The 57,198-nt window shown below is 60.3% G+C and carries 49 protein-coding genes, 1 tRNA gene and 1 pseudogene (2 of these 51 running past the window's edge); 29 read left to right on the top strand and 22 right to left on the bottom strand.

Features of this window, described 5'->3' with window-relative positions:
- Positions 1-56: transfer RNA gene (locus BN1125_RS14325), tRNA-Leu, on the top strand (it extends 30 nt beyond the left edge of the window).
- Positions 57-393: 337 nt separating this feature from the next.
- Here BN1125_RS14325 and BN1125_RS18185 read toward each other — a convergent pair.
- From BN1125_RS18185 to BN1125_RS14305, 4 genes and pseudogenes are all read right to left on the bottom strand, one after another.
- Positions 394-678: pseudogene (locus BN1125_RS18185) on the bottom strand (TonB-dependent receptor domain-containing protein); the annotation flags it as partial.
- Between the two features lie 861 nt (positions 679-1,539).
- Entirely contained in the window at positions 1,540-2,451 is a 912-nt protein-coding gene (pbpG, locus tag BN1125_RS14315) for a D-alanyl-D-alanine endopeptidase (protein WP_042013085.1), read from the bottom strand.
- Positions 2,452-2,708: 257 nt separating this feature from the next.
- Positions 2,709-4,175, bottom strand: a complete 1,467-nt coding sequence (yjeM, locus tag BN1125_RS14310; RefSeq protein WP_042013083.1) for a glutamate/gamma-aminobutyrate family transporter YjeM — start codon at positions 4,173-4,175, stop codon at positions 2,709-2,711.
- Between the two features lie 672 nt (positions 4,176-4,847).
- Entirely contained in the window at positions 4,848-5,903 is a 1,056-nt protein-coding gene (locus BN1125_RS14305; protein WP_042013082.1) for a porin, read from the bottom strand.
- A 218-nt stretch (positions 5,904-6,121) separates the two neighbouring features.
- Here BN1125_RS14305 and glpX point away from each other — a divergent pair, with 218 nt between their 5' ends.
- Entirely contained in the window at positions 6,122-7,132 is a 1,011-nt protein-coding gene (gene glpX / locus BN1125_RS14300; RefSeq protein WP_042013081.1) for a class II fructose-bisphosphatase, read from the top strand.
- A gap of 148 nt (positions 7,133-7,280) precedes the next feature.
- On the top strand, positions 7,281-7,532 hold the full coding sequence (locus tag BN1125_RS14295) for a YkgJ family cysteine cluster protein (protein ID WP_042013080.1): 252 nt from the start codon (positions 7,281-7,283) through the stop codon (positions 7,530-7,532).
- 70 nt (positions 7,533-7,602) lie between these two features.
- On the opposite strand, the gene BN1125_RS14290 is transcribed toward BN1125_RS14295, so the two are convergent.
- The 4 genes from BN1125_RS14290 to hemC are packed head-to-tail and all read right to left on the bottom strand — an operon-like array spanning position 7,603 to position 11,483.
- Positions 7,603-8,766: a heme biosynthesis HemY N-terminal domain-containing protein gene (locus tag BN1125_RS14290; RefSeq protein ID WP_042013078.1), complete on the bottom strand. Its 1,164-nt coding sequence runs from the start codon at positions 8,764-8,766 to the stop codon at positions 7,603-7,605.
- A 10-nt stretch (positions 8,767-8,776) separates the two neighbouring features.
- Positions 8,777-9,826 (bottom strand): uroporphyrinogen-III C-methyltransferase, encoded by a 1,050-nt coding sequence (locus BN1125_RS14285; protein ID WP_042013077.1) that lies wholly within the window; start codon positions 9,824-9,826, stop codon positions 8,777-8,779.
- Positions 9,823-10,557, bottom strand: a complete 735-nt coding sequence (locus BN1125_RS14280; protein WP_042013076.1) for a uroporphyrinogen-III synthase — start codon at positions 10,555-10,557, stop codon at positions 9,823-9,825. Before BN1125_RS14280 ends, BN1125_RS14285 begins: the two co-directional genes overlap by 4 nt.
- On the bottom strand, positions 10,554-11,483 hold the full coding sequence (gene hemC / locus BN1125_RS14275) for a hydroxymethylbilane synthase (protein ID WP_156993388.1): 930 nt from the start codon (positions 11,481-11,483) through the stop codon (positions 10,554-10,556). The genes BN1125_RS14280 and hemC overlap by 4 nt, the downstream gene beginning before the upstream one ends.
- 335 nt (positions 11,484-11,818) lie before the next feature.
- Here hemC and BN1125_RS14270 point away from each other — a divergent pair, with 335 nt between their 5' ends.
- On the top strand, positions 11,819-14,338 hold the full coding sequence (locus tag BN1125_RS14270; RefSeq protein ID WP_042013074.1) for a class I adenylate cyclase: 2,520 nt from the start codon (positions 11,819-11,821) through the stop codon (positions 14,336-14,338).
- A 66-nt stretch (positions 14,339-14,404) separates the two neighbouring features.
- On the opposite strand, the gene BN1125_RS14265 is transcribed toward BN1125_RS14270, so the two are convergent.
- Complete coding sequence (locus tag BN1125_RS14265; RefSeq protein WP_042013073.1) at positions 14,405-15,058, bottom strand: alpha/beta hydrolase; 654 nt, start codon at positions 15,056-15,058, stop codon at positions 14,405-14,407.
- Positions 15,055-15,369 (bottom strand): iron donor protein CyaY, encoded by a 315-nt coding sequence (gene cyaY / locus BN1125_RS14260; RefSeq protein WP_042013071.1) that lies wholly within the window; start codon positions 15,367-15,369, stop codon positions 15,055-15,057. The genes BN1125_RS14265 and cyaY overlap by 4 nt, the downstream gene beginning before the upstream one ends.
- A gap of 73 nt (positions 15,370-15,442) precedes the next feature.
- On the opposite strand from cyaY, the gene lptM reads away from it, so the two are divergent.
- From lptM to BN1125_RS14235, 6 genes are all read left to right on the top strand, one after another.
- On the top strand, positions 15,443-15,619 hold the full coding sequence (gene lptM, locus BN1125_RS18675; protein ID WP_084202321.1) for an LPS translocon maturation chaperone LptM: 177 nt from the start codon (positions 15,443-15,445) through the stop codon (positions 15,617-15,619).
- Between the two features lie 20 nt (positions 15,620-15,639).
- The gene (gene lysA, locus BN1125_RS14255; RefSeq protein WP_042013070.1) at positions 15,640-16,890 is read left to right on the top strand and encodes a diaminopimelate decarboxylase; all 1,251 of its coding nucleotides are present in this window, start codon (positions 15,640-15,642) and stop codon (positions 16,888-16,890) included.
- Positions 16,891-17,075: 185 nt separating this feature from the next.
- Complete coding sequence (gene dapF, locus BN1125_RS14250; RefSeq protein ID WP_005336371.1) at positions 17,076-17,906, top strand: diaminopimelate epimerase; 831 nt, start codon at positions 17,076-17,078, stop codon at positions 17,904-17,906.
- A 91-nt stretch (positions 17,907-17,997) separates the two neighbouring features.
- A complete protein-coding gene (locus tag BN1125_RS14245; RefSeq protein WP_042013069.1) occupies positions 17,998-18,678 on the top strand; it encodes a DUF484 family protein in 681 nt (226 codons plus the stop codon).
- Complete coding sequence (gene xerC, locus BN1125_RS14240; protein WP_042013068.1) at positions 18,671-19,648, top strand: tyrosine recombinase XerC; 978 nt, start codon at positions 18,671-18,673, stop codon at positions 19,646-19,648. Before BN1125_RS14245 ends, xerC begins: the two co-directional genes overlap by 8 nt.
- A gap of 32 nt (positions 19,649-19,680) precedes the next feature.
- A complete protein-coding gene (locus BN1125_RS14235; RefSeq protein ID WP_042013067.1) occupies positions 19,681-20,391 on the top strand; it encodes an HAD-IA family hydrolase in 711 nt (236 codons plus the stop codon).
- Positions 20,392-20,470: 79 nt separating this feature from the next.
- Here the strand turns inward: BN1125_RS14235 and BN1125_RS14230 are convergent, their stop codons facing one another.
- Positions 20,471-22,000, bottom strand: coding sequence for a mechanosensitive ion channel domain-containing protein (locus tag BN1125_RS14230; RefSeq protein ID WP_042013066.1), 1,530 nt, complete (start codon positions 21,998-22,000; stop codon positions 20,471-20,473).
- Between the two features lie 145 nt (positions 22,001-22,145).
- On the opposite strand from BN1125_RS14230, the gene BN1125_RS14225 reads away from it, so the two are divergent.
- Entirely contained in the window at positions 22,146-22,529 is a 384-nt protein-coding gene (locus BN1125_RS14225; RefSeq protein ID WP_042013065.1) for a hypothetical protein, read from the top strand.
- 11 nt (positions 22,530-22,540) lie between these two features.
- Here BN1125_RS14225 and BN1125_RS14220 read toward each other — a convergent pair whose 3' ends face one another.
- Together BN1125_RS14220 and yjgA are read right to left on the bottom strand one after the other, a co-directional pair.
- Positions 22,541-23,323, bottom strand: coding sequence for a gamma-glutamyl-gamma-aminobutyrate hydrolase family protein (locus BN1125_RS14220; RefSeq protein ID WP_042013064.1), 783 nt, complete (start codon positions 23,321-23,323; stop codon positions 22,541-22,543).
- A 390-nt stretch (positions 23,324-23,713) separates the two neighbouring features.
- A complete protein-coding gene (gene yjgA / locus BN1125_RS14215) occupies positions 23,714-24,238 on the bottom strand; it encodes a ribosome biogenesis factor YjgA (RefSeq protein ID WP_052446176.1) in 525 nt (174 codons plus the stop codon).
- Positions 24,239-24,351: 113 nt separating this feature from the next.
- On the opposite strand from yjgA, the gene pmbA reads away from it, so the two are divergent.
- Positions 24,352-25,695, top strand: a complete 1,344-nt coding sequence (gene pmbA, locus BN1125_RS14210; RefSeq protein ID WP_042013062.1) for a metalloprotease PmbA — start codon at positions 24,352-24,354, stop codon at positions 25,693-25,695.
- Between the two features lie 83 nt (positions 25,696-25,778).
- Here the strand turns inward: pmbA and BN1125_RS14205 are convergent, their stop codons facing one another.
- The 6 genes from BN1125_RS14205 to BN1125_RS14180 form a co-directional block, all read right to left on the bottom strand.
- Entirely contained in the window at positions 25,779-28,334 is a 2,556-nt protein-coding gene (locus BN1125_RS14205) for a TRAP transporter permease (protein WP_042013061.1), read from the bottom strand.
- Between the two features lie 103 nt (positions 28,335-28,437).
- Entirely contained in the window at positions 28,438-29,409 is a 972-nt protein-coding gene (locus BN1125_RS14200) for a TAXI family TRAP transporter solute-binding subunit (protein ID WP_042013060.1), read from the bottom strand.
- 409 nt (positions 29,410-29,818) lie between these two features.
- Positions 29,819-31,972: a S9 family peptidase gene (locus BN1125_RS14195; RefSeq protein WP_042013058.1), complete on the bottom strand. Its 2,154-nt coding sequence runs from the start codon at positions 31,970-31,972 to the stop codon at positions 29,819-29,821.
- A gap of 233 nt (positions 31,973-32,205) precedes the next feature.
- Positions 32,206-32,637: a DUF411 domain-containing protein gene (locus BN1125_RS14190; RefSeq protein ID WP_042013056.1), complete on the bottom strand. Its 432-nt coding sequence runs from the start codon at positions 32,635-32,637 to the stop codon at positions 32,206-32,208.
- Between the two features lie 46 nt (positions 32,638-32,683).
- A complete protein-coding gene (locus BN1125_RS14185; protein WP_042013055.1) occupies positions 32,684-33,007 on the bottom strand; it encodes a hypothetical protein in 324 nt (107 codons plus the stop codon).
- 88 nt (positions 33,008-33,095) lie between these two features.
- Positions 33,096-33,818 (bottom strand): SDR family oxidoreductase, encoded by a 723-nt coding sequence (locus tag BN1125_RS14180; RefSeq protein WP_042013054.1) that lies wholly within the window; start codon positions 33,816-33,818, stop codon positions 33,096-33,098.
- A 142-nt stretch (positions 33,819-33,960) separates the two neighbouring features.
- Here BN1125_RS14180 and BN1125_RS14175 point away from each other — a divergent pair, with 142 nt between their 5' ends.
- The 5 genes from BN1125_RS14175 to BN1125_RS14155 all read left to right on the top strand — a co-directional run bounded on the left by BN1125_RS14175 (position 33,961) and on the right by BN1125_RS14155 (position 39,079).
- Positions 33,961-34,803: a LysR family transcriptional regulator gene (locus BN1125_RS14175; RefSeq protein WP_042013053.1), complete on the top strand. Its 843-nt coding sequence runs from the start codon at positions 33,961-33,963 to the stop codon at positions 34,801-34,803.
- Between the two features lie 101 nt (positions 34,804-34,904).
- The gene (gene kefF / locus BN1125_RS14170; RefSeq protein WP_042013052.1) at positions 34,905-35,501 is read left to right on the top strand and encodes a glutathione-regulated potassium-efflux system oxidoreductase KefF; all 597 of its coding nucleotides are present in this window, start codon (positions 34,905-34,907) and stop codon (positions 35,499-35,501) included.
- A gap of 67 nt (positions 35,502-35,568) precedes the next feature.
- On the top strand, positions 35,569-37,425 hold the full coding sequence (locus BN1125_RS14165; RefSeq protein WP_042013051.1) for a monovalent cation:proton antiporter-2 (CPA2) family protein: 1,857 nt from the start codon (positions 35,569-35,571) through the stop codon (positions 37,423-37,425).
- Positions 37,422-37,808 carry a SirB2 family protein gene (locus tag BN1125_RS14160; RefSeq protein WP_042013050.1) on the top strand — a complete coding sequence of 129 codons (387 nt, stop codon included), beginning with the start codon at positions 37,422-37,424 and terminating at the stop codon, positions 37,806-37,808. The genes BN1125_RS14165 and BN1125_RS14160 overlap by 4 nt, the downstream gene beginning before the upstream one ends.
- Before the next feature lie 284 nt (positions 37,809-38,092).
- On the top strand, positions 38,093-39,079 hold the full coding sequence (locus tag BN1125_RS14155; RefSeq protein ID WP_042013048.1) for a helix-turn-helix transcriptional regulator: 987 nt from the start codon (positions 38,093-38,095) through the stop codon (positions 39,077-39,079).
- 853 nt (positions 39,080-39,932) lie between these two features.
- On the opposite strand, the gene BN1125_RS14150 is transcribed toward BN1125_RS14155, so the two are convergent.
- Both BN1125_RS14150 and rsmD read right to left on the bottom strand, forming a co-directional pair.
- Complete coding sequence (locus BN1125_RS14150) at positions 39,933-40,244, bottom strand: DUF1145 domain-containing protein (protein WP_042013046.1); 312 nt, start codon at positions 40,242-40,244, stop codon at positions 39,933-39,935.
- A gap of 121 nt (positions 40,245-40,365) precedes the next feature.
- On the bottom strand, positions 40,366-40,995 hold the full coding sequence (gene rsmD / locus BN1125_RS14145; protein ID WP_042013043.1) for a 16S rRNA (guanine(966)-N(2))-methyltransferase RsmD: 630 nt from the start codon (positions 40,993-40,995) through the stop codon (positions 40,366-40,368).
- A gap of 110 nt (positions 40,996-41,105) precedes the next feature.
- Here rsmD and ftsY point away from each other — a divergent pair, with 110 nt between their 5' ends.
- The 11 genes from ftsY to BN1125_RS14090 all read left to right on the top strand — a co-directional run bounded on the left by ftsY (position 41,106) and on the right by BN1125_RS14090 (position 55,891).
- The gene (gene ftsY, locus BN1125_RS14140; protein WP_084202320.1) at positions 41,106-43,076 is read left to right on the top strand and encodes a signal recognition particle-docking protein FtsY; all 1,971 of its coding nucleotides are present in this window, start codon (positions 41,106-41,108) and stop codon (positions 43,074-43,076) included.
- A gap of 217 nt (positions 43,077-43,293) precedes the next feature.
- Positions 43,294-43,962, top strand: coding sequence for a cell division ATP-binding protein FtsE (gene ftsE / locus BN1125_RS14135; protein ID WP_005339995.1), 669 nt, complete (start codon positions 43,294-43,296; stop codon positions 43,960-43,962).
- Positions 43,962-44,915: a permease-like cell division protein FtsX gene (gene ftsX / locus BN1125_RS14130; protein ID WP_042013040.1), complete on the top strand. Its 954-nt coding sequence runs from the start codon at positions 43,962-43,964 to the stop codon at positions 44,913-44,915. Before ftsE ends, ftsX begins: the two co-directional genes overlap by 1 nt.
- Before the next feature lie 453 nt (positions 44,916-45,368).
- Complete coding sequence (gene rpoH / locus BN1125_RS14125) at positions 45,369-46,223, top strand: RNA polymerase sigma factor RpoH (RefSeq protein WP_042013039.1); 855 nt, start codon at positions 45,369-45,371, stop codon at positions 46,221-46,223.
- A 126-nt stretch (positions 46,224-46,349) separates the two neighbouring features.
- A complete protein-coding gene (can, locus tag BN1125_RS14120; protein ID WP_042013037.1) occupies positions 46,350-47,009 on the top strand; it encodes a carbonate dehydratase in 660 nt (219 codons plus the stop codon).
- 10 nt (positions 47,010-47,019) lie between these two features.
- Positions 47,020-47,724: a histidine utilization repressor gene (gene hutC, locus BN1125_RS14115; RefSeq protein WP_042013034.1), complete on the top strand. Its 705-nt coding sequence runs from the start codon at positions 47,020-47,022 to the stop codon at positions 47,722-47,724.
- A gap of 157 nt (positions 47,725-47,881) precedes the next feature.
- Complete coding sequence (hutI, locus tag BN1125_RS14110; protein WP_042013031.1) at positions 47,882-49,105, top strand: imidazolonepropionase; 1,224 nt, start codon at positions 47,882-47,884, stop codon at positions 49,103-49,105.
- On the top strand, positions 49,102-50,031 hold the full coding sequence (hutG, locus tag BN1125_RS14105) for a formimidoylglutamase (RefSeq protein ID WP_042013029.1): 930 nt from the start codon (positions 49,102-49,104) through the stop codon (positions 50,029-50,031). Before hutI ends, hutG begins: the two co-directional genes overlap by 4 nt.
- Before the next feature lie 28 nt (positions 50,032-50,059).
- Positions 50,060-51,781 carry a urocanate hydratase gene (gene hutU, locus BN1125_RS14100; RefSeq protein WP_042013027.1) on the top strand — a complete coding sequence of 574 codons (1,722 nt, stop codon included), beginning with the start codon at positions 50,060-50,062 and terminating at the stop codon, positions 51,779-51,781.
- 4 nt (positions 51,782-51,785) lie between these two features.
- The gene (hutH, locus tag BN1125_RS14095) at positions 51,786-53,318 is read left to right on the top strand and encodes a histidine ammonia-lyase (RefSeq protein ID WP_042013025.1); all 1,533 of its coding nucleotides are present in this window, start codon (positions 51,786-51,788) and stop codon (positions 53,316-53,318) included.
- Positions 53,319-53,962: 644 nt separating this feature from the next.
- Positions 53,963-55,891 (top strand): EAL domain-containing protein, encoded by a 1,929-nt coding sequence (locus tag BN1125_RS14090; protein ID WP_042013024.1) that lies wholly within the window; start codon positions 53,963-53,965, stop codon positions 55,889-55,891.
- Positions 55,892-55,950: 59 nt separating this feature from the next.
- Here the strand turns inward: BN1125_RS14090 and BN1125_RS14085 are convergent, their stop codons facing one another.
- Positions 55,951-56,874, bottom strand: a complete 924-nt coding sequence (locus BN1125_RS14085) for a 1-aminocyclopropane-1-carboxylate deaminase/D-cysteine desulfhydrase (RefSeq protein ID WP_042013023.1) — start codon at positions 56,872-56,874, stop codon at positions 55,951-55,953.
- A gap of 87 nt (positions 56,875-56,961) precedes the next feature.
- Here BN1125_RS14085 and BN1125_RS14080 point away from each other — a divergent pair, with 87 nt between their 5' ends.
- Positions 56,962-57,198, top strand: the beginning of a protein-coding gene (locus BN1125_RS14080) for a hypothetical protein (protein ID WP_042013022.1). The gene runs 627 nt beyond the window's last position; only the first 237 of its 864 coding nucleotides appear in the window; it begins with the start codon at positions 56,962-56,964; its stop codon lies beyond the right edge, outside the window.

The raw sequence follows: 57,198 nt of genomic DNA, 5'->3' as shown, positions 1-57,198 counted from the left end.
GATTCAAAATCCGCCGGTGAATAACCGTGTCGGTTCGAGTCCGACCCCGGGCACCATCAAATTCATGACAAAAGGCCATCAGCAATGATGGCCTTTTGTTTTTGGGTTCCTGCGCGTTGATGCGTTATTGCTGAGCAGTCAGTACTTCCCGTTACTGTTTGGCATCCCTTCTCTATTTTCCGCTCTACATTATTTCTTTGTTTTGATGTGGCCGCTGACGGAATGACCGCTAGCAGCCTGTTTCTATCGATGTATTCTTTCATTTCCTTGCTACGCAGTAGCATGGTTGCGCGCTACCCCAGCAGGGCAAACAGCAGGGTGCCGAGGGTGCCAGTGAGCGTCAGTGCGATGATGGCTCCGAGTGTGCCGTGCAGCTTGGTCCACATAAACAGGCTGCTGCCAGTGATAACCGGCGCGGGCATCGAAGCGGGCGTAACCGGGCAGTGTGGTGGAGTTGGCGTTGTCGGCAAAGCGATCGCCTACCGCCGTCACGCCAGTTTCACCGAACCAGCCCTGCTCGCCGCTTTTGTAGCCGAGATAGAACTGGCCATTCTGGCGGGAGACGTTCATCGGGCGCTTGCCCTGCAGATCCGCATCCGCCTTGACCTGCTGGGCATCCTGAATGGCGATACCGCCGCGCAGGTAGATCTCGTCAGTCAGTTGGGCGCGGGCACTCAGCCCGCGAATGCCGCTCAGGGCTTCACTCAGCGTCGGTTGGCCGAAGGCGGTCAGCTCGCTGACCTTGACGCTGTCGATGGTCTGGGGAACCAGCTTGGCTGGCGTATTGGTACGGGTAGTGGTGGCGACTTCCTGATGTTGGGAGCGTTTGCCAACCACAGTCATGGTTTCATCGGCGGCCTGGGCAGTGAAGCCGGTGCCCAGCGGAGCCAGTGAGACCAGCGTTCTGCGAAAGTGAGGGGGCTGCATATTCAATATTGACTCTTTGGATGTTGACCTGATGGCTCTAAGATATTGATTTAATTGCAGTTGGTCTGTCTCGCTGAAGCGGGATGCCAGTGATGTTGATTTTCATTTATCTGAAAGGTGAAAGTGGAGGGGGGGCGTGAGGGCGGGTTATGCGGTTGGAGGCGCGCGGCTGAAACGGGTAGTCCCCCAGCAGCGAACAGGCAGAGGCCAAAACCCAGCCAGAGGGTGAGCACTGGCCTCTCAAGCCGGTAGCAGCGCGCCAGCAGGCTCACGGCCATGATCAGGGTTGCATGCCCAGCCTCCAGCCAGCTGTTGAGGGGGTGCCGAGCAGGCATTACCGTTGCCCGTGCAGGAAGGCTATCACCCGCCCGCGATACTTGAAATATGCACAGTGGCTTGTCGTTACAGGGGCTGTGGTTGCACGCTAAAGTTCTCACTTATAATTTTCAAAATATTGATTTTATTTGCATTATTGGTGTTGTTGAACGGTCGCGTTTTGTGCCGGGATGGCGGGAGGTGCTATCTGTCGCGGGATCTGACTCCCGTTTATTGGGCGCAGCCACACAGATAAAAAAGCGAGGCGGGCACCTCGCTTGGTTGGGGATGTCGAGCTTACTGGTGGGTCAACATGCGGCTCTGGTTGGCTGCCAGGGTGGTTTTACCCGAGCTCTCCAGCCAGGTTTTGATCCGTTTGGCATCGGCGACCCGATCGTTGGTGGTCTCGGCATTGAGCAGCACCATGATCACCGGTTCGCGGTTGACCTTGGTACCCAGCACCAGACAGCGGCCCGCTTCGCGGATATAGCCGGTCTTGGAGAGGGTGAATTCCCACTGCCCTTCGCGGATCAGGCGGTTGGAGTTGAGGTAGTGCAGCTGGCGCTTGTTGGTGCGCACATAGCTCTGCTCGTCGGTGGAGTACTGGCGGATCAGCGGATAGGAGGCCGCAGCGGCCGCGAGCTTGGCCAGATCTTGTGCGGTGGAGACATTGCGCGGGTTGAGCCCCGTGCTGTCGGCGTAGCGGGTATTCCACATGCCCAGCATGCGGGCTTTGGCATTCATCGCCTCGATGAAGGCGCGCTGGCCGCCGGGATAGTGGCGGGCCAGCGCCGAGGCGGCGCGGTTCTCGGATGACATCAGCGCGATATGGAGCATCTCGGCGCGGCTGAGGCGCGAGCCAATGGCCAGTCGCGAGCCGGTCCCCTTGAGGCGGTCGATATCGGCATTGGTCACGGTGAGTATTTCGTTGAGGCGCAGGTTGGCATCCAGTACCACCAGCGCCGTCATTAGCTTGGTGAGGGAGGCGATGGGCATTACCCGGTTGCCGTTGCGCTCGGAGATCACCTCGCCGGTTCTGTGGTTGGCCACCACGAAAGCGGCCGAGCTAAGGTTGGGGGCATCCCGTCGCTCGAGAAAGCCGCTGCTGCTCTTGCTGCTGGCGGAAAAGGGATTGGCATGGGCACTGTCTACCGTTGCCGGCAGCATTACGGCGCCAAGCAACAGGGGAAGGAGGGAACGCATCATCATGATCAGCTCTACCGGACGAAATTCAGGGATATCTCGTTAGTTATATGTCGTGGACTGGCGCTTCACAATCATTCTCACCTTGATATTGATAATTTACGGCGTTGAGCGCGCTTTGACGGCGAGGAGAGTGCAAAGAGATCTCTATCGAGTCTTTTTCTGCATTGAAACTATGGGCTGCTCATCATGGCAAGCGGGAGCCGGCGCTATAAAAATCGGGACCAGATTGGTCCCGATTGGCATGGTGCATGGTTCACCGTTTAGTGGGCATCTTCCTGCTTGATCTTGAAGCGCATGGCGATCACCACGAACAGCAGCGGGCCAATGATGGTCCAGATGCCGGTGGAGATATCGCCGGAGATAAAGGGGGCGACTATGGTAAAGACGTTGCCGAAGGCGACCAGGATCAGGCTGACGATGGTGGCCAGCAGAACCGAGTCTGCACTCTTGAAGAAGATCAGATCCTTGTCCAGCGCCGGGTTGTTACGATAGCGATACCAGGCGTAGATGAGGAACATGTAGGGCAGGGTCATGCCAACGTTGGTCATGGTGATGATCAGCTCGTAGAGGGCGGCAGCGCCTTCCGGGTTGATCAGGGTAAAGATGGATTTGGCGGCAATGAACAGACAGACCACCCAGGCTTGCACCTTGAGGGCTTCAATGCGCACACCATTCTCGTTCTCGTGCTGGAAGCGCTCCGGCCAGAAGTAGCTCGGGGTGCCGGTGATGAACTGGCGCAGCGGTGCGTAGGAGAGGGCGATAAAGGCGCCCAGATAGCTAAGGAACATGCCCAGCCCGGCAAAGCGCATGAGCACCTGCCCCAACCACTCGCCACCCAGATGGCGTCCAAGCTCCAGCATGATGATAAAGAGGGCGGAAAGAGAGGTAACGCCCTCGGCCGGGAAGTCGCTCCAGCGCATGATGGAACCGACTGCCAGAAAGCCGATTATGTAGCAGAGCACGATGAAGGCGCCGGAGAGGAAGATGCCGCGCTTGAGGTCGCGCTCGGGATCTTCCAGCTCGTCAGCCACCCCGGCCATCGCCTCGACTCCGCCGTAGGCGAAGATGGCGAACACCATGAAGCCGAGGAAGGGGATGATGTCGTTGAATGCCGCGTTGGGGGAGGCCGTGATGGCCGCCTGGGTGAAGGGCTCCTGCAGGGTCATGCCACTCACCGCGAAGGTGAAGACGCCACCGACTAGCAGCAGCACGTTGAGCGCCACCACAGAGAGGCCGCCGATGGCTGCTACCTTGGCGAAGCGGGCGCTACCAAAGGTGATGAGCTTGGTGACGATGGCAACCAGCGCGATGGCGACCACTCCCAGAATAAAGGGGCCGAAGTCGATGCCGGTGCCCAGGGTGACCGGGATAACGGTGATGTCGCGGCCAAACAGCATGAATGAGAGGGGCACCCACATGGAGAGTGCCTTGCCAAACATCCAGATGACGTAGGAGGCGAACCACATGGTCAGACCGATAAAGGCGAACCGGGTCGAGACCGAGTGGCGCATCCAGGTAAAGATACCGCCCGCCTCTTTGCGAAAGCCGGTACCAAACTCGATCATCATGAGGATGAACGGAATGAAGAAGAACAGACCGCCGATCACGAACATTGGTATGGCGGCATATCCCATACGGTAGAAACCGATCCCGATATTAGTGACGCCAAATACCGATGTTAATATCATCAATATAAAGGCCCCCAACTTCAGCTTTTTTGCTGACATATGTGTAACTCCCTGATGGTGCTGAATTTAAAATAATCAAAAATTAAACAAATGAAGCCGGAAAAATGAATCACTCTGTAGCTCCCTGCCGTGCGGGCACGATCGGGTCAGCGCTGACCGGGCTGGCTTACCCGTCATGCGGTCAATGATTGTTTGGCTGGAACTCCATGGCCTTTGCCATGGATGAGATTGGCCTTTTGCTGCCGAAAATTAACTGTGAACGATTTTATCATTAATGCGGTTCAGCGGGTAAGTTTTCCGAATGAGGCTGAATTGAAAGAAATAGCGTTGCCAGTTAATTGGTACGTTGCGGATGTAAATATTTACGGCCTTGCCGACCCTTATTTCCATTACCTCGTATTCGGCCTTGGTGATCCCCTCATTTGAGCGAGGTATGGCGTGGGTGATGGGGTATGCGCGTCGGAATTAACCAGAAATAAGCCCGGATTTCGGCGCAATGAATATTTCAAATGTGGGCGGTGAACCACAACGACGGTGTGCAACCCGCTTGTTCGCGCCTTTCCAGGCTGCAACAGCAGGCTGAAATGCAGCCTGGCCATGGTCAGCTTGCCGGCGCTAGTGTCGAGCCAGGCCAGTGGGTGGTTTTCTGAATGGCGGCGATGAAAACGCGCGATGGCTTGCCATCGCGCCTCACTATTCGCCACAGGTCGATTAGAAGTCGTAGCGGGCGGCCAGCTGGAAGTCATCCTTGACGTTGAGCTTGCCGCTCTCCTTGCTGTCCAGGTTGTTGATGCGGTACTCGCCGATCACCCGCAGGTTCTTGTTGAACTTGTACTGGGCGCCCAGAGTGTAATAGTCCACGTTGTCTTTCTTGGTGCCAGCCTTATCCTGCTCCTGCTTGTTCCACAGCGCGAGCAGGCCGAAGCCGTTTGCGAAGTTGTAACCGAGCGCCGCCTCCCAACCGGTGTGGTCGGTGCCGGTTGCCAGGAAGTCGCTGCCATCGGCATAGCTCAGGGCTGCGTAGGCGGCCTTGTTGTCGAACTTGGCGGAGAGCAGCCACAGTTTGGCATCCTCTTCGCCGCTCTTGTCGCGTAGGCCGACGTTATAGGCGGTACCCAGTGACAGGTTGAACGGGAAGGTGTAGGCCACCGCAGCACCGTAGGCGGCGTCGCTATCCTTGCTGGTGGTCTCTTCGGTATCACCACCATCGAACTTGTAGCTGGTGTCGAGCTGGAAGCCATTGAACAGGCCGGAGTATTTCAGCACCGAACCGGCACGGTTGGTGGCGAAGGTATCTGTCTTGGCGCCCAGCGCATCGTTGCCGTAGCCGTCGGAGAGAGAGATATCGGTCCAGTCGGCCAAGAAACCCGGGGCCCCTTTCTGGCGACCGAAGGTCACGGTACCCCAGTCAGCGCCGACGCCAGCAAAGGCCAGACGGGTGCGCAGGTTGTCGGAGTTTTCGCTGATGGTCTTCTCGCTGTCATTGATATACATCTGTACTTCGTACTGGGCCAGCGCCTTCAGACCGCTCTGGATCTGGGTCTCGGTCTTGGCGCCGAAACGGACAAACTGGTTGGCACCCTGCTTGTCGCTGTATTCGCTTTTCGGTTTGCCGCTGGCATCCAGTTCCTTCTTGTCACCAAAGAAGTGGCCAGCGTAGATACGGCCATAGAGATCCAGCATGGAGGTGTCATTTTTGTACACTTCAACGGCTTGAGCCTGGAAGGCGGTGGTCAGAGCCAGTGCCACTACAGTCAGCTTTTTCATCTTAATTCCTTGTATTGCAAGCTTTTGTTTTGAAGACGGGGCCATGCTAGGCAGTAGGGATGACAATGGGGTGACAGTTGGGTGAAGAGTCGGTGGCAATTGGGTTGCAATTGGATGAATTGGCTACATTTGTGCGCCTGACAGCTACTTTTGTGCGCAAAGGTTTGCCCTTGTGGTAGAATGCCGCCCGTTTTCGAGCTCCATAGGTTGGATATGCGATGAGACGTGAACTGGCAATCGAGTTTTCCCGGGTGACGGAAGCGGCTGCACTGGCTGGCTACAAGTGGCTCGGACGTGGTGACAAGAATATCGCCGATGGGGCGGCCGTAGCGGCCATGCGCCACATTCTCAACCAGATCGAGATCGATGGTGAGATTGTGATCGGCGAAGGTGAAATTGATGAAGCGCCGATGCTCTATATCGGCGAGAAGGTTGGTACCGGACACGGCGACGCGGTGGATATCGCGGTCGATCCCATCGAGGGTACCCGCATGACGGCCATGGGTCAGGCCAACGCGCTGGCCGTGCTGGCGGTGGGCGACAAGGGTTCTTTCCTGAAGGCGCCCGACATGTACATGGAAAAGCTGATCGTCGGGCCCAAGGCCAAAGGCGCCATCGACCTGGATCAGGCTCTCGAGCTGAACCTCAAGGCCGTAGCCAAGGCGCTGGGCAAGCCGCTCTCCCGTCTGACCGTGATTACCCTGGCCAAGCCGCGTCATGACAAGGCGATCAAGGAGATGCAGGGACTGGGTGTTCGGGTCTTTGCTATTCCTGATGGTGACGTTGCCGCCTCCATCCTCACCTGTCTGCCGGACAGCGAAGTCGACATGCTCTATGGCATCGGTGGCGCACCGGAAGGGGTGATCTCCGCTGCGGTGATCCGCGCGCTGGATGGCGACATGCAAGCCCGTCTGGTGCCGCGCCACCGGGTCAAGGGTGACAGCCCGGAAGTGCGTGAGCTGGGCGAGCAGGAGATTGCCCGCTGTGAAGCACTCGGCATCGATGTCAACAGGGTGCTCAAGCTGGAAGACATGGCGAAAAATGACAACGTCATCTTCTCCGCCACCGGTATCACCAAGGGTGATCTGCTGGACGGCATCACCAGCGATGGCGTGATGGCGACCACCGAGACCCTGTTGATCCGTGGCAAGTCGCGCACCATCCGCCGTATCAAGTCGATCCATTACCTGGAGCGCAAAGACAGCGTGGTACGCGACATCATCCTGTGATGATGGTTCTGCCCGCCATGCGGCAGTGAATCAAGCCCGATCGCCTTGCGGTCGGGCTTTTTGCTGCTTGCCCTCTACGTTTCTCACCTGGGCTAGGGTGGCTGAGAGTTCGACAGTGCGGGTTAACCCTGAGACAGGAGTGGGTTGTATGGAATGTCGTTCCGGTTGCGCTGCCTGTTGCATCGCTCCCAGTATCAGCAGTGTCATTCCCGGTATGCCAGATGGCAAACCGGCTGGCGTCCCCTGTATCCAGCTCGACAGCGCCCTTGGCTGCAAGATTTTTGGTCAACCGGAGCGGCCGGCGGTGTGCGGCGGTTTTCGCCCCATGACGGATGTGTGTGGCAGCCACCGTGCCGAGGCCATCTGGCTGATCGGCGAGCTGGAGCGGCTCACCACCTGACGAGGGCAGGGCGAAGAGATAAAAAAAGAGGCCGCATCATGCGGCCTCTCACGTTTCTGTTCGCCGGGGATCAGACCCCCGCCAGCGCCAGTGCCTGACGATAGTACTCGTTGGCCTTGTTGGTGAGGCGGCGCTTGTCCATCAGCTGGCCAAGGGCGTGGTAGGCGGCGGCGCTCGGCGCCCGCGCCACTTCCTGCTCCAGCAGCTTCTGGGCATCGTCCAGCTGACCGGCCAGCAGATAGAGCTGGGCGAGTGCAGTGTCCACCTCCGGTTGCCCCTGCTGTTTTTGCAGCAGCGCCAGCAGCGGCTGGTAGCTGTCGAGTTTCAGCTTGGGCAGGCGACCCAGCAGTTGCGGCATCGGCTGCTTGCGCAGCGCCTCCTGCCACAGGGTGGCGGCTTCGCCATCGGCGCCCAGCTGGCGCAGCAGATCGCCGTAGCAGGCCAGCAGTTCTGGCTCGAGGCGCAGCTTGCGCGGCAGATCCTGCCACACCGCCTTGAGGGTCTCGACGCTGCCGGCAGCCTGTTGCAGGCGACCACACCAGGCCTGTTGCAGCAGATCTTCTTCCTGTTTCGGGGTCAGCTTGCCCACCTTGTGCAGTGCCGGGATCAGGTCGCACAGGGCGATCCAGTCCTGACGGGCAAGATGCACCTGACGCAGTTGATCCAGCACCATGGGGTGGCGCGGGTTGAGGGCGTAGACCGACTCCAGCATCGCCAGCGCGGTATCGTATTGGCCCTGCTCGATCTGCAGCCGGGTCTGGGTCAGGGTGAGCGCCAGCTCGGCCTTGGGGTTCTCCTCCTGCGCTTTTTGCAGGTATTGATCCCGGCGAGCGTCGTCACCACGGGCTTGCGCCGCCTTGGCGGCGCTCAGGTAGTTGAGCAACGGAGTGTCGCTGTTGCTGGCTCCCTTGATCATCAGTTTTTCAGCCTGACTGTAGTGCCCTTCTGCCATCGCCAGGGTGGCGGCGACTGTCTGTTGATTGGCCTTGCGGCGGCGGCGCGAGCCGTACCAGCCTTGTGTCTTGCGGCGCAGGCCGAATACCCGACCCAGCAGCCACTCGACGATCAGCAGGGCGCCGTAGAACAGCACGGCCAAGATCACCGCGCTGGTGACGGAGGATTCGATGGTGTAGTTGCCAAAGGCAATCAGCACATAGCCCTTGTTGCCGGAGGCTTGCGGGCCAAAGATCAGCCCTGCGACCATCACGGCAACCAGAATGATTATACGGATCATGGTGCCCTCCTCAGCTGCTGGCCAGAATGCGTTGCAGGCGTTCGGTCAGCACCTGCTCCAGCATGGCCTGGGTCTTGAACTGGGCCGGATAGTCGATCTGGATCTGCTCACCCTTGAGCTTGTCGATCTCGCTCTGCATGTAGCGGGTGGCGCTGTTATCGGTATCGAAATACTGGGTCAGCCAGCGCCGGGCCTTGTCCAGGCTGTCTTCGTAGAGCGCCTGCTGCTCGCGATAGACGGAGAGTTGGGCCTGCAACAGCTTGGTCTTGAGGTTTTCCCGCAGGAAGATCTCCTGCTGCGGCGAGAGCAGTGCCTCGACCGCGCCATCGCGACGACGGATGGTGACGAAGTTCTCGGTGAACTTGACCCAGTTCTTCTTCAGGTTGCTCTCCCACTCGTCGGGATTGGTGCTGACCGCCTGATCCGGCTCGGCCTTGGCTTCCGGCATGCTGACGGTGGAGAGGGGCAGCAGCTCGATCTGGTCGGACAGCGCGGCCAGCTTGAGGGTCAACCCTTCGCGGTCGATGCGCGGCATCCCCTTGAGCTTGGCAATATCTTCGGCCAGCGCCTTGCGGATCGGCATCAGGCTGGGGTCGTTGAGGGCGGCGATCCGCTCGTCGGCGTTGCCCAGCAAGGTGATGGCGGAGACGAGGTCATGCTCCAACCAGAGCTTGCGGCCCGCCATCCGTACCAGATACTCGGATTCGGCCAGCATCCAGTCGTTGGGGCGCTTGTCGTTGAGATCCAGTACCCGGTTCTGCAGGCCCTGCATCTCCCCTTGCAGCCGCTGCTGGGTTTGATCCAGTGCGGCCAGCTGCTCGGCATCCTTGCTGCTGGTCTGGTCGAGCTTGCTCAGGGCGCTCGCCAGCTGCTGCTTGAGCTGGGCCAGTTCGGCCTGCTGGGCCACGGCATTCTTGTGACCGTGCAGATAGAGGCCGCCGGTCAGGCCAAGGGCCAGCAGGATGGCGACCCCTCCCAGTACGGCACCGGAGCGGCTCTTGCTGCCATTGACCACAGCGGTCGGCTGGGGTTTGACCTGGGATTCTTGTTGTTCTGTCATTCCATCTTCCTCAGTTCCAGTGCGGCCATCAGGGCCTGGTTGGATGCACCTTGGGCAATCGTAATATGGATAAAGCCTGCTGCGCTGGCCATCTCGGCCACGCGCGGACTGGGAACCACCAGCAGGCGGTCAAAAAGCCAAGTCCGCTGGTGGGCGGGAACCAGCTCCAGCAGCCGTTGCAACAGTTCACCACTGGTCATGAGCAGGCTGTCGAGGCCGGCCGCCTGCCAGCGGCGGGTCAATGCGTCCCCGTCAAGATCGGGGTAGTGGCGCTCGTAGGTGGCACAATAGTGCACCAGTGCGCCGCGTGAGGCCAGCGTGCTAGCGATGAGATCTCGCCCGCCATTGCCGCGCAGGATCAGCACCCGCTTGCCGCTCACTTGTTGCAGTTCGGGCTGGGCCAGCAGCCCCTCACTGCGCGGGTCATCCGGGCAGATTGCCGCGATGCCGATGGCGGCAAAGGCATCTGCACTGGCCTGGCCCACTGTAAAGTACTCAATATGTGGCCAGGTCTGACCAGTTTGCAACAGAAAATCGTTTGCAAAATGAACGGCATGGATGCTGACCGCGATAACCATGTCGGCACTGCGCAGCAGGTCAGGCAGGAGAGGGAGTTCACTGCCCGCCACGGTTTCCAGCAGCGGGCAGCAGAGTGGTGCATGGCCGTGCTGGCGCAGCAACTGCACCAGCTCGGCGGCCTGAGCGGCCGGACGCACCACCAGCGGGGTCATGCGCGGTAGACCTCGGCCAGGATCTCGTCGGCACCGGCGGCCAGCAGACGTTGGGCCAGTTGCTCGCCGAGGGTCTCTCCATCGGCCAGCGGGCCGCGGATCTCGTCGCGGATCACCTGGGTGCCATCGGGACTGCCCACCAGGCCACGCAGCCAGATCTGTTCACCTTCGACCAGTGCATAGGCACCGATAGGAACCTGACATCCCCCTTGCAGGGCGCGATTCATGGCGCGCTCGGTCAGCACCCTGGCGCGGGTCTCGGCGTGTTCCAGCGGTGCCAGCAGGGCGTGCAGCTCAACATCGTCGAGGCGGCATTCGATGCCGACGGCGCCCTGACCGTTGGCGGGCAGGCTCTGCTCCGGCTCGATAAAGGCGGTGATGCGGTGCACCATCTCCAGCCGTTTCAGACCGGCGGCGGCGAGGATGATGGCGTCGTATTCGCCGGCATCCAGCTTGGCGAGGCGAGTGTTGACGTTGCCACGCAGGTCGCGGATCACCAGATCCGGGCGGGCGGCGCGCAACTGGCACTGGCGACGCAGGCTGGAGGTGCCGACCACGGCCCCTTGCGGCAGCTCGGCAATGGCCTTGAAACGGTTGGAAACGAAGGCATCGCGGGGATCTTCCCGCTCGCAGATAGTGTGCAGGCCGAGCCCCTCGGGGAACTCCACCGGCACATCTTTCATGGAGTGAACGGCGATATCGGCTCGCCCTTCCAGCATGGCGGTCTCCAGCTCCTTGACGAACAACCCCTTGCCACCGACCTTGGCCAGCGGGGTATCGAGGATCTTGTCACCCTGAGTGCTCATGGGCACCAGTTCGACCTGCAACTGGGGGTGCAGGGCTTCGAGTCGGTCTTTGACAAAGTTGGCCTGCCACAGGGCCAGCGGGCTCTTGCGAGTGGCAATTTTCAGGGTTCGGGCTGCCATATCAATCAGTTGTTTCATTTTTAGAAGGACATCGATATTACCACCCTTTGCCCGGGCTTTCATGGCGGAGCCGGTAAAAGCGGGGCCAAGCTCAAAAATGCATGCTGAAAATGATTTTCATTAAGTATGGCTTGCTGTTTAATGCATTGAATAAATTGGAATTTAATAATTTTTCCTGATACTTGATGTGGTCATACCAGAAATAATCTGACGTTTAGCAGGACGTTTAGCTGAAGGCTTGTTTACCACTGCTGTTTGCATTGTTAACATGATCACACTTTTTTGACGTATCCCCCTTTTGGTGCGTCATTTTCACCTAGGTGATAGGCAGGGCATTGCAGGAACACATCGATGCGCTGGTTGCGAGTTATGACGACATTACCCGTCTCAAGACGCAACGGGCGTTAGGCCTCATGAGTCGCTACGGGCAGCAGGTATTCCAACTGCTGCCCGTCATGCTGCACTTCAATCACCCCCTGCTGCCCGGTTATGTCTCCGGTGATGTCCCCCATGGCATCTGGAGCTTCAGCGCCACCGCCGAGCAGCAAGCTTTTATCGATGACCTCTGTCGCAACGCCAACTGTCAGAGCGGTCTGGCAACCCATGATCGGGCCATTCAGGGGCTCTACTCCATGGGCAGCACCTCCTCCATCGGTCAGTGCTGCCACTCCGATCTCGATATCTGGGTCTGCCACGTGGCTGGTTTGTCGCAGGAGCGGCTCGATCTGCTGGAGCAGAAGTGCCGGTTGCTCTCCAAGTGGGCCGAACAGCGCGGTGTCGATCTCAACTTCTTCCTGATCCCGGAAGACAAATTCCGCCAGACCAACGATGCCCAGATGCAGGGGGAGAGCTGTGGCAGTGCCCAGCACCTGCTGCTGCTCGACGAATTCTACCGCAGCGCCATGCGTATCGCCGGCAAGCGGCTCATCTGGTATCTGGTCCCCGTTGAGTGTGATGATCACTACGACGACTATGTATACGGGCTGTTCGAGAGCGGCAAGCTCAAGCAGGATGACTGGCTCGATCTCGGCAGTTTTGACCGCATTCCGGCGGAAGAGTATTTCGGCTCCGCCCTGTGGCAGCTCTACAAGGGGATAGACTCCCCCTACAAGGCAGTGCTCAAGTCGGTGCTGATGGAGGCCTACTCCCACGAGTACCCCAACACTCGCTTACTGTCGATGATCAGCCGTGACTGGTTCCAGCACAACGAGGGGATGCACTACCGGCTCGACAACTACAGCCTGATGCTGGACAAGGTGACCAACTACCTCAAGTCCATCGGCGACATGGCGCGGCTCGATCTGGTGCGCCGCTGCTTCTACCTCAAGGTGTGCGATGGCCTCAGCCATCCCAAGGATGATCACTCCCCGGAGTGGCGCCGCGAACAGATAGGTCAGCTGGTCTCTTACTGGGGCTGGAGCCAGGAGAAGCTCTATCAACTCGATCATCGCCACGAGTGGAAGATCGAAGAGGTGAAGATCGCCCACGCAGAGCTGCTGGAAGCCCTGATGCAGAGTTACCGCAACCTGATCCAGTTCGCCCGCCGCAACAACATCAGCGAGTCGATCAACCCGGAAGATATCGGCATTCTGTCGCGCAAACTCTACGCCGCGTTCGAGAGCCTACCGGGCAAGGTGCAGCGGGTGAACCTCAAGATAGCGCCGGATCTCAGCGAGCCGGATCTCAGCTTCGTGCAGGTGCCCCACGGCCGCCTCAACCGAGCCGGCTGGTACCTCTACAAACATTCGTTGGAGCCGGTGGACATCATTGGCCGGGCACCGCTCGAGTTCAACGGCTACATCAGCAAGCTGGTCTCCTGGGCCTATTTCAATGATCTGCTGACCCCCCAGTCGCGGGTGCACCTCTTCAATCAGGGGTCGGATCTGCACATCGACAATTTGCACCAGTTCTGTCGTGATCTCTCCGGCTGCTTCCCCGAGAAGTACCCGCTGGCCACCAACCTGGCCCTCAGCCGCCCGTGCGAGATCCGTCAGCTCTCCATCTTCCTCAATCTGGAGATGGATCCGACCAGTCACTGGGTCGGTCAGGTGATCGAATTTGACGCCAATACTGTGGATGTCTTCTCGTTCGGCCGTAATCAGGAGTGTCTGGTGGGCTCGGTGGATCTGGTCTATCGCAACTCCTGGAGCGAGATCCGCACCCTGCACTTCCAGGGGGATGAAGCCGTGGTCGACGCCCTCACCACCATCCTTGGCAAGATGCATCAGGATGCGGCCGCCCCCGAGATGATCGAGGTGTTCTGCTACAGCCAGCACTTCCGAGCGCTGGTGAGCTCCCGCTTCCAGACCCTGGTGGCCGAGTGTATCGACCTGCGCCTTGCCCGCGACAAGCAGCAACTGGTCAAGACCATGGCCCTTGGCCGCGAGAAGTACGGCATCTTCTTCGAACGGCGCGGGGTGTCGGTGAAGAAGCTGGAAAATGCCATCGACTTCTACCGCCACATCTCCCACAACAAGTTGGATCACCTGCCGCTGCGGCTCGACAAGACCCACAGCCAGCATCTGCCGAGCATCGTCGATGCCTACGCCAGCGAAGGCCTGGTGCAGTTCTTCTTCGATACCCGGGATGCGGGCACCAACATCTATATCCTCGATGAGGCGAACCGGGTGGAGATCTACCAGCACTTCGCCGGCAACAAGGATGAGTTGGTGGCGGGAGTCAACCGTTTCTACACCTCCAATCACGAGCGGTTCAGCGATGATGGCCAGTTCATCAACTTCAACCTGCCCCAGTACTACGAGATAGTGCAGCAGGGTAACGAGCTGGCGGTGATCCCTTATCGCAGTCAGGGGGCCCTGCGCGAACAGGTGCCGCCCACCAAGGAAGTGGGCTGATCCGCCCGTTGGAATCACCATACAAAACGGCCTGCTGATGCAGGCCGTTTGCTTTCTCGGGGTGGCTCAGGTGCCGAGGCGGGCCAGCAACCAGCTGCGCATGTCGCCGAGCTGCGGGCGGCAGATTTCGTGGCGCATGGGGTACTCGTGCCACTCGGGGGCGAGCCCGGCACTTTCCAGCCGGTTCTTGGCATCCCACCCCAGCGACAGGCTCACCACATCGTCATAGATGCCGTGCATGTAGCAGATGGGCAGTGTGCGAGCGGCCTCGCTCATCTCGCTGAGCAATTTATCGGGGGCAGCCAGATAGGTGGACATGCAGAGCAGGCCAGCCAGCTTGGCCTGATAGCGCAGAGCTGTGAAGGAGGCGATCACCCCGCCCTGGGAGAAGCCGGCCAGCACAATGTGCTCGGGGGCAAACCCGTCGGCCACCAGTCGATCGAGCAGGGCGGCAATCTGGTCGGCTGACTCCCGGACATGGGACTCCACGGCCCGCTCGGCGGGATCCTCGAAGCTTTTGATGTCGTACCAGCCGCGCATCTTGTAGCCCATGTTAATGGTGATGGCTCGCTCGGGGGCATCCGGCAGCAGGTGACGTACCGGCAGATCGGCTGGCAAGTCCAGCGCATCCACCAGCGGGGCGAGACCGGCGCCGGAATCCCCCAGCCCGTGCAGCCAGATCACCGCGTGACGGGCGCCCTGTGGGTGCAGGTCGATCATGGAAACACCACCTCTTCGCCCGCCTGGGTGGTGCAGGATTTGCTCAACAGCGCCTTGAGTTCGTGGCCGAAGCGGTTGTCGATCCAGGTTTCACCCTGCACTTCGAAGTGGAAGCCGTTCTCGCGGGTAGCTACCCAAATCTGGTGCAGCGGCTCCTGCTTGTTGATGATGATCTTGGTCTTGTTCTCGAACGACAGGGTCAAGACACCCCCGTTGCGTTCGCAGTCGATATCCGGATACCCCTGGTCCAGGGTGTCTTCCACATATTGGAAAAAGGCGTCGGTCAGGGCGTGATACTCGTGATCCTTCATCGGTTTATCCTGTTGCTTTTAACAATGTGAGTGCGATTATAGAGGGCCAAAAATTTTTTCGCAGCGAACCATTATGATCACCCAGTTCACCAAGTGTCTGCTTGCCACTCTTCTCTCCCTCGGGTTGGCCGCCTGCGGTCTGAAGGGGCCGCTCTATATGCCGCCCCCCGAGCAACCCCAGAGCCAGAGTACACCGCAAACGGCACCGCCTGCGACCTCTGAGGCTGCCACCGAGGCCGCATCGCACTAAATTCAGGAAGGAACCGCCCCTTGGATCACTTTAACTACGACGCCGACGGCCAGCTTCAGGCCGAGCAAACCTCGCTGCAACAGCTTGCCGAGCAGTACGGTACCCCGCTCTACGTCTACTCCCGTGCGACCCTCGAGCGCCACTGGCATGCCTTCGACAAGGCGGCTGGCGATATTTCCCATCTCATCTGCTATGCGGTGAAAGCCAACTCCAACCTGGCGCTGCTCAACCTGCTGGCCCGCCTGGGCTCGGGGTTCGACATCGTCTCCGGTGGCGAGTTGTCGCGGGTGCTGGCGGCGGGGGGGGATCCGCGTAAAGTGGTCTTCTCCGGTGTGGCCAAGAGCGAGGCGGAGATGCGCCTCGCGTTGGAAAAAGAGATCCTCTGTTTTAATCTGGAGTCGGAAGCCGAGCTGGAGCGCCTCAACCGGGTGGCGGGCAGCATGGGCAAAAGGGCGCCAGTGTCGGTGCGGGTCAATCCGGATATCGATGCCGGCACTCACCCCTATATCTCCACCGGCCTCAAGCAGAACAAGTTCGGTATACCCATCGAGTTGGCTCCGGACATCTACCGCAAGGCGGCGGCGATGGCCAACATCGAGATCGTCGGGGTGGATTGCCATATCGGCTCGCAACTCACTGAATTGAATCCCTTTATGGAAGCGGCTGACAAGTTGCTGCGGCTGATCGATGGTCTGGCTGCAGAGGAGATTCATATCCATCATCTGGATGTGGGGGGCGGCCTCGGGGTCAACTATGGTTCCGAACAGCCACCACACCCCACCGAATATGCCGAGGCGCTCAAACAGAAGCTGGCGGGCCGGGATCTGACCCTGCTGTTCGAGCCGGGCCGGGCCATCGTTGCCAATGCCGGCGTACTGCTGACCCGGGTCGAGTACCTGAAACCGGGCGAGACCCGCAACTTCGCGCTGATCGATGCCGGCATGAACGACATGCTGCGCCCCTCGCTCTACGGTGCCTGGATGAACATCATCGAGGTGGATAGCCGTGCCGGTCATGCTCCTGCACTCTATGACGTGGTGGGCCCGGTGTGCGAGACCGGCGACTTCCTCGGCAAGGAGCGCACTCTGGCCATCGCCGAAGGTTCTTTGCTGGCAGTGCGCTCGGCCGGCGCCTACGGCTTTACCATGTCATCCAACTACAACACCCGTCCCCGTGCCGCCGAAGTGCTGGTGGATGGTGCCGAGTCGCACCTGATCCGCGAGCGGGAGCAGTTGGCCGATCTCTGGCGCGGTGAGCACCTGCTGCCCTGATGGCGCAGGCTGGGACAATGATTTCATAACGGTTGACGGTGAGTTTTTACAGCCCTAACAGCACAGGAATGCACGATGTTGATAGATTTTTCCAAGATGCATGGGGCTTTGGACAACGACTTCATGGCGCTTGGCGACCCTTGGTTCGGTGAATTTTTACAGCCCTAACAGCACAGGAATGCACGATGTTGATAGATTTTTCCAAGATGCATGGCTTGGGCAACGACTTCATGGTGGTGGATGGCGTCACCCAGAAGGTATTTTTCAGCAATGACGTCATCAAGAAGCTGGCAGATCGCCACTTCGGGATCGGCTTTGACCAACTGCTGCTGGTGGAGCCCCCCTATGACCCTGAACTCGACTTTCACTATCGCATTTTCAATGCCGATGGCAGCGAGGTGGAGCAGTGCGGCAACGGCGCCCGCTGTTTTGCCCGTTTCGTGCGACTCAAGGGGCTGATTAACCGGGATCGCATCGCGGTCAGTACCGCCCGGGGCCGCATCGTGTTGCAGCTGGAGGGGGAGAATCAGGTCACGGTCAACATGGGTGTTCCCCAGTTTGAGCCGGGCAAGATCCCGTTCCGGGCCCAGAAGGCGGAAAAAACCTATCTGCTGCGGGCGCAGGAGCATACCGTGATGTGTGGCGTGGTCTCCATGGGCAATCCCCACTGTGTCATCGAGGTGCCTTCGGTCGCCGATGCGCCGGTCGAGACGCTCGGTGCCATCATGGAGCGCCACGAGCGTTTTCCCGAGCGGGTCAACGTCGGTTTCATGGAGATGGTCAACGCCACCGAGATCAAGCTGCGTGTATTCGAGCGGGGCTGTGGCGAGACCCTGGCCTGCGGTACCGGTGCCTGTGCGGCGGCGGTGATTGGCATCAGTCAGGGCAAGCTCAAGGAGCGGGTCACCGTCAGTCTGCCGGGCGGCAAGCTGACCATCGCCTGGAAGGGGCCGGGCCAGCCGGTCTATATGACAGGCCCCGCCGAGCATGTGTTTGACGGCCAGATAGAGGTTTAGCCAATAAAGGTTCAGGTACGGGGGGCGCAGGCCCCCTTTGCCCATGATGTCGGGGCAGCGAGTCCCATTTCTCTGATGGATCAACCAATTTATGAGCGAACTCAAACGGCAGGAGCAATCGGTGGATGAAGCCACTGTGCTGGAGTACCTGGCCCGTTATCCCGAGTTTTTCCAACGCCATGCCGCCGTGCTGGACAGGATCCGCATTCCCCATGAACGCAAAGGGTCGGTCTCGCTGGTCGAGCGCCAGCTGGAACGTCAGCGCGAGCGGATCGAACAGCTGGAGCAGGAGATCACCGAATTGATGGGGATCGCCAGCGAGAACGAGCGGATCTTCCGGGTCTATGCCGATCTCTACGGTGAGCTCTATGGCTGCCAGACCCTGTTCGAGGTGAGTGCCGTGATGGGCAAGGCCTTCGTCCAGCGGCTGCGCCTGACCGGGTTGCGGCTCTGGCTCAATCCCAAGAAGTTTACCCTGAGCGGGCCAGAGCAGCGTTTTCTGGCGCAGGGCAAGCAGCTCGAATCCCTGCTGGGTCAGCGTCTGCCGGGGCAGGATTACTACTTTGGCCGACTGAGCCAGAGCGAGAAGCAGGCGCTGTTTGGCCACGATGTGCTGGTCAACTCGGTGGCCCTGATGCGGCTCGGCGATCTCGGTGTGCTGGCCTTCGCCAGCTCGGATCCCGGCCACTTTACTCCCCACAACGACACCCTGCTGCTGGGCCAACTGGGGCGCCTGCTGCAACTGCGTCTGCCCGAGTTGGCTCATGGCTAGAACACCGGCCAGGGCGCCCGCCAAAGCTCCCGTCGTCGCACCGCCACTGCCTGCGGAACTGGCGGACGAGCTGGCGGCCTTTATCGAATACCTGAGGGTCGAGCGTCAGCTCAGCCCTCATACCCGCAATAACTATCAAGCCCATCTGGAGGCGATGACCGCCGAGCTGGTGGCCCTGGGGCTCACTGACTGGGGTCGGCTCGAGGCGAGTCAGGTGCGCACTCTGGTGACCCGGATGCACAAGGCGGGCCTTGCTCCTCGTTCCCTTTCCACCAAGGTCTCGGCCCTGCGCAGCTTTTGCGACTGGCAGGTGCGGCAGGGGCGGCTGACCGCCAATCCGGCCCGTGGCATCGTCACCCCCAAACAGGGGCGACCGCTGCCGAAAAACCTCGATGTGGACGAGATGCACCAGCTGCTCAACATCACCGACGAGCAGGATCCGCTGGCGGTGCGGGATCGCGCCATCATGGAGCTGATGTACTCTTCAGGGCTGCGTCTCGCCGAGCTGGTGGGGATCAATCTGGTGGATCTGAAGCTCGACGACCGTCAGCTCAAGGTGACCGGCAAGGGCTCGCGGGAGCGGGTGCTGCCCATCGGCCGGATGGCGGTCGAGTGGCTGCAGAAGTGGCTCAAGGTGCGCCCGCTGCTGGCCGGGGACGAGAGCGAGGCGCTGTTTGTCTCCAGCCGCAAGCAGCGGCTGTCGGCCCGCTCGGTGCAGGCCCGCCTCGATGGCTGGGGCAACAAGCAGGCGCTCAACGCCCACGTCCACCCCCACAAACTGCGCCACAGCTTCGCCACCCATATGCTGGAGTCCTCCGGCGATCTGCGGGCGGTGCAGGAGCTGCTGGGACATGCCGACCTGTCAACTACCCAGATCTATACCCACCTCGACTTCCAGCATCTGGCCAAGGTTTACGACAGCGCTCACCCAAGGGCCAAGCGTGACCCGGATGCGCAGGACGATGAATAACGGGCCCTGAGCCCCGTTGCAGAGGAGAGTCCATGCACTTCTATCGCCGCTGGCAGCCGGTTGCTGCCATCTCGTTTGACCTCGATGACACCCTTTATGACAACGGCCCCGCCATCGTGCGTGCCGAGCAGTGGATGTTGAGCCATCTGCGCAGCGAATATCTGGCCACCGCCATGCTCGACAAGCCGCGCTGGCTGGAGCTAAAACGCGCCGTGTTGCTGGCCAACCCCGAGCTGCGCCACGATGTCAGCCTGGCGCGCCAGCAGACCATCCGTACCGCCATGGTGGAGGGGGGGATGGCTGACCAGCAGGCCAGCCGTGAGGCGGAGCAGGTCTTTGCTGCGTTTCTGGCAGAGCGCTCGAAGATCGAGGTGAGCGAGTCCACTCATCAGCTGCTGGCCAGACTGGCCGAACGCTACCCGCTGGTGGTCATCACCAACGGTAATCTGGATCTGGCGCAGGCAGGGCTGGATCGCTACTTCACGCTGGTCTGCAAGGCGGGGGCGGGCGCCAGAATGAAACCGGCACCGGATATGTTTGAGCAGACCAGGTGCGCCCTCAAGCTGCCAGCGGAGCGGATCCTCCATGTGGGGGATCATCCCGAGACCGATGTGCTGGGTGCTCGTCTGCACGGCTTTCGCGCCGCCTGGCTCAACGAGCGGCAGCAGCCGTGGCAGCAACTGCAACTGCTGCCGGACGTAGAGTTGAATGCGTTGGGGGAGCTGGCTGATTTGTTGCTGTGACGGTTGTCATGCCTCGCGGCCGATGAGGCGCAGACGGCGGGCCGAGCCAAGGTTTGTGACCGTCTAGCCCGAGATCACCTTATCCTCTTGCGCCAAATAGCTTCATCAATTTATCAAAGAGATCAAGCTGTTGTGGTGGCCGCCTCATCGACTCAGCCTCTCGTGCCAGCAAGGCCTGCTGCTCTTGCTGGCGATCGCTCAGTACCCGATAGAGGGGCTCGACGAGCGACTCGCGCTGGGCGACCAGCTCCTGAAACATGGTCTGATTGATGCGATAGGTTTCGACTGCCCCCAGGGCGCGCACGGTAAAAGAGCTGGGCTCGCCGGTGAGCATGCTCAGCTCGCCGAAGAAGTCCCCCCCCTGCAGGGTGCCGAGCCACAGCTCCCGTTCTTCCAGATTGATCAGCATCTCGGCATCGCCTCGCACCAGCACGAACAGCCAACCCGAGATCTCTCCCTGCTCCAGCATGATATCGCCGCTGACAAAGGGGGCAAACTTCACCTGGTCCGCCAGCTGGGTCAGTTCCTGCGCCTCCAGCATGGCAAACAGCGGCAGCTTGCGCAGGGTGGCGGTGCGTTCGACCGTGTGGCGCTTGTGGCGCGCATCCTGATGTTGTTTCTCCTTGCTCATGAAGACGTTGAAGATCGGCGGGGTGAGGCGGCGATCGTTGCGACGCAGGGCAGCATCGATCAGGCTGCGCACCATGGAGTCGGTCGGATCGTCGCGAGCCAGATCGGTCAGCCAGTAGCGCACTGCATAGCGGGCAATCCCCCCCTCGACATTCATCAGCAGGCAATCCGGTTGGGGATGCTTGGCGACGCAGGGGAGCTTGGTCTCTCGCAGGGATTTCTCGATCAGGGCGATGATCTGGGTCGGCAGGGTATCCAGGGTCAGATCGAACCAGACCCAGCGTCGCCACTGCAGCGGCTCGCCACGGCGACGCCCGAGCACGGTGAAGCGCTGTTTGAGCAGATGGCTGTTGGGTATGACCACTGTTTCCCAGTTGCGGGTCTCGATGGTGGTAGCACGCCAGTTGATCTCCACCACCCGGCCCTGGGTGGTGTCTACTTGCAGCCAGTCCCCGATGGCGATGGAGTTGTCGAGCTGAATGGAGACCCCGGCCAGCAGGTTGCCCAAAGTATCCTGCATGGCGAAGGCGATGACCGCGGTGATCACCGCCGAGGTGGTGACTATCTCCCCGAGCGCCATGCCGGAGGCGTAGAGGCGAAACAGACCCCAGCCGATATAGCCGATGGTGATGACGATGTCGGCGATGATCCGCGGGATGCGGATCTGGCAGAGGGGCAGCAGAAATTCGAACAGCAGTATCCCCCACACTTTGACCAATATCAGGCCCGCCAGCAGGGTGGAGATCTCGATCAGTAATTGATGAGGCAACGGCTGTTTGAACCAGCCCCCTCCCAACTGGATCAGCAGGATCACGACAGTGCTTATCATCACGAAGGTGAGCTCCGAAAGCAGCTCACGCCGTTGCCCGGGGCGGCGCCAGAAGTGGATCAGCATCAGAGAGAGGGTGAGCAGGGTCCAGAACGGGTGTTCGCGGATCCATATCTGTGTGGGTAGCGCAGTGAGGTTGTCGCTGAACATGACGGCCCCTTGTGATGGTTTTATTTCCAGCATAGCCGTTCCGGCACGGGGAAATGGTGCGTTGTGGCAGCAATTTATTTATCCTGTGCAGAACCGGGCAAAGGAGTGCGATTAAGTGAGATTTTCAAAGAAAATCATCTGTTTGATGGTTATGTTGCCATTGACTGGCTGCGATCTGCTGGTCGACAAGTACCGGGTCGAATTCCGGGATGGGTCCTGGCGCGAGATCGTCATTACCCCCTTCTCCAGTGAGGCGCACTGGCGCGAGGGGTGTGCCACCGGTGAGGTGCTGAGCGATATGAAGGTGCCCATCAAACGGGGTGACACGGTCAATGGCCGCGAGCAGTTGCTGATCGGCGGCGAGAAGTTCGAGCTGGAGGAAAACAACCTCTACCGCAGCAATGGCATGGTGTTTGGTCACTCGCCTGATCATATCCAGCGCGGGCTCAAGGGGATGGATATCTGCCGTACCCTGCGCCCCGAGCGGGGTGGGTTGCCCAAACTCAAGGCGCGAGGTTTCGGTGACTGAGCTGTCTGGGCTTAGCCTTTAGCCGTCAATGTGCAGCGCTGGCGGCAGGCATCGCCAAAGGCCTGGAAAATCTTGATGGAGTGAGGGTTTTCGTTGGCTTTCCACTCCGGATGCCACTGTACCGCCAGCAGGAAGGGTGAGAGTGTGGGGGCATGCAGTGCCTCGATCAGCCCATCTTCGGCGTGCGCCAGCGGTTCCAGACCCGCGCCAAGACGGTCGATCCCCTGGCCATGCAGGGAGTTGACCGTTATCTGTTCTGCCCCCATCAGTTCGGCAAACCAGCTGCCCGGCAGCAGTTCAATCTGATGGCTCGGCCCATACTGATCGTCGACCGGGTCGTCGGCATCCTCTCTGTGGTCGTCATAGCCCGGCTCGTTGTAGACCTTCTGATGGATATCCCCCCCCAGAGCCACGTTGATCTCCTGCATGCCGCGACAGATCCCGAGGATCGGCAAGCCACGGGCGAGGGCTCCCTTGATGAGGGGCAGGTCAAACCGGTCGCGATCCTTGTCTTGCTGCTTCTCCGGGGTGAGGTTCTCCTGGCCGTAGAGGGCAGGGTCTATGTTGGAACCAGCCCCGCTCAGATAGACCCCGTCGGCCAGATCCAGATATTGCTCCAGATCAGCGGTGCTGCAGCAGGTGGGCACCAGCAGCGGAACGCAGCTGCTGATCTCGACCAGCGGCATGATGTATTTGTGGGTCATCACCTGATAGGCGTGGCCGTTGCGGGGCTGGGCGCCCATGGTCATCAATACGACGGGTTTACGGTTGGTAAAGGGTGTGGGATTGGGCATAGGGCACCTTGGCTATCCTTGGTGGTGAAGTTTCGTCCTGTGCCTTGGGCAAGCCCTTGCAACGCCATGTTTGGCAAAGGCATGCCGAAGGCATGATCTCGCAATCCCGTGTTGCATGGGGTCAGCATCATCGATCGGAGCGGACAGCAACAGCCGGGATCTTCTTTCCAGTCTGCCAATGCTGTTCAATATGTCAAACGAAATGATGCGATACTGTTAACGGGTGTAATGCAGATATTGCTTGATTACGCATCTTATGGGTGTTTTGCGCGTATGGGTCGCCATCAGGATGAACCATGTGGTGGATATATTAAACGCACAGCGGGCGGGGGGATCAAGGGGGAGGGGGAGTGACAAACACGCCTCCGCAGGGGTGGCGTGTTTCGGGGATCACAGCAGATCTTCAATCTCGCCGCGCAGATACTTGTACATCTCACGATAGGCGACCGGCGGTGTGTTCAGCTCCCGCTCTTTGTTGGCGGTGCGGATCAGCTGGCGCAGCTTCTGGCGATCCAGATCGTGGAACTGGGCCATCAGTTCGTTGAGGGCGCTGTCACCTTCGGTGATCAGACGTTCGCGCCACTGTTCCAGACGATGCAGGCGGGCATTCACTGTGGAGTGACGATTCTTGAAGATCGACAGGGCTTCGACGATTGGCTCCACGTCGCGGCTACGCATCAGACGGCCGATGAACTGCAGGTGGCGGCGGTAGGATTCGTCTTTCTTCGGTTTGAGTTTGCGACCCAGTTCGACAGCCTCGGCAAGCTCTTCATCCATAGGCACTTTTTCCAGTTCGCTATGGCTAAGGTTGACCAGATCATCGCCCATCTTCTGCAGGGCTTCGGCGTCGCGCTTGAGCTGGCTTTTACTGGGGCCCCAGTCTTCGAACTCGTTGTCGTCTTGATATTGACTCATCGGTCTCTTGATTCCTGTCATTCACGTTTGGTGGATATGTTACCAGCTTCTCCCGCTGGGCGCAGGGGTCTGATATGCTTAGCCCCTTTCCTTCTTTGATACAGATGTGAGTTATGGATCAGCAAGACCAAATCCGCCAGGATCAAGCCCATCTCGAGGCCGTGGTTGCCGAAGCCCTGGAGATAGCCAAAGGACTGGGCGCCTCGCTGGCCGAAGTCTCCATCAGCAAGCAGACCGGGTTATCGGTGAACACCCGGGGTTGTGAACTGGAAAGTATTGAATTCAATAAGGATGGTGCCCTCGGCATCGCCGTCTATCGCGATGGCTGCAAGGGTTCATCCTCGACCACAGATCTGAGCAAGCCTGCCATTCGCGCCGCCGTGGAAGCAGCCATCGAGATTGCCCGTCACACCTCGGCCGACGATTGCGCCGGTCTGGCAGATGCCGACCTGCTGGCCTGGGATGCCCCCGATCTGCAACTGTGCCACCAGGTCGAACTGGATCCCCAGCGCGGCATCGAGTTGGCCATCGAGTGTGAGCGACTGGCGCTCGGTCGTGATGCCCGCATCAAACACTCCGACGGCGCCGGTTTTTCCAGCCACCTCGGCATCAAGGTCTATGGCAACAGCCACGGTTTCGTCAAAGGCTACGCGGCGTCGCGCAACTCCCTGAGCTGCGTGCTGATCGGCGAGCAGGATGGCGACATGCAGCGGGATTATGGCTACTCCTCCAGCCGCACCCTGGACGGGCTCTGGAGCCCGCAGCGCATCGCGGACGAGGCGGTGGAGCGTACCGTCTCCCGCCTCGGCGCCCGCAAGATTTCCACCCGCCATGCACCTGTGCTGTTCCATCCTGATACCGCTTCCGGCCTGTGGGGCCATCTGGTGATGGCCATCAGCGGCGGCAACCTCTATCGCAAGTCGAGCTTCCTGCTGGACAAATTGGGCAAGCAGATCCTGCCCGAGTGGCTCAGCATTCAGGAGTTTCCCCACCTGCTGGGCGGGCTGGCCAGTACCCCGTTCGATGGCGAAGGGGTGCGTACCCGCGACATGGATATCATCCGTAACGGCGAGCTGATGAGCTGGCTGCTTACCTCCTACTCCGCCCGCAAGCTGGGGCTGACCACCACGGGCCATGCCGGTGGCATCCACAATTGGCAGGTCTCCACGACCGGTCAGGATTTTAAGGGCATGCTGAAAGAGATGGGCACCGGTCTGCTGGTGACCGAGCTGATGGGGCAGGGGGTCAATATCGTCAATGGTGACTACTCCCGCGGTGCCGCCGGTTTCTGGGTCGAGAATGGCGAGATAGCCTATCCGGTCGAGGAGATCACCATCGCCGGCAATCTGGCCGAGATGTTCAGCCACATCGTGGCGGTGGGCTGTGACGAGGATGAGCGTTCCAGCCTCAAGACCGGCTCGGTGCTGGTGGAAAATATGAAGCTGGCGGGTCACTGATCCCCGCGTCAGCAGAGTCGATATCAATAAATGAATAAAAAGAGGGCCGCAATAGCGGCCCTCTGTCTCATTTGCCCGGCGAATTAACTCGCCTTGACGCTGCGGCGGCGCTGCAGCCAGACGATCGCCCCGAACAGCAGGAAGCCGGGGATCCACATCCACTCCTTGCGCCAGCGATCGGTGGGCGCCTTGACGGCGAGGATCTCCTGATCGAACTCCAGCCCCATGGTGGTGGCCGGGCTGCCAAAGGCGACGTTGTCGATCAGCGTCTTGCCATCCTGCTCATAGAGACTCAGCCCCAGATTGGCCAGCCGCTCCTCGCCATCCGCCCCATCCGGTACGGCGACCAGCAGGGTGAAGTTGCGCGGTTTGCCCACCGCATCTTCACCAAGGATCCGTAGCCGCAGGGTGCTCTCTGCCTCGACTTCACCCATGGTTTGGGCCAGCTGGGCAGGCGGGGTTTCGCGGTAGGGATCATGCACCATGTCCATCCAGAAACCGGGGCGGAACAGGGTAAAGGCGACCAGCAGCAGCAGCACGCTCTCGTACCAGCGGCTCTTCACCAGGAAGTAGCCCTGAGTCGCGGCGGCGAAGATCAGCATGGCGATGGTCGCCACGATGAAGATCAGCACCCCGTGGGCGAAGTCTACGTTTATCAGCAGCAGATCAGTGTTGAAGATGAACAGGAACGGCAGTGCCGCGGTTCGCAGGCTGTAGTAGAAGGCAGTGACCCCGGTCTTGATGGGATCGCCCTTGGAGACGGCGGCGGCCGCGAAGGAGGCCAGACCCACCGGTGGCGTCACATCCGCCATGATGCCGAAGTAGAAGACGAACAGGTGCACTGCGATAAGCGGCACGATCAGCCCGTTTTGCTGCCCCAGTGTCACCACCACCGGCGCCAGCAGGCTGGAAACGACGATGTAGTTGGCGGTGGTGGGCAGCCCCATGCCGAGGATCAGGCTCAGCAGGGCGGTGAGCAGCAACATCAGCAGCAGGTTGCCCATGGAGAGGAGCTCCACCAGATCCGCCAGTACCAGGCCCACCCCGGTCTGGGAAACGGCCCCCACGATAATCCCGGCGGTCGCGGTGGCAATCCCGATACCGATCATATTACGGGCACCGGCGACCAGTCCCTCCCGCAGATCCACCACGCCATCGGCAACGGTGCCGTAGTCATGTTTGCCGTCGGTGCGCAGCCAGTTGAGCAGGGGGCGCTGGGTCAACAGGATGATCACCAGCATCACGGTGCCCCAGAAGGCTGACAGGCCCGGAGAGAGGCGCTCGATCATCAGGCACCATACCAGTACCACCACCGGCAGCAGGAAGTGCAGGCCGGAGAGCAGCACGGCGCGAGTGTTGGGCAACTCGGTGAGCGGCTTGTCGGGATCTTCGGCGGGCAGCGGTTCATTGCTGGCGGCGATCTTCAACAGAGCCACATAGGTGGCAGCCAGCAGTACCGAGATCCCCGGCAGGGCGTAGTCACCCAGCGCCGGCTTGAGCCAGCCGAGGCCATAGTAGACCGCCATCGACAGGCCGCTGATGAGGGCCGCGCCAAAGGCGAAACCGGTCAGGCGACGCAGCCAGGGTTTCGGTTGATGGTTGCCGATGGGCTGCATGCCCAGTTTCAGCGCCTCCAGATGGACGATGTAGAGCAGCGCGATATAGGAGATGGCTGCCGGCAGGAAGGCGTGTTTGATGATATCGACGTAGGGGATGCCGACGTACTCCACCATCAGGAAGGCGGCGGCCCCCATCACGGGCGGCATGATCTGGCCGTTGACCGAGGAGGCCACTTCGACAGCCCCGGCTTTCTCGGAGCTGAAACCCACCTTCTTCATCATCGGGATGGTGAAGGTGCCGGTGGTCACCACGTTGGCAATCGACGAGCCGGAAATCAGACCGGTCAGGCCGGACGCCACCACCGCCGCCTTGGCCGGGCCGCCACGCAGGTGGCCGAGCAGGCTGAAGGCGAGCTGGATGAAGTAGTGACCGGCACCGGCCCGCTCCAGCAGGGCGCCGAACAGCACAAACAGGAAGACGAAGCTGGTGGAAACCCCGAGAGCGATGCCAAACACCCCTTCGGTGGTGATCCACTGGTGGTTGGCCAGCGCGGTGAAGCTCACCCCGCGGTGGGCCAGCAGTCCCGGCATCCAGGGGCCCGCCAGACTGTAGATCAGAAAGACGATGGCAATGACGACCAGGGCTGGTCCCAGGGCGCGGCGCGCCGCTTCCAGCAATAGCGGTATGCCGATACAGGCGGTCACCAGATCGGCTGTGGTGAGGGTGCCGGGACGCAGGGCCAGCGCTTCATACATCACGAATAGGTAAGACGCGGCGCCAGCGGCAATCAGGCCGAGGGCAATATCGCCGAGGGGCACCCGATCCCGCGGCGAAGAGCGAAATGCCGGGAATACCAGAAAAGCCAGCAACAGGGCGAAGGTGAGGTGAATGGCGCGGGTTTCGGTGTCATTGAGTACGCCAAACCCCACCATGAAGGGGAGTGGCGAGGCGATCCAGAGCTGGAACAGGGACCAGGCCAGCGCCAGCGCTGTGATGAGCCAGCCCATGATGCCCAGCGGCAGGCGAGCGCCCACGTCCTGGGCGATCAGTTCCTCGGTAGAGAGTTGTTTGTCTTGCATAGGGTCAACTTGTGCCATCGAGTACAACAAAAACGACACCCGCCGCCGCAAACTGCGCAGCCAACGGGTGTCGAAGCAGTGACAAAGGCCCCGGGGCCTTCAATCAGAGCCAGCCGCGCTCTTTGTAGTAGCGGGCAGCCCCTTCATGCAGCGGAGCGGAGAGCCCCACCTTGATCATGTCGGCCTCTTTCAGGTCGGCAAAGGCCGGGTGCAGGCGCTTGAAGCGATCCAGGTTGTCAAACACCGATTTGACCAGCTGGTAGACCACTTCCGGATCGGTTTTGGCACTGGTGGAGAGCACCGCCTTGCCACCGATGGAGGGGGTCGGCTTGTCGCTGCCCTTGTAGAGGCCGCCCGGGATCTCGGCTTTGGTGTAGTAGCTCTTCTCGGCCAGCAGCTTGTCGATGTCAGCGCCGGTCACCGGTACCAGTACCGCATCGGTCGTGGTGGAGGCTTCCTGAATGGCACCATTCGGGTGACCGACGAAATAGCTCATGGCGTCGATGTTGTTGTCCCCGAGGGCGGAGGCCTGTTCGGCCGGTTTCAGCTCGGAGACCAGACCGAAGTCGCCCTTCTTCCAGCCCTTGACCGCCATGATCTCTTCCATGGTGTCACGCTGGCCGGAGCCCGGGTTGCCGATGTTGACGCGCTTGCCCTTCAGATCGTCGAAGCCGGCGATGTTGGCGTCCTTGCGGGCCAGGATGGTGAACACTTCGCTCTGCAGAGAGAAGACGGCACGGATGTCATCCATGGCCCCTTCGGCCTGGAACGGGGGTAGCCCCTTTATCGCCTTGAATTGATGGTCGGATTGCATGATGCCGAAGTTGAATTCGCCACTGCGAATGCCGTTGACGTTGGCGACACCGCCGCCGCTGGCCGGGGCGTTGCACTTGATCTCATGCTCGGTGGAACCACGATTGAGGAAGCGGCAGATAGACTGGCCCGCCACGTAGTAGACGCCGGTCTGGCCGCCGGTACCTATGGTCACGAAGCGCTCCTGCGCCTGTACCGGACCACCGAATGAGATACCGACCAGAGCAGTCGACAGGGCACACGCCAAGGTTAATCCTTTCATTTTTTCTCCCTTTTCTTTGATTTTGTTTATCCGATCCCCGGATAAATTGATGGCAACCCCGTTCTGCGCCGGGCTTGCCCGCTCTTCTCGTTGCACGAAAGGGGGGAATGATCACCCCTGTCGGCGGTCACCCTCATCCCTGTGGTGAGGCTACCGACCTCCTGTCGGTCTAAGATAAATTGGCCCCTTAGGGGCCAAATAAAAAGTTGTAAGCACTCCGATTAAGCACATTACCCCAACATAAATCAAACGAAATGGCAAAATCATGGAGTTAAATCTTGAGAAACATGACCTCGATCATTCATTCTCTAGCCGAAGATTAATTTGTTGTGAAGGGAAATGGAAGAGGGAAAAACTAGGTGGGATTCTTATGCGGCCCTTGCGTGGCAAGGGCCGGCGTCATGCTGGTTCAGTTGGCCGGGGTGGCCAGATCCAGGATAAAGGCGTATTCCAGTGCGATATCCTCGTAGGCTTTGAAGCGGCCCGACTTGCCGCCGTGGCCGGCATCCATGTCGGTGTTCAGTAACAACTTGTTATCATCCGTCTTCAGCTCGCGCAGCTTGGCGACCCACTTGGCGGGCTCCCAATACTGCACTTGCGAGTCGTGCAGCCCGGTGGTGACCAGCAGGTTGGGGTAGGCTTGTGCCTTGACCTGATCGTAGGGGCTGTAGGACTTCATGTAGTCGTAGTAGCGCTGCTGGTTCGGGTTGCCCCACTCGTCATACTCCCCGGTGGTGAGGGGAATCGATTCGTCCAGCATGGTGGTGACCACATCGACGAAAGGCACCTGCGCCACCACGCCGCGATAGAGTTCGGGTGCCTGATTGATGACGGCCCCCATCAGCAGGCCACCGGCGCTGCCGCCCATGGCGTAGACCTGATCTCTGGCACCATAACCCTGTGCGACCAGCGCCTTGGTGACATCGATAAAGTCATTGAAAGTATTCTGCTTTTTCAGCAGTTTGCCATCTTCGTACCAGTGACGGCCCAGCTCTTCGCCACCCCGGATATGGGCGATGCCGTAGACGAAACCGCGATCCAGCAGGCTCAGGCGCGAGCTGCTGAAGTCGGGATCCATGCTGGCGCCGTAGGATCCATAACCATAGACCAGCAACGGATTCTTGGGCGCATCGGTCTGCTCTTTCTTGAACTTGTCCTTGCGATAGACCAGCGACACCGGCACCGATACACCGTCGCGGGCGGTCACCCAGAGTCGCTCGCTGGCGTACTGGTCGGCCTTGAAGCCTGCCACCGGCTGCTGCTTGAGCAGGGTGCGCTTGCCGCTCGCCATATCCAGCTCATAGGTGGAGGCAGGGGTGGTCATGGAGGAGTAGCCATAGCGCAGGGCACTGGTATCCGGCTCCGGGTTGTAGGCGAGCCAGGTAACGTAGGCGGGGTCGTCGAAGGCGATCTCCTTCTCGTCGCCGCTCTGCCAGTTGATCTGGCGCAGTCGGGTCAGCCCCTTGCTGCGCTCTTCCAGTACCAGCCAATCCTTGAACAGGGCGTAGCTCTCCAGCAGCACCTCCGGATTGGGGGCGATCACCGCCTTCCAGCGATCGACCGGGCTCTCTTTGGTCTCGTAGAGGCCGAAGTTCTTGCCGTCCTTGTTGGAGCGCACATAGAAGCGGCCACGGTAGTGATCCAGGCTGTATTCGTGATCCACCTGACGGGGCAGGAACAGGCGGGGGGCGTGCTCCGGCTGGTTGGCATCGATCAGCCGCGCTTCGCCGGTGGTGGTGCTGGAGAGGGCGATGACGATGAAATCTTCCGAGGTGGTGGCGTAGAGGCTGACGTAGAAGGCGTCATCCTTCTCCTCGTAGACCAGCTTGTCCGTGGCCGGATCCATCCCGAGCGTGTGGCGATAGACCTGATACGGAAGCAGGGTCTGCGGGTGCTTGCGCACATAGAAGACGGTCTTGTTGTCGTTGGCCCATACCAGATTGCCGGAGGTATTTTCCAGTTGGTCGGTGGCCCACTGACGGCTCTCCAGATCGAGGAACTGGATCCGGTACTGACGGCGGGAGAGGAAATCTTCCGCCACCGCCAGCCAGCGGTTGTTGCGGCTCACTTCCAGCGCCCCAAGAGCGTAGAATTCATGCCCTTCTGCCCGCTGGTTGCTGTCGAGCAGCAGCTTGGATTCCTGCTCTCCCAGCTTGGTACGGGAGTAGATGCCGTACTCCTTGCCCGGCTCATAGCGGGTCTGGTAGCGGTAGCCGTTCTTCACATAGGGCACCGACTCATCCTGCTGGGGAATGCGGGCCACCATCTCCTGGTAGAGTTGCTCGCGCAGTGGCTTGATTGGCTTGAGCATGGCCTCGGTGTAGGTATTCTCGGCCTCGAGGTAGGCCAGCACCTCGGGGTTCTGGCGCTCGTCATCGCGCAGCCAGTAGTAGTTGTCGATGCGCTTATCCCCATGTTTTTTCAGGGGGTGGGGGTGTTTGGCGGCCACGGGCGGCTGGTTTGGGTTTTCGTTTGTCAGCATGGCGGGCTCTTGGTTGGCATAAGAACAGGGGAGGAGTGTCAGAAAGGCTAACAGCAGAGCTCCTCGGGAAAAGGTAAACATCTCGCATCCTTGGCGCTGGAAAAGGTTAGTTGACCTGAGCATCGGCTCCATGAATTGGCGTTAAATCTGCCCCTTGTTGCCGGTGGTTGCAAGCAATCCCTTGTTATTGCAGGAAATGTAATCAAAAAAGCCGCTATCTCGCGATAGCGGCCCTCTTTCTGGCCATGAGCGGCAAGCGTCCGCTCAGGTGTGCCTCACATGATATGGGAGTGCCCTCTCATGACCAGTTTTCGTCAGCCGGGGTAGCTCGACCAGCGGTTGGTCGCGCCCTCGTTGCTGATACTCAGTACCTCATAGGGATGGCCCGGAATATCCATGCCCGGTGCACTCTGGGGCATGCCCGGAATGGTCAGGCCACGGATCGCCGGTTTTTCCCTGAGCAGCTTCTGCACATCGGCGGCCGGGACATGCCCCTCGATCACATAGCCATTGACGATTCCGGTATGGCAAGAGGCCAGTTCCGGCGCGATACCGTATTGCTGTTTTACTGCGCCGAGCTGTTCGGTTTCGATGACTTCGAGTTCGAAGCCATTCTGCTCCATGTGCTCGTTCCAGTTTTGGCAGCAGCCACAATATTTGGATTTGTAGACGGTCATCTTCTCGGCCGCGAGAGCCGAAAAGCTGACGGTACCGGCCAGCATGGCCAGTAACAGGGGTTTGTACATCACTCACCTCAGATTTAAAGAAAAGATGCCCGATACGGGATGCGTTTCAGATCTGGGTGCGTGGGGGACGTTCGAGCCGCTCGCACGGGGCGTCCGGCATAAAGAGAGAGGGGGAGGCGAAGTCGGGGCTATCCGGTTCCAGCATGGCAACCGTCAGGCTGTCGCTGCTCACCAGCGTCATCGAGAGGGCGGTGGTAAAGCTGCCGCAGGGCATCGCTTTTTCCAGGGTACGCTCGCTCTGGCTGCAGTGGGTGGTCAGGGTACAGAGGTCGGTTGCGGCCCGGCTGCCAAACGACATCAATACCAGCACCAGACTCCACAAGGGGAGCCAGCGACGGGCGTGAGCGAGTTGGCGACGGGTGAGAACCATGGAATGACTCGGAAAAAACAAGGGGCACATGGTAACCCTGTGCCCCGGGGGAGGGTCAAGCCCTCCCCATGGTGTCAGTCAGCCCGGATTAAGATTGCTGACGGGTCGCCGCCAGCACGATCTCGCGCACGCAGACGTTGGCTGGCTGGTTCCAGGCGTAGAGCACGGCATCGGCGATCACTTCCGGCGCAATGACGCCGCCCATCTGATCTTTCCAGTCGTGGTAACCGGCCTTGATGCTCTCGTCAGTGGTATGGCTGAGCAGCTCGGTCTCGACCGCACCAGGGGCAATGGTCACCATCCGCACGCCGACATCAGCCACCTCTTCCCGGATGTTCTCGGTCAGGGCGTGCACGGCGAACTTGGTAGCGCAGTAGGCAGCATGGTTCGGGAAGGTCTTGCGACCGGCGATGGAGCTGATGTTGATGATGGTACCGCTGCGGCGCTCTTTCATGCCTGCCAGCACTGCGTGGACGCCGTTCAGCACCCCCATCACGTTGATGTTGAGCATCTGCTGCCATTCGGCGGGATCCTGCACATCGGCCTGACCCAGCAGCATGACACCGGCGTTGTTGACCATGCAGCCGACCGGGCCAAATTTGGCTTCTGCCTGCTGGACGGCGGCTTTCATGGCGGCGGTGTCGGTCACATCGACCCCGATGCAGAGGGTATCGGGCAGGTTCAGCGCCTGCATCGGCTCGACCCGACGGGCCAGCAGCAGCAGCGGATGACCGGCAGTGGAGAAGGCTCGGGCGATGGCGGCACCGATCCCGGCGGAGGCGCCGGTGATCACGACGAGAGATTTGGACATGGGTCTTTCCTTCTGATTCAAGAGTCGGTTTGAGCAAACGAGTGGCTGGCCAGCACGGAACCCAATCACTATAGTCACTGCATCTATAAGTGATAAATATTGTTTTCCGCTGGTTATCATCTGAAAAAACTATGGTTGGTTTATGCTGGACTTGAGATTGCTGCGTTTCTTCATCGCCATCTATGAAGAGAAGAACATCACGGCAGCGGCAGAGCGCTGCCACGTCAGCCAGCCCTCCCTCTCGGCGGGGCTGCGCCAGCTGGAAGAGGCGCTCGGTGACAGCCTGTTTGTCCGCGGCAAGAAGGGGGTGGTGGCGAAAGATCCGGCCCACTATCTCTATCCCCACGCGGTCAAGCTGGTGGAGGAGGCGCGCCGTTTGCCGGCGCTGTTTCGCCAGAAAGCGACGCGTGCGAGGCTCAATATCGCCATCATGCCGGACTTGAGTCGCCGCCGGGTGGCCGGACTGCTGCAGCGGCTACAGGCGGTGCTGCCCGAGCTGGATCTCACTCTCTCCGACTACACCACGCCTGCCGACTGTCGACTGACGCTGGATGCCCTGCGCCGGGAGGACGAGATCTTCTTGCCGTTGTGGGAGGAGGATTACGTGCTCTGCGTGCCGGTCGAGCATCCCCTGGCCAGTCGCGAGAGGATCGAACTGACCGAGCTGCAACATTATGATTTTATTGAATGCCCGCCCTGCGAGGCCCATCAGCAGACCATAGGACTGCTGGCCTGTGACCGGCTTACCCTCAATCTGGTGGCCAAGGCCGAGAGCAAGGGACTGGTGATGGCGCTGGTGCTGGCAGGGGTGGGTATCAGCTTTCTGCCGGACGGGCTGGTGGAGGATGAAACCGGGCTCTGTACTCTACCGGTTAGCGGGCCGCGGATGTTTCGCCGGATTGGGCTCTGCTATCCCGCCCACCAGACCCTCAATCCGGCGCTGCGGGAGCTGATCCCCGAGTTGGCAGGCTATGGCGCTTCCTGATAAGGTCGCTCTCCTGTGCACCTTTACGATGCAGCTCCCCAGACTCCCCTTTTCTGTTTACCTCGCCTTGCACAGCAAGGCTTTGTTCGGGTGATGTGGTCATGAAACGCATTCTGGTTATTTTTTCCCATCCCGCTCTGCAGAGCTCGCGGGCCAACAAGCAGCTGTTGCAGGCGATTGAGGGGCTGGAGGGGGTCACGGTTCACGACCTCTATCAGCACTATCCCGACATGTTCATCGATGTGAAGCGGGAGCAGGCGCTGCTCTCCGAGCACGATATCATCGTCTTTCAACACCCATTTTACTGGTACTCCTGCCCGGCCATCATGAAAGAGTGGATGGATCTGGTGCTGGAGTATGGCTACGCCTACGGTCCCGAAGCCCACGCCCTCAAGGGCAAGCAGTGGCTGAGCGCCATCACCACCGGCGGGGCGCCGGAGTCCTATTGCAGCGAGGGTTACAACAGCCGACCGCTGCTCGATTTTCTGCTGCCATTTCAGCAGGCTGCCACCTTGTGCGGCATGAACTGGCTGCCCCCCTTCGTGCTGCACTCCTTTCACAAGATCAAGGATCCCGCCGCCCTGCGCCACAGCGGTCAGGATTATCGCCAGCTGCTCTGCGCCCTGCGTGACGATCAGTTGACCCCGGAGCAGCTGGCCGGGCGTCCTTATCTACGCGACTTGCTGGAGGTGCTCTGATGAAACACGGGCAGCTTGTTGGCCGAGCCCATGAGCCGGATCAGATGTTCACACGGAGGGCTGACTGATGGGCCACGGGATCCTGTTTGATGCCTTTATCTACCTTTCTGCCGCCGTCATCGCGGTGCCGCTCGCCAAACGCTGGGGGTTGGGCTCGGTGCTCGGTTATCTGCTGGCGGGGATCATCATAGGCCCCTTCCTGCTGGGGCTGGTGGGCGAGCAGAAGGATGTGATGCACTTCGCCGAGTTTGGTGTGGTGCTGATGCTGTTTCTGGTCGGCCTTGAATTGCGTCCGGCCCTCTTGTGGCAGTTGAAGGGGCCGATCCTCGGTACCGGCGGCCTGCAGGTGCTGCTCACCACCGCGGCGCTGACCGGCGTGGCGCACCTGATCGGTCTGCCGCTGCAACAGGGGCTGGCCATCGGCCTGATCCTGGCTCTCTCCTCCACCGCCATCGTTCTGCAGAGCCTGCAGGAGCGCAAGCTGATGCAGAGCGAGAGTGGTCGCTCCGCCTTTGCGGTGCTGCTGTTCCAGGACATCGCCGTCATCCCCATTCTGGCGATCCTGCCACTGCTGGCCATTGCGCCGGTGGCCAGCAATGGCGGCTCCGAGCTGGCAGGTTGGCAGCATGGTCTGCTGGTGGTCGCGGCGATCTCAGGCATCGTGCTGGGGGGCCACTATCTGATGCGGCCGGTATTCCGGGCTATCGCCCAGTCCCATATGCGGGAGATCTTCGTTGCCGCCGCCCTGCTGTTGGTGATCGCCATCGCGGTGCTGATGGAGTCGGTGGGCCTCTCGCCTGCTCTTGGCTCCTTCCTCGCCGGAGTGGTGCTGGCCGACAGCGAATATCGCCACGAGCTGGAGGCCGACATAGCGCCGTTCAAGGGCTTGCTGCTCGGCCTGTTCTTTATGTCGGTTGGGGCGGGGATCGACTTCGGGCTGTTTGCCGAGCACCCCTTCCTCATCCCGACGCTGGTGGTTGGCCTGATGGCGCTCAAATGGCTGGTGTTGATGGCGCTCGGCTGCATTATCCGCATCTCGCCGAGTCAGCGCTGGACCTTCGCGCTGGCGCTGGCGCAGGGGGGCGAGTTTGCCTTCGTGCTCTTCTCGTTTGCCGCGCAAAATCGGGTGCTGCCCGGTGAGACCATCTCGCTGCTGACCCTGGTGGTGGCGCTCTCGATGGCGCTCACCCCGTTGCTGCTGATCCTCAACGATCGGGTGATCCAGCCCTGGTTCGATTACCGTAACCAGAGCGACGCGCCGCAGCATGAGCAACCTGAGCTGGTGGAGCATCCGGTGATCATCGCGGGCTTCGGCCGCTTCGGCCAGATCGTGGGACGCTTGCTGCATGGTCACGGTATCGGCACCACCATCCTTGAGCAGGATGCCAGCCAGATAGAGACGCTGCGCAAGTATGGCTATCAGGTCTTCTATGGTGATGCCAGCCGGATCGATCTGCTTCATGCCGCAGGGGCGCACAAGGCGAAGTTGCTGGTGCTCTCCATCAACGATCCCGCCACCTCGCTGGCGGTGATTGAGATGGTGCAGAAGCACTTCCCGCACCTGAAGATCCTGGCGCGAGCGCTGGATCGACCCCATGCCCACGAGATCCTGCGGCACGGGGTCGAGAGCGTGCACCGGGAAACCCTGGGCTCGGCGGTTGATCTGGGGGTGGAAGCGCTGACCCAGCTCGGTTTTCGGGCCAACCAGGCCTGGCGGGCGGGGCAGACCTTCAAGCAGCACGATAACTGGCTGTTGCGCGAGCAGGTCAACTATCTGGACGACGAGCACACTTATATCAACAAGAGCTTGCAATACCGGGAGATCCTCTCCGATCTGTTGCAAGACGACGAGGAGGGGCAGGAGCGTATCCATGCCCACAACTGGAATAGCGGGCTACCCGACGACGACAAGGAAGCAAAATGATTGCCTATTACCCCATGTTCAAACACCTGCATATGACGCTGGCGCTGGTCAGTCTGCTGCTCTTTATCTATCGCTGGAGTCTGGCGCTGGCTGGCAGCGATCGGTTGCAGCAGAAGTGGCTGAAGATCCTGCCTCATATCAACGACACCTTCCTGCTGCTGTTTGGTGTGTTGCTGGCGGTGGCCTTGCAACTGAGTCCGGGTCAGCAACCCTGGCTGATGGCCAAGCTGATTGCACTGGTGCTCTATATCGGTTTGGGTGTCATGGCGCTCAAGCGCCCGGCCCGCGCGCAGAAGCTGGTAGCCGGTGTGGCGGCACTGGCGGTGTTTGGATACATGGTCGGTGCGGCCATCACCAAGTCTGCCGGGTCGTGGCTGATGTGACCAAAGAGAGAGTGCTACTCGCTCTTGAGGTTACTCACTATTTTATATTCTTTTTAGGTTTTTTATGCTGCAAATCAATCAAAAATTAGAGCTTTAATTTGATGTTTTTTTGGCTGACTTAAGTCTGTTGTTGTTCGTTTTTTGTGTTAATTTTTAAAATTAATCAATGGCTTAGTGTGTTTTGTATGAAAATGGCGACAGTTGTCGCAGTAAAACTTGCGACATAAACTGTCGCAAGTCACGACTAGCATACAGTCAACGCTAAACCAGTGAAGGCAAGCACCATGAGCAAGAAGCTGTTACGACAACTGACCTTGGCGCGTTGCATCCCGCACCGCCCTTACAAGCTGACCGCCAGCCAGCTCCAGGTAAAACTGGAAGAGGAAGGCATCCACGTCAGTCTGCGTACCGTGCAACGGGACCTGGAGGAGATGTCCGGGATGGGACTGTTCGACCTCACCTCGGACGAGCGCAGCAAACCCCATGGCTGGTGCTTCGAGCGCCACGGCCTCAACGACTTTGCCAATATCATGCCGCTCTCGCTGGCGGTGGCCCTGAAAACCTGGAGTGATCAGGCGAGCCAACTGTTGCCGGCGAGTGTATTGACCGAATTGAACCCGCTGGTCGACAAGGCGAGCCAGGTGATCCGCGACAGCCAGAGTGAACTGGCCGAACGCTGGCTGGAGAGTGTCCACCAGTCACCTCGTCCATTTGCTGGCAACCCGGAGATCCGCCGCAGCACCCTGATCCGCGATGCCTTGTGGCGTGGCCGCAAGTTCAGTGCCGAGATCCAGCGCGTGATCAAAGAGCGCACCGTCTGGCTCTGCTACGACCGCATCAACCCGCTCGGCATTCTCAATCAGCCGGATGGCCCGATCCTGCTCTGCACTCTCTCCGAGCTGGATCCCAAGGTCTACGGTATCCCGTTCGACCACATCAAGAACGTGGAGCTGACCAACTTCAGCGCCACCCAGCCGAAGGATTTCAATATCCAGATGCTGATCCGCGATCAGGGTTATCAGGACGTGAGCGGCCCGATCCGCTTCGTCGGCCGGATCGATGCCAACAGCCAGTCGCTGGTGGATAACCAGATCCCCGGCAACAATCCGCGCATGACCCGCTATGACAAGCGCAGCGTAGTGGTCGAAACCGAAGTACAGGATACCCCTGAGTTTCGCAGCTGGCTGAACAACATAGGCGGTGAATTGGAAGTGCTGGCACCGGAATCGCTGCGTAAGGCCTATCTCAATCCTGCCAACCGCTTGAGCTGATTAAAAAATGACGTTGAAGAGCCGAGAGTGATCTCGGCTCTTTTTTTTTGCGTTTTTTTTAAGCATATTTATTCAACTAATTTTTAAGTCTTAACGACAGGATTGAACCGTTTTACTGCTCCTTTTTTGGGGGTGAATCACGTGTAAGAGATCTGCCATAGCCACTGTGAGAGGCTGGCGCTTTGAACCGTACGCGAAGCCATGCCAGAATGATTTATATTTCCCATGAAACAAAATAACTATATGATATTAAAGGGTTAGTTTTTACGTTCGTTTTTTGAAATGGGGGCGACATCGGATTTTAATCATCGGACGGCCCTTGTTCGGGGGGCGCATTTCCTTAGTATGGGTCTCACAAGGACGGAGCTGGTCCGGCAGGATGCAGGGCAGCGCATAAAGATGGAATAGTCCGCAGGATGTGGACAAGGGACACCTCAGGATGAGCTCGATAATCAGGATGATTATCGTCACGGATGAATAAAGGAACACCGCGGGATGCGGCAGGACACTCTCGGGATGAGAGCAGAACGAACGGAACCTCGTTCTTCAGGATGAACAGGACCTCGCCGGATGCGAGAGGAACACTTCAGGATGAAGCAAGATAACCCGGATGGTTATCGGTCAGGAAGACGCAAGGAACTCCACAGGACGTGGTAATGGACACCTCCAGGATGGAGACAGTGAAGCAGTTCGGGATGAATTGCCAGGCCAGGAACGCCGCAGGACACGCCAACGGATTGGAAAGGGGATATTCCAAAGGATTAGGATAACGTCAGGGATTGCAGGGAGCATTGCAGTTCTACGGACAGGACGACACGACTCTAGGGGACGGCTACCACCGTCCCCTTTTCTTTTATTGTTTGTCCGAGAGATTGCCGCGCTGGGCGGCGTTGACGATCTCTTGCAGGCGCTGACGAATATCGACCATGCCAAACACGCCAAATATCAGCACAGTGACAAACTCAGCTTTGGTGACCGTGAAGTAGCGTTTGCACGCCGCCTTCATCATGCTGGCCTGCAGCCAGTGCAGCAGCGCGACGATCACGCCACAGACCGGCAGAAAGCCGTTGAGTTTGCCAGGCAGCGGGGCAATCAGGCTCACCAGTACGCCAAACCAGAAGAATAGTACCAGCCCCATCGCCAGTAGATTAAAGACCCGCTTCATTGTTTACCTCTCTTAGATACAGTTGGTAGCAGACCTGATTTGATCGACCTGCTTGTCCTTGAGCCGTTGCCCACATTGGCCGGGGAAGATCAGTCGCCCATGTTCCCCTCCCGACCGGTATTTAAATTGCAGCATCGTTCTGGGTATTCCGCAGATAGAGCTGATAGCAGACCTGACCGGCCTGTTTGTCCTTGAGCAACTGCCAGTTGGCAGGCAGCGCCAGATCGGCCATCTCTTTTTCCCGCTCCAGGTAGATCAGGGCATCCGGTGCCAGCCAGCCGCGCTGCTCCAGCAATTCGCAAACTTGCGGCAGCAGCTCGCGGCGAAACGGCGGATCGAGGAATACCAGATCAAACGGGGTGGCTGAGCCTTGCAACCAGCTCAGCGCATCAGACTGGATCACCTGACCCTGGCTGCTGCCGAGGGTGGTCAGGTTTTTTTTGATCTGGTCGGCGGCCCCTTTGTCCATCTCGATCAGGGTCACCTGCTCGGCATAGCGTGACAGCGCCTCCAGCCCCAGTCCGCCACTGCCGGCAAACAGGTCGAGGCAGCGGGTGCCGCGAATGTGGGGTGCCAACCAGTTGAAGATGGTCTCCTTGACGCGATCAGTGGTGGGTCTGAGCCCTTCCACATCCCTGACCGGCAATTTGCGGCCTCGCCACTGGCCGCTGATGATTCTTACAAAGCCCGATTTTCCTTGCGGGGCGGGACTCTTGCTCGGGTTGCTACGGCTGGATTTCACTCTGGGCATCGCGTTTCATCGTCAGAAAATAAAGTGGTAGTATAAGGCGGTTCATTTTTATGCCGACCCGCCGAGGGACGGCTATCTTAGCAGTCAGCCTTTGATGTGAGTATTTTTAGATGGCAAAAGGTTTGTTTTCCTGGCTGGGTTTCGGCCGCAAGAAAGAAGAGGCTGAGGCTGTCCAACCACAGACACCCCAAGCCACCCCGATTACCGTTGAGCCTGAGGTCACTGCTACCCCCGCTCTTGTTTCCGATACAACTGTTTCCGATAGTACGTCGGCTGTTGCCCCCGAAGTGCCTGCCAGCGCACAAAATTCCGTTTTGCAAGATGATTGCTGCCTGCCCACCGAACTGGACGACAGCGGCCCGCTGGTGGTGGAGGAGTGCGCCTCCGATCTGGAGCCGGTGATCGTCAATGAAGCGCTGATCGCCGAAGAGGAGCGAGCCGCGGAAGAGACCCGCATTGCTGCCGAAGCCCGCGCGGCCGAAGAGGCTCGTATTGCTGCTGAAGCCCGCGTGGCCGAAGAGGCTCGTATTGCTGCTGAAGCACGTGCGGCCGAAGAGGCGCGTATGGCTGCTGAAGCACGTGCGGCGGAAGAGACCCGCATTGCTGCCGAAGCCCACGCGGCCGAAGAGGCTCGTATTGCTGCTGAAGCACGTGCGGCCGAAGAGGCTCGTATTGCTGCTGAAGCACGTGCGGCCGAAGAGGCGCGTATTGCTGCCGAAGCCCACGCGGCGGAAGAGGCGCGTATTGCTGCTGAAGCACGTGCGGCCGAAGAGGCGCGTATTGCTGCTGAAGCACATGCCGCCGAAGTGGCGCGTATCGCCGCCGAAGCTCGTGCAGCGGAAGAGGCTCGTATTGCTGCTGAAGCACGTGCCGCCGAAGAGGCTCGTATTGCTGCTGAAGCACATGCCGCCGAAGAGGCGCGTATCGCCGCCGAAGCTCGTGCAGCGGAAGAGGCTCGTATCGCCGCCGAAGCTCGTGCAGCGGAAGAAGCTCGTATCGCCGCAGAAGCTCAGGCTGCGGAAGAAGCCCGTATCGCCAAAGAGGCCCAGCGAGCGGAAGATCTGCGTCTGGTCGCCGAGATGGAGGCTGAGGCCGCCGCACTGGCTGCCCTGCCGCTGGCCGCCAAAGTGGACGACGACACTCAGGATAAGCCGCAGCGGGAGGGCTTCTTTGCTCGCCTCAAGCGCAGTCTGGTGCGCACCAAGGAGAATATAGGGTCCGGTTTCTTCGGTCTGTTCCGTGGCAAGAAGATCGATGATGATCTGTTTGAAGAGCTGGAGACCCAGCTGCTGACCGCCGATCTCGGCGTGGATACCACCAGCCGCATCATCGAAGGCCTGGTGCAGCACGCGGATCGCAAACAGCTCAAGGATGCCGAGGCGCTCTACGGTCTGCTCAAGCAGGACATGGGCGAGATGCTGGCCAAGGTCGAGCAGCCGCTGGTGATTGACACTAGCAAGAAGCCTTACGTGATCCTGATGGTCGGCGTGAACGGCGTTGGCAAGACCACCACCATCGGCAAGCTGGCCAAGCAGTTCCAGGCTGAAGGCAAGAGCGTGATGCTGGCTGCGGGTGACACCTTCCGTGCCGCTGCGGTCGAACAGCTGCAGGTTTGGGGTCAGCGCAACAACATTCCGGTGATTGCCCAACATACCGGTGCCGACTCCGCTTCCGTCATTTATGACGCCATCGAGGCTGCCCGCTCCCGCGGGGCTGACGTGCTGATCGCCGACACCGCCGGTCGCCTGCAGAACAAGAGCAACCTGATGGAAGAGCTCAAGAAGGTGGTGCGGGTGATGAAGAAGCTGGATGAAGAGGCGCCCCACGAGATCATGCTGACGCTGGATGCCGGCACCGGCCAGAACGCCCTGAGCCAGGCCAAGCTGTTTAGCGAGGCTGTGGGCCTGACTGGCATCACCCTCACCAAGCTGGATGGCACGGCCAAGGGCGGCGTCATCTTCGCGGTGGCCAACAAGTTCCAGATCCCGATCCGCTACATAGGGGTGGGCGAGGGGATCGACGATCTGCGCCCCTTCGTTGCCAACGACTTTATCGAGGCACTGTTCAGCCGCGATGAATAAGCCCGGCCGCGATGGGTCAGCTCAGCCGTGATGAAAAAGTGTTTCATACCCCGACTTCGGTCGGGGTTTGTCACTGTCAGCGTGTGAGTCGTGGCGATCAGGATGACAAGATGGTCAGTGGTGGATTAACTCTCTCATCACGTTACAGTGTCGCCGCAATGAGGCAGCGCGCCATACTTCGATCCCGGTCGGGGTAGGTCAATCTCAGGGAACCGTTATGATTCGTTTTGACAAGGTCAGCAAGGTATACAGCGGCGGCCATCAGGCGCTGCAGAAGGTCAGCTTTCACCTGCGCAAGGGGGAGATGGCCTTTCTGACCGGACACTCGGGGGCGGGCAAGAGTACCCTCCTCAAACTGATCAGCGTGATGGAGCGCCCGACCGACGGCCGCGTTTTCTTCCACGGCGATGACGTCAGCCATATCCAGCGCAGCCAGATCCCCTATGTTCGCCGCCAGATTGGCATGATCTTTCAGGATCACCGCCTGCTGATGGATCGCACTGTGTTCGACAACGTGGCGCTGCCGCTGGTGATCGACGGCTACAGCCATGCCGACATTAACAAGCGGGTCGCGGCGGCGCTGGACAAGGTGGGGTTGCTCGGCAAGGAGCGTTACCAGCCGCGTATGCTCTCCGGTGGTGAACAGCAGCGGGTTGGCATCGCCCGTGCCATCGTCAACAAGCCGCCGCTGCTGCTGGCGGATGAGCCGACCGGCAACCTGGATCCCCAGCTCTCGATGGATATCATGCGGCTATTTCAGGAGTTCAACAATTTTGGGGTCTCGGTACTGATTGCCACCCACGATTTGGGGCTGATCGCCCGCATGCGCTATCGCACCCTGACCCTCAAGGCGGGTCGCATGTATTCGGCCGGGGAGGAGCTCTGATGGCTATCGTTCGTCATAAACAACCGCCGCTGCGCCGTCTGATGATGTACGGAGTTGATCATGTGAGGCAGGCGTTTGCCAGTCTCGGGGAGCTGTGGCGCAATCCGCTCGCCTCCCTGATGACGCTGGCGGTACTTGGTGTCAGTCTGGCGCTGCCCTCCTGTTTCCACGTGCTGCTGAAAAATGCCGAGGTGGTGGAGGGGAGCTGGCAGACCAGCTCCCAGATCTCCCTCTATCTGCGCAAGGATCTGCCGGAGCAGAGCATTCTCGATCTGCAGCACAGGATCCTGCTCTATCCCGAGGTGGATTCGGTCACCTACCTGAGCCGTGACGATGCGTTGCGGGAGTTTCGTGAGATCTCCGGCTTCGGTGATGCCCTCGACTATCTCGACAGTAACCCGCTGCCGCCGGTGCTGAGCGTCATTCCGGATCCACGCTGGCAGAATCCGGAGGGGGCCGCCGAGCTGCTCGGCAAGCTCAACAACGAGGACGGGGTTGAGCAGGGCAAGCTGGACCTGCAGTGGTTGACCCGGCTGCAGGGGATCATGAACTTGCTGCGCCACACCATCACCGGTATCGCGGTGCTGCTGCTCTCCGCTGTGTTGCTGATCGTCGGTAATACCCTGCGTCTCAACATCCTCAACCAGCGCTCCGAGATCGAGGTGCTCAAGCTGGTGGGGGCGACCGACGCCTTTATTCACCGTCCTTTCCTCTATACCGGCATCTGGTTTGGGGTGATCGGTGGCATGTTGGCCTGGTGGCTGACCGAAGTGATGGTGATCTGGAGCGAAGGGGCGGTGAAGGAGCTGGCGGGTTTGTATAACAGTAACTTCCGGCTGGTGGGCATGGGCGCGGTAGACGGGGTCAATCTGATCTTGCTGGGTGCCCTGCTCGGGCTGATTGCCTCCTGGTTCTCGGTCCATCGCCACATTCGCGATATCGAGCCTTCCTGATTACTTTGCCATCAAGGTAAATCACTGGATTTTGAGAGGCGGATCAAGTAAAAAAGGGGCCGTTTCTGGCTTGGCCCCCATAGTCAGAGTATTCTGAATAATAATGATCTTCCGGATCTTCGTCAGATCCAGAGAATCTTCTGATTTATAAGCAGTCTATTAAAGCTGAAGCATTTATACGGGTGTGGCCCCTCTGCCCTGCTCGTCAGACTTGGCAAGCATGTGAAGGTTGCGAGCTCCGCAACAATGGACTTAGCATGCTACTTTTCGGGGGTCCTTCATTGTGACCCCCCTTTTTTTGACTGTTCATTCATGATTCATTCTGCAGGCTTAAGATAAGCCGGTCTAAAACTGGGCATGTATCTTTGATACACGCCGCAGAATGGCATCCGGTCAGTAGACAGACCCTCTCAGGGTGTTAGACTGATTCGATAGAAAAGTAAGAGGTAACAGATGGGAACTTCATTGCAGCGCACTATGGCTCTGATTCCGCAAGGTAGTCTGGAAGGCTATATCCAGGCAGTAAACTCTATTCCGGTGCTGAGCGCAGAGGAAGAACGTGAACTGGCTGAGCGTTTGCAGCAGGATGGCGATCTCGAGGCTGCCCGCCAGCTGGTTATGTCGCACCTGCGCTTTGTCGTTCATGTCGCCAAGAGTTATGCCGGTTACGGCCTGCCTCAGGCTGATCTGGTACAGGAAGGCAACATCGGCCTGATGAAGGCGGTCAAGCGCTTCGACCCGACCGTCGGCGTACGTCTGGTCTCCTTTGCGGTGCACTGGATCAAGGCCGAAATCCACGAATATGTCCTGCGCAACTGGCGCATGGTCAAGGTGGCGACCACCAAGGCCCAGCGCAAGCTCTTTTTTAACCTGCGCAAATCCAAGAAGCGTCTCGGCTGGCTGAACCACGAAGAGGTGCAGGCGGTGGCTGCCGATCTTGGCGTCTCCGCCAGCGACGTGACCGAGATGGAAGCGCGCATGAGCAACTATGATCAGGCGTTCGAGCTGGTCGGCGACGATGACGAAGAGGGTGGCTTTGCCCCCGTCCACTATCTGGAGGATAAATCTTCCGATCTGGCCGCTACCATCGAGAACGATAACTGGGACGATCACGCGACCCGTCGCCTGAGCTCTGCCCTCGCCACTCTGGACGAGCGCAGCCAGCATATCATCCGTGCCCGCTGGTTGGATGACGAGAGCAAGACCACGCTGCAGGAGCTGGCCGATACCTACGGCGTCTCTGCCGAACGCGTGCGTCAGCTTGAGAAAAACGCACTCAAGAAGCTGAAAGACGCCATGGAAGCCTGATGCTTCCTCTCATAAAAACAGGGCCTGATGGCCCTGTTTTTGTTTCGCAACGATCTGGTCGGCCTTGCCTTGGTTACCCTTGTGTATGGTATGTTGCCGCCACTGCCACAGTAGGGAGAGCAGATAGTGAAACTGTTGAACGACCTGTTTACCAACAACCGCGAGTGGGCGGAGCAGATCAAGGCCGAGGATCCCGCCTTCTTTGCCACCCTCTCGGCCCAGCAGGCTCCCGAATACCTCTGGATCGGTTGTTCCGACAGCCGGGTCCCCGCCAACCAGCTGATGGGGCTGCTGCCGGGGGATGTCTTCGTCCACCGCAACGTGGCCAATCTGGTGGTCCATACCGACTTCAACTGCCTCTCCGTGCTGCAATACGCGGTCGAGGTGCTCAAGGTGAAGCACATCATTGTCTGCGGTCACTACGGTTGCGGTGGCGTCAAGGCGGCGATGCAGAACCAGGAGCTGGGGCTCATCGACAACTGGCTGCGCAACATCAAGGATGTCTACTTCAAGTATCGAGAGCAGCTGGATGCCATCGAGGATGAGCATGAACGCTTCGACTATCTGTGCGAGCTGAACGTGGCCGAGCAGGTCGCCAACGTCTGCCACACCACCATCATCCAGAACGCCTGGCGCAAAGGGCAGGAGCTGGCGGTGCATGGCTGGATCTATGGGATCAAGGACGGCCTGCTGCACGATCTCGATCTCTGCATTAGCGGGCCCGACCAGATCCCCGACGTCTATCGCGCCTGGCCGGACATGCGTCCGCCCCACCGTCGGCGCTGAGGCACACCCCTTGGTTCCGGCCCTCTATCTGCAGATCAAGCAGCACATTCTGGACGGGATCCGCGAACGTCACTATCAGGCGGGCGGTCGGATCCCGACCGAGGCGGCGTTGTGCGAGCGCTTCGGTGTCAGCCGCATGACGGTGAACAAGGCCCTGCGCGAACTGACTGCCGAGGGATGGCTGGTGCGTACCGCCGGATCCGGCAGCTTCGTGGCAGATCGCCGTGCCGAGTCGCCCCTGCTCGAGATCCGCAACATCGCGGACGAGATCGCCGAGCGCGGCGCCTGCTACAGTGCCCGGGTGATCCGGCTGGAGCAACAGAGGGCCGACGAGAAGGTGGCGGTGCAGCTTGGCCTGCGGGTTGGCGCCCCCATCTTCCACAGCCTGATCGTCCATCAGTCCGACAATGAGCCTCTCCAGCTCGAGGAGCGCTTCGTCGATGCCGAGCGCTTGCCCGGGTATGGCGAACAGGACTTCACCACTCTCACTCCCAACGCCTACCTGATGCAGGTCTGTCCCCTCTCCGAGATGGAGCATCTGGTGGAGGCCGTGTTGCCGAGCGCCGGTGAGGCGGCCCTGCTGCAGGTGCGGGTCGATACCCCCTGTCTGCTGCTGCATCGACGCACCTGGTCAGAGGGGGGGCTGGTCTCCTATGCCCGTCTGCTCTCGCCGGGGGATCGTTACCGGCTGCGTTCCCAGACTCGATTCGCCTAATTGTATATACATTACTCTGTTCCACTGACCCGCCCGACCGGCGGTTTTTTTGTGCCTATACTCTAAGCGTGATCGTTGTTGCAGCTTTGTAACGAGCGATCTGGTTTGCCTGTGCCACTTCCTGTATAAGAATTGTATATACATTTCGGAGTCTGGCATGAACAAGGAACTGTTGGCCTGCGATCGGGTCTGGATCAACCTCACTCCCGCCACCATGAGCAATGGCTATGACCTTCTGGCTCCCCACGCCCTCGGCGTGAGAGCGGGCCGGATCCACGCCCTGATCCCCATGAGCGAGCTGACCGGGCCCTTTCCCGAGAGCTGGCAGGATATGAAAGGCCGCCTGGCGACCCCGGGGCTAATCGACTGCCATACCCACCTCATCTATGCCGGCAGCCGCGCCGCCGAGTTCGAGCAGCGGCTGCAGGGGGTCCCCTACAGCGAGATTGCCCGCCAGGGTGGTGGCATCCTCAGCACGGTGCGTGCCACCCGTGCGGCCAGCGAGGAGGAGTTGTTCACGCTGGCGGCCAGCCGGCTCAAGAGCCTGCTGCGCGAAGGGGTCACCACGGTCGAGATCAAGTCCGGCTATGGCCTGACCCTGGAGGACGAGCTCAAGATGCTGCGGGTCGCGCGCCACCTTGGCCGTGCCCTGCCGGTGCGGGTGCGCACCACCCTGCTGGCGGCCCACGCCGTGCCGCCTGAGTTCAATGCTGATGGCTGGGTCGATCTCATCTGCGACCAGCTGATCCCGATCGCCGCCGCCGAGGGGTTGGCCGACGCGGTCGACGTCTTCTGCGAGGGGATCGCCTTCAACCTGGCCCAGTGCGAGCGGGTCTTCGCCGCCGCCCATGCTCACGGCCTGCCGGTCAAGGGGCACATGGATCAGCTCTCCAACTTAGGGGGCAGCGCGCTCGCCGCCCGCTACCGCGCCCTCTCGGTGGATCACCTGGAACACCTGGATGCAGCCGGCATCGCCGCCTTGGCCGAGAGCGGCACGGTGGCGGTGCTGCTGCCCGGTGCCTTCTACTTCCTGCGCGACACCACCTTGCCGCCGGTGCAGGCGCTGCGCGAGGCCGGCGTGCCCATCGCGGTCGCCTCCGACATCAACCCTGGCACCTCGCCGCTGGTCTCCCTGCGTCTGGCCATGAACATGGCCTGCACCCTGTTTCGTCTCACCCCGGAGGAGGCGCTGTGCGGCGTCACCCGCCACGGCGCCACGGCGCTCGGCGAAGCAGGACTGGGTCAGCTCAAGGTGGGCATGGAGGCCGATTTCCTGGTCTGGTCGTGCGCCCACCCGGCCGAGCTGGCCTATCAGGTCGGCGTCGACCAGCTGGTGGCGCGGGTCGTGAAAGGAGAGGAAACCCTGGGAGGCCTGGCATGAGCGAGATGCAGGTATGGCAGGGTCGTCAGGACCCGGAAGATGGTGAACTGGCCCTGCGCTGGCATGACAAGGTGCAGCCATGGTCTGCCGGGGCACAAGAGGCTGCCGGGGTGGTGCTGCTCGGCTTTGCCTGTGACGAGGGGGTGCGCCGCAACAAGGGGCGCATTGGCGCCGCCGGGGCGCCGCTGGCGGTACGCAAGCTGCTGGCCAACACCGCCTGGCACCTGAATCGGCCTGTCTATGATGGCGGGGATGTGATCTGCTCCGATGGCGATCTCGATGCTGCCCAAGGCCGGCTGGCCGAGCGGGTCGCAGCCGCGCTGTGGCAGGGCCACTTCCCGCTGGTGCTGGGGGGCGGCCACGAGGTGGCCTTCGGCAGCTGGAGTGGTCTCAACCGCCATCTTGATGGCAAGGGCAGGGTGGGCATCATCAACTTCGACGCCCACTTCGACCTGCGCATGAAACAGGAACAGGCGAGTTCCGGCACCCCCTTCTTTCAGATCGCCGAGCAGTGTGCGGCGCAAGGCTACCCCTTTACCTACGCCTGCCTCGGGGTGGCCGAGACGGCCAATACTCAGTCGCTTTTTGCCAGAGCGCAAACGTTGGGGGTGTGGCACGTGCTGGACGAGGCCATGACCCAGCGCGAGCTGCCAGCCCTGCTGGCGGGGCTGGATGCCTTTATGGCCCGTTGCGATCACCTCTATCTCACCATCGATCTCGATGTGCTGCCCGCTGCCGTGATGCCCGGCGTCAGTGCACCGGCCGCTCGCGGCGTGGAACTGGCGGTTATCGAACCGCTCATCGCCCATATCCGGGCCAGCGGCAAGCTCAGGCTCGCCGATCTGGCCGAGTACAACCCGACGTTGGATCAGGACAACCGCAGTGCCCGCGTGGCGGCCCGTCTGGTCCACCAGCTAACCAAGTAGTGACCGAATCCATAAACAAGGAGTGTCTATGTCCCTGCAAAACCAGGAGCCTCGCTCTGATTCCAGAACGGACCCGAGCCGCGTGATCCGTGCCCCGCGCGGCACCGCACTGACCGCCAAGAGCTGGCTCACCGAAGCGCCCTTGCGCATGTTGATGAACAACCTGGATCCGGACGTGGCGGAGCATCCCCAGTCGCTGGTGGTCTATGGCGGGATCGGCCGTGCCGCCCGCAACTGGGCCTGCTTCGACAAGATCGTCGAGGTGCTGACCCGCCTTGAGGAGGATCAGACCCTGCTGGTGCAATCCGGCAAGCCGGTCGGGGTGTTCCAGACCCACAAGGATGCGCCGCGGGTGCTGATCGCCAACTCCAACCTGGTGCCGCACTGGGCCAACTGGGAGCACTTCAACGAGCTCGATAAGAAGGGCCTGATGATGTACGGCCAGATGACTGCCGGTTCCTGGATCTATATCGGTACTCAGGGGATCGTGCAGGGTACCTACGAGACCTTCTTCGCGGTGGCCAACCAGCACTTCAACGGCGAGCCATCAGGTCGCTGGATCCTCACCGGCGGTCTCGGTGGCATGGGCGGCGCCCAGCCGCTGGCTGCGACCATGGCCGGTTTCTCGATGATCGCCGTCGAGTGCGACGAGACCCGCATCGATTTTCGTCTGCGTACCCGCTATGTAGACAAGAAGGCTCACAGCCTGGATGAGGCGCTGGCCATGGTCGAAGAGGCTAAACGCAGTGGCACTGCCGTCTCCGTCGGCCTGCTCGGCAACGCCGCCGATGTGTTCGCCGAACTGGTGGCCCGTGGCATCACCCCGGATGTAGTGACCGACCAGACCTCTGCCCACGATCCGGTGCACGGCTACCTGCCGCAGGGTTGGAGCGTTGCAAAGTGGCGCGAGTTGCAACAGAGCGCACCGCAAGAGGTTAACGTGGCCGCCCGCCGCTCCATGGCGAGCCAGGTCGAGGCCATGCTGGCCCTGCAGGCCCGTGGCGCGGCGACTCTGGACTACGGTAACAACATCCGCCAGATGGCGTTGGAGGAGGGAGTGGCGAACGCGTTCGACTTCCCCGGTTTCGTCCCCGCCTATATCCGTCCGCTGTTCTGCCAGGGGATCGGTCCGTTCCGCTGGGTGGCCCTCTCCGGCGATCCGGAAGATATCTACAAGACCGATCAGAAGGTGAAAGAGCTGATCCCCGATGATCCTCACCTGCACAACTGGCTCGACATGGCCCGCGAGCGCATCGCGTTTCAGGGGCTGCCGGCGCGGATCTGCTGGGTCGGGGTCAAGGATCGGGTACGGCTCGGTCTGGCTTTCAACGAGATGGTGAAAAATGGCGAGCTGAAGGCGCCTATCGTGATTGGCCGCGACCACCTCGACTCCGGCTCGGTGGCGAGCCCCAACCGCGAGACCGAAGCCATGATGGATGGCTCCGATGCCGTCTCCGACTGGCCGCTGCTCAACGCTCTGCTCAACACCGCGGGCGGTGCGACCTGGGTCTCCCTGCACCACGGCGGCGGGGTCGGCATGGGCTTCTCCCAGCACTCCGGTGTGGTGATCGTCTGTGATGGCACCGATGACGCTGCCAAGCGGGTCGGTCGGGTGCTGCGCAACGACCCGGCCACCGGGGTGATGCGTCACGCCGATGCGGGCTACGAGATTGCCATCAACTGCGCCCACGAGGCGAAACTGGATCTGCCGATGATTGATGGCGCCAACGGTGTCAAAGGAAAGGTGTAACACCATGTTTGAATTGACTATTACCCCGGGTGAGCTGGATCTCGCCACCCTGCGTCGCGTCAGCCGCGAGCCGGTACATGTTTCACTGGATCCCGCCGCGCTGGCGGGGATCCACGCCTCCGCTGCCGTGGTTACCAAGGTGATCGAACAGAACCGGGTGGTGTATGGCATCAACACCGGCTTTGGCCTGCTGGCCAACACCCGCATTCCGGTGGAGCAGCTGGACGAGCTGCAGCGCTCCATCGTGCTCTCCCATGCTGCGGGCATCGGCACCTATATGGATGACGCCACCGTGCGGCTGATGATGGTACTCAAGCTCAACTCCCTGGCGCGGGGCTTCTCCGGCATCCGGCTGACGGTGCTGGAGGCCCTGATGCGCCTCATCAACGCCGAGGTCTACCCTGTGGTGCCGAAGAAGGGCTCCGTCGGCGCCTCCGGCGATCTGGCGCCGCTGGCCCATATGAGCTGCCTGCTGATCGGTGAGGGCAAGGCCCGTCACGACGGGCGCGAGATCGCCGCAGCCGAGGCCCTGCGCATCGCCGGGCTTGAGCCCATCGCCCTGGCGCCGAAAGAGGGGCTGGCCCTGCTCAATGGCACCCAGGCGAGCACCGCCTTCGCGCTGGAAGGCTTGTTCCACGCCGAGGATCTCTACGCCGGCGCCACCGTCATCGGTGCCATGAGCGTCGAGGCGGCGCTCGGCAGCCGCCGTCCGTTCGATGCCCGCATCCACGCGGTGCGCGGCCAGCGCGGCCAGATCGACGCGGCCAGCTGCTACCGCCACCTGCTCGGGGATCTCAGCGAGATCGGCATGTCTCACCACAACTGCGAGAAGGTGCAGGATCCCTACTCATTGCGCTGCCAGCCTCAGGTGATGGGCGCCTGCCTGACCCAGATCCGTCAGGCGGCCGAGGTATTGGTGTGCGAAGCCAACGCGGTCTCTGACAACCCGCTGGTGTTCGCCGATGACGAGGAGATCATCTCAGGTGGCAACTTCCACGCTGAGCCCGTGGCCTTCGCCGCCGACAACCTGGCGCTGGCCATCGCCGAGATCGGCTCCTTGTCCGAGCGTCGCATGGCCCTGCTCATCGACTCGCGCATGTCGGGTCTGCCTCCCTTCCTGGTCAACAATGGGGGCGTAAATTCCGGCTTTATGATCGCCCAGGTCACCTCGGCGGCGCTCGCCTCCGAGAACAAGACCTTGGCCCACCCAGCCTCGGTGGACAGCCTGCCCACCTCGGCCAACCAGGAAGATCACGTATCCATGGCCACCTTCGCCGGTCGCCGGCTGGCGGACATGGCCGAGAACACCCGTGGCATTCTGGCGGTCGAGCTGCTGGCTGCCGCCCAGGGGCTCGATTTTCGCGCGCCGTTGCGTAGTACCGAGCTGATCGAGCAGGCCAAGGGACGACTGCGGACAGAGGTGAGCTTCTACGACAAGGACAGGTACTTTGCGCCGGATATCGAAGCGGCCGCCGCCCTGCTGGGCCGAGCCAGCTACAACGATCTGCTGCCGGCCGGGGTGCTGCCCAGCCTGTAAGCCTTGGTCCCCCTTCTCCCCTGGCGGGAGAAGGGTAGGGGATGAAAGGCCATCGGCTTGGCAAACCACAGGCCGAGAAACTGGCTGCCCACGATAGGCAGGACTAACAGCAACAGAGCGATCCAGACGGGTGATTGATGCAAAGGAAGTACCTGCCAGTTTCACGAGACACAGATGGGCCATGCCATCATAGTGCATTAGAATGATCAATTTGAGTCCCGCCGGTCAAGCTTATTGATCTATTTTTTAACTGTATGATCTTAAACGTTTCTGTTGTCGACCTAAAAAAGATTCAATCGTTGACCTGTCATAAATTACAATTGCCCAACTTATCCGAACTGCTTTACAGTATCTTTGCGGTTTGACTCACCGTGTGTTCAATACTCCTGTATCTGCTTTTTTGTCAGTAGCACAGAGTGTTAGTTTTGATATGAGTGTTCCTTTTGGTCCCCTTTGAGGGACCATTTTTCTGTCAGTCATCCCTTCCCGCCTGCTTGCCGCCCGTCATCCTTGGTATTCTTCCTGTGCTTTGGTTATGCTTGCCCGCTTAAATTGCAGAAGCGGGATCTTCATCCATAGCTGTGGCCCGAACGCCGCTGCTACCATGACGCAACATGGATGATGTTGGGCATACGGAAAGGCGCATGAAACTCACAACACAGCTTGTCTCATTTATCACCCTGTGCGTGATCGCAGCCATGGCGACCGTGCTGATTGGCGGAGTGTTCAGCTTTCGCGAGCTGGGCATGGAGTTGCAGCAAAAGAAGGTCGATGCGCTGGTTGAAGTGATCGACAAGCAGCTTGATGTCGCCCACGACATGGAAGACATGAGCCACTGGCTGCCCACCTTGCTGCGGGCCGCCCATGTGGTAGAGCTGGAGGTGCGCCAGAATAACCAGCGGGTCTACTGGTTCCGCGATGTGCGCAATCCGGTCGACGAACAACTGCTGGAGCCATACAGCCACCCGCTGTCCCATCAGGCCGGTATGCTGGCCAACTTCAAACTGGAGCGCCCCTTCAAGGAGGCGGAGTACTCCATCAAGGCGATGTCGGGCATCTCGTTCGGTATCTTTATCGTGGTGTTCGGTCTCTGGTACTCCATCCGCTGGTTGCGCCAGCAGTTGCGTGGGGCCGAGCTGCTCGGTATCCGTGCCCAGTTGATCCTCGATGATAAGCTCGCCAAGCTGGCTCACGATCCGTCCGAGGAGTGGCCGTTGGCCGCTAGCAAGGCCCTGGATCACCTACTGGCCGAACTGGCGGATGCCCGCAAGGAACGCAGCCGCTTCGACAACTTCATTCGCAGCAATGCCTTCGTCGACAAGATGACCGGCATCGGCAACCGCCTTTTCTTCGATAACCGGCTCGAGAGCGCCATCATGGAGGCGAGCGTGATGAGTGGCGGCGTACTGCTGATCGAACTCGCCTGTCTGGAAGAGCTGGAGGCGGAGCAGTTCGAGCAGCAGGGGCACGAACTGCTGCTGGAAGCGAGTGCCGTGATCAGTGCGTTTGTGCGCAAGCATAACGGTGCCCTACAGGCACGTTATGCCGGGTATGTCTTTGCGGTGTTGCTGCCCAACATGTCGGAGAGCGAGATGGTGGACAGTGCCAGCCAGTTGCTCAAGAGTCTGCAACGGCTGCACTGGCCGCAGCAGGCCAATCCGGAGACGGCCATCTATATCGGGGCCGTCTGCTACCAGGCGCAAGATACCCTGCTCAAGGTGCAGGAGGAGGCCGAGCTGGCCCTCAAGAGTGCCCGTCTGCAGGGGCACAACGGTTGGTTCCTCTATGAGAAGCAGCTGGATGAGGAGCAGAGCAGCAAGGGGACGGTGCGCTGGCGTACCCTCATCAGTCGCCGTCTCGAAGAGCAGGGGATCGATTTTTATACCCAATCGGTCCAGCAGGATCGGGGTCAGGGGGTGCTGCAGCAGGATCTGCTTACCTATATCCATGACGAGCAAGGTCGGGAGCTGCAAACCGGCATCTTCATGCCGATGGCGGAGAAGGTGGGCCTGTTGCTGCAACTGGATCGGCGGGTGGCGGAGCAAACCCTAGTGTTACTGCGCCAGCGTTCCGAGCAGAGCTGTCCCATCAGTCTGACCCTGAGTGCCCAGAGTTTGCTCAACCGCGAGTTCCAGCGTTGGCTCTTCTTCGCCCTGTTCCAGTTGCCGCGCAGTACCAACGAGCGGCTGATCCTGCAACTCTCGGAATCCCAGGTGACCCGCCACTTCGAGGCGCTCAAGCGACCACTGCGCTCCTTGCGGATGCTGGGCTGCCAGTTGGCCATCGATCACGCCGGCCAGGATGTGGTGAGCACCCAGTACATCAAGGAGTTCGAGATCAACTTCCTCAAGCTGCACCCCAGCCTGGTGCGGGAGATCCACACCCGTCAGGTCAACCAGATGGCGGTGCGCAGTCTGGTGGGGGGCTGTGCCAATACCCGCACCCGGGTGCTGGCGGTGGGGGTGGAGAGCGGCGACGAGTGGAAGATGTTGCGCCACCTCGGGGTACATGCCGGCCAGGGGCCATGGTTTGCCGAGCCCCGGCGGTTGGTGCTCGAGCCGACTGGCGGTTGAGGTAAACAGGGTTGCCGTGGGGTGACCCTCTCTGGTTTTCAGTGGCGGTCAGGCTCCGCTCACAGTCGCCCCTGCTCCCGCAGCCCGGCCAACCCCTGCATGCCACCGGTATGGATAAAGACGATCTTGCTGCCGGGGGCGATGCGGCCTGCCGCCAGCTCGCGAAACAGCCCCCACATTGCCTTGCCGCTGTAGATAGGCTCAAGGGGCAGATCGGTCGTGGCGCTGAAATTCTGCACCCACTGCCAGAGGGCCGGGCTGAACTTGGCATAGCCACCATCGTGGTGATCGAGCGCGATGCGCCAGCCGGGGATATTGGTTGCCGCGGGATGGAGGCGGCACACCTCGTCAGCGATAAAGCCGCCTCCTTTCAGTACCGCAATGGCGAGGATCTGCTCCCGATCCCGTTTGCCGGCGATCAGGCCCGCCAGGGTGCCGCCGCTGGCGCAGGGCAGTACCCAGAGATCCGGCGAGAAGGGCACTTCGTCGACCAGTTCCGCTACGCCGGGGATGGCCAGCGGGCTGCTACCCCCTTCCGGCACGATCAGGGTATCTGGCGCCTCGAATTGAGCCAGCCAGTCGGGATCCTGCCGCCGCCGGTAGCTCTGGCGGTCGACGAAAACGAGATCCATCCCCCAGCGTCTGGCATCCCTCAGGGTGGCGTTACTGACGGCATCGGCTTCGCCCCTTATGATACCGGTCGTGTGGATACCAGCCTGGTATCCGGCAGCCGCCAGTGCGTGGATATGATTGGAGTAGGCGCCACCGAACGAGAGCAGATGGTGTTTGCCGTGCTCTCTGGCATGCAGCCGGTGGTACTTGAGCTTGCGCCACTTGTTGCCGGAGATGGCCGGATGGATCAGATCATCCCGCTTGCACCAGAGCTCGACACCATGGCGGGTCAGCAACGGATGGTGGAGGCGTTGCAGGGGAGAAGGGAGGATGGCTTGACCCTCTGGCTCGGCTGACAGGTTGGCTTGCAATGGTGAGTCCGTCTTTTAATATGGAGGCTAATCTGCTGTTTATGTTAATATTTCAATCATTTAACCAATTATGATGGGCGGGCTTACATGAAACAACTGTTCAGACGGTCGACGCCAAGCCGCCAGGTCGGGCTCTTGCTGGCCAATGACAGGATCATGCTGGCCGCGGTGGGCAATCCCCCTCTCTTCGCGACGCGCACCATCAACGGCCCACAGGAGTGGGCAGTGGCCATGAGCGAGCTGTTCAGCCGCCATGGCTTGGCCAAGTCTAAAGTGCGGGTAGCCCTCGCCGCCAGCCTTTATCAACAGATCCAGATCGACAAG

It is taken from the genome of Aeromonas fluvialis, assembly GCF_000819885.1.
Classification (GTDB): Bacteria; Pseudomonadota; Gammaproteobacteria; order Enterobacterales; family Aeromonadaceae; genus Aeromonas; species Aeromonas fluvialis.
This window is presented reverse-complemented; position numbering and strand designations above follow the sequence as displayed.

Excerpts from the sequence above, each read along its gene's own strand:
- BN1125_RS14265 (WP_042013073.1), bottom strand. The coding sequence starts at position 15,058 with ATGATCGACCTGCACCCACAGGGCGCCCGTCACGCGGTGATCTGGCTG.
- BN1125_RS14200 (WP_042013060.1), bottom strand. The coding sequence starts at position 29,409 with ATGAAAGGATTAACCTTGGCGTGTGCCCTGTCGACTGCTCTGGTCGGT.
- hemC (WP_156993388.1), bottom strand. The coding sequence starts at position 11,483 with ATGGCAGCCCGAACCCTGAAAATTGCCACTCGCAAGAGCCCGCTGGCC.
- BN1125_RS14230 (WP_042013066.1), bottom strand. The coding sequence starts at position 22,000 with ATGTTCAGCGACAACCTCACTGCGCTACCCACACAGATATGGATCCGC.
- BN1125_RS14280 (WP_042013076.1), bottom strand. The coding sequence starts at position 10,557 with ATGACCCCGCTGGTGGTGCGTCCGGCCGCTCAGGCCGCCGAGCTGGTG.
- BN1125_RS14290 (WP_042013078.1), bottom strand. The coding sequence starts at position 8,766 with ATGATCCGTATAATCATTCTGGTTGCCGTGATGGTCGCAGGGCTGATC.
- dapF (WP_005336371.1), top strand. The coding sequence starts at position 17,076 with ATGTTGATAGATTTTTCCAAGATGCATGGCTTGGGCAACGACTTCATG.
- hutI (WP_042013031.1), top strand. The coding sequence starts at position 47,882 with ATGAACAAGGAACTGTTGGCCTGCGATCGGGTCTGGATCAACCTCACT.
- BN1125_RS14155 (WP_042013048.1), top strand. The coding sequence starts at position 38,093 with ATGAGCAAGAAGCTGTTACGACAACTGACCTTGGCGCGTTGCATCCCG.
- ftsE (WP_005339995.1), top strand. The coding sequence starts at position 43,294 with ATGATTCGTTTTGACAAGGTCAGCAAGGTATACAGCGGCGGCCATCAG.
- BN1125_RS14160 (WP_042013050.1), top strand. The coding sequence starts at position 37,422 with ATGATTGCCTATTACCCCATGTTCAAACACCTGCATATGACGCTGGCG.
- yjgA (WP_052446176.1), bottom strand. The coding sequence starts at position 24,238 with ATGAGTCAATATCAAGACGACAACGAGTTCGAAGACTGGGGCCCCAGT.
- yjeM (WP_042013083.1), bottom strand. The coding sequence starts at position 4,175 with ATGTCAGCAAAAAAGCTGAAGTTGGGGGCCTTTATATTGATGATATTA.
- BN1125_RS14235 (WP_042013067.1), top strand. The coding sequence starts at position 19,681 with ATGCACTTCTATCGCCGCTGGCAGCCGGTTGCTGCCATCTCGTTTGAC.
- ftsY (WP_084202320.1), top strand. The coding sequence starts at position 41,106 with ATGGCAAAAGGTTTGTTTTCCTGGCTGGGTTTCGGCCGCAAGAAAGAA.
- BN1125_RS14225 (WP_042013065.1), top strand. The coding sequence starts at position 22,146 with ATGGTTATGTTGCCATTGACTGGCTGCGATCTGCTGGTCGACAAGTAC.
- glpX (WP_042013081.1), top strand. The coding sequence starts at position 6,122 with ATGAGACGTGAACTGGCAATCGAGTTTTCCCGGGTGACGGAAGCGGCT.
- BN1125_RS14285 (WP_042013077.1), bottom strand. The coding sequence starts at position 9,826 with ATGACAGAACAACAAGAATCCCAGGTCAAACCCCAGCCGACCGCTGTG.
- BN1125_RS14190 (WP_042013056.1), bottom strand. The coding sequence starts at position 32,637 with ATGTACAAACCCCTGTTACTGGCCATGCTGGCCGGTACCGTCAGCTTT.
- cyaY (WP_042013071.1), bottom strand. The coding sequence starts at position 15,369 with ATGAAGGATCACGAGTATCACGCCCTGACCGACGCCTTTTTCCAATAT.
- BN1125_RS14150 (WP_042013046.1), bottom strand. The coding sequence starts at position 40,244 with ATGAAGCGGGTCTTTAATCTACTGGCGATGGGGCTGGTACTATTCTTC.
- hutG (WP_042013029.1), top strand. The coding sequence starts at position 49,102 with ATGAGCGAGATGCAGGTATGGCAGGGTCGTCAGGACCCGGAAGATGGT.
- rsmD (WP_042013043.1), bottom strand. The coding sequence starts at position 40,995 with ATGCCCAGAGTGAAATCCAGCCGTAGCAACCCGAGCAAGAGTCCCGCC.
- xerC (WP_042013068.1), top strand. The coding sequence starts at position 18,671 with ATGGCTAGAACACCGGCCAGGGCGCCCGCCAAAGCTCCCGTCGTCGCA.
- ftsX (WP_042013040.1), top strand. The coding sequence starts at position 43,962 with ATGGCTATCGTTCGTCATAAACAACCGCCGCTGCGCCGTCTGATGATG.
- hutH (WP_042013025.1), top strand. The coding sequence starts at position 51,786 with ATGTTTGAATTGACTATTACCCCGGGTGAGCTGGATCTCGCCACCCTG.
- BN1125_RS14195 (WP_042013058.1), bottom strand. The coding sequence starts at position 31,972 with ATGTTTACCTTTTCCCGAGGAGCTCTGCTGTTAGCCTTTCTGACACTC.
- lptM (WP_084202321.1), top strand. The coding sequence starts at position 15,443 with ATGATCACCCAGTTCACCAAGTGTCTGCTTGCCACTCTTCTCTCCCTC.
- kefF (WP_042013052.1), top strand. The coding sequence starts at position 34,905 with ATGAAACGCATTCTGGTTATTTTTTCCCATCCCGCTCTGCAGAGCTCG.
- BN1125_RS14245 (WP_042013069.1), top strand. The coding sequence starts at position 17,998 with ATGAGCGAACTCAAACGGCAGGAGCAATCGGTGGATGAAGCCACTGTG.
- BN1125_RS14165 (WP_042013051.1), top strand. The coding sequence starts at position 35,569 with ATGGGCCACGGGATCCTGTTTGATGCCTTTATCTACCTTTCTGCCGCC.
- BN1125_RS14295 (WP_042013080.1), top strand. The coding sequence starts at position 7,281 with ATGGAATGTCGTTCCGGTTGCGCTGCCTGTTGCATCGCTCCCAGTATC.
- BN1125_RS14205 (WP_042013061.1), bottom strand. The coding sequence starts at position 28,334 with ATGCAAGACAAACAACTCTCTACCGAGGAACTGATCGCCCAGGACGTG.
- BN1125_RS14180 (WP_042013054.1), bottom strand. The coding sequence starts at position 33,818 with ATGTCCAAATCTCTCGTCGTGATCACCGGCGCCTCCGCCGGGATCGGT.
- pbpG (WP_042013085.1), bottom strand. The coding sequence starts at position 2,451 with ATGATGATGCGTTCCCTCCTTCCCCTGTTGCTTGGCGCCGTAATGCTG.
- BN1125_RS14175 (WP_042013053.1), top strand. The coding sequence starts at position 33,961 with ATGCTGGACTTGAGATTGCTGCGTTTCTTCATCGCCATCTATGAAGAG.
- hutU (WP_042013027.1), top strand. The coding sequence starts at position 50,060 with ATGTCCCTGCAAAACCAGGAGCCTCGCTCTGATTCCAGAACGGACCCG.
- BN1125_RS14185 (WP_042013055.1), bottom strand. The coding sequence starts at position 33,007 with ATGGTTCTCACCCGTCGCCAACTCGCTCACGCCCGTCGCTGGCTCCCC.
- pmbA (WP_042013062.1), top strand. The coding sequence starts at position 24,352 with ATGGATCAGCAAGACCAAATCCGCCAGGATCAAGCCCATCTCGAGGCC.
- BN1125_RS14220 (WP_042013064.1), bottom strand. The coding sequence starts at position 23,323 with ATGCCCAATCCCACACCCTTTACCAACCGTAAACCCGTCGTATTGATG.
- BN1125_RS14090 (WP_042013024.1), top strand. The coding sequence starts at position 53,963 with ATGAAACTCACAACACAGCTTGTCTCATTTATCACCCTGTGCGTGATC.
- rpoH (WP_042013039.1), top strand. The coding sequence starts at position 45,369 with ATGGGAACTTCATTGCAGCGCACTATGGCTCTGATTCCGCAAGGTAGT.
- BN1125_RS14305 (WP_042013082.1), bottom strand. The coding sequence starts at position 5,903 with ATGAAAAAGCTGACTGTAGTGGCACTGGCTCTGACCACCGCCTTCCAG.